This is a genomic window from uncultured Gordonia sp., from assembly GCF_937858515.1.
GTDB lineage: Bacteria > Actinomycetota > Actinomycetes > Mycobacteriales > Mycobacteriaceae > Gordonia.
Genome location: NZ_CALLZT010000207.1, coordinates 1 through 45,865, shown reverse-complemented (window position 1 = coordinate 45,865; position 45,865 = coordinate 1). Strand labels below are relative to the sequence as shown.

General features: G+C 66.2%; 40 protein-coding genes and 1 tRNA gene. 25 read left to right on the top strand and 16 right to left on the bottom strand.

Features of this window, described 5'->3' with window-relative positions; genetic code table 11:
- From Q0627_RS20025 to Q0627_RS19945, 17 genes are all read left to right on the top strand, one after another.
- The coding region (locus Q0627_RS20025; RefSeq protein ID WP_298812169.1) for an HAD-IIA family hydrolase at positions 1–1,088 on the top strand (1,088 nt) is incomplete at its 5' end.
- Between the two features lie 12 nt (positions 1,089–1,100).
- Positions 1,101–1,292 (top strand): hypothetical protein, encoded by a 192-nt coding sequence (locus tag Q0627_RS20020; RefSeq protein ID WP_291011478.1) that lies wholly within the window; start codon positions 1,101–1,103, stop codon positions 1,290–1,292.
- 44 nt (positions 1,293–1,336) lie between these two features.
- Entirely contained in the window at positions 1,337–2,215 is an 879-nt protein-coding gene (locus tag Q0627_RS20015; RefSeq protein ID WP_298812166.1) for a TlyA family RNA methyltransferase, read from the top strand.
- 99 nt (positions 2,216–2,314) lie between these two features.
- Positions 2,315–3,373, top strand: coding sequence for an NAD kinase (locus tag Q0627_RS20010; protein WP_298812163.1), 1,059 nt, complete (start codon positions 2,315–2,317; stop codon positions 3,371–3,373).
- Between the two features lie 2 nt (positions 3,374–3,375).
- The gene (gene recN, locus Q0627_RS20005) at positions 3,376–5,166 is read left to right on the top strand and encodes a DNA repair protein RecN (protein ID WP_291011471.1); all 1,791 of its coding nucleotides are present in this window, start codon (positions 3,376–3,378) and stop codon (positions 5,164–5,166) included.
- A gap of 112 nt (positions 5,167–5,278) precedes the next feature.
- Complete coding sequence (gene steA / locus Q0627_RS20000; protein ID WP_298812156.1) at positions 5,279–6,466, top strand: putative cytokinetic ring protein SteA; 1,188 nt, start codon at positions 5,279–5,281, stop codon at positions 6,464–6,466.
- A 3-nt stretch (positions 6,467–6,469) separates the two neighbouring features.
- Positions 6,470–7,390 (top strand): copper transporter, encoded by a 921-nt coding sequence (locus Q0627_RS19995; RefSeq protein ID WP_291011466.1) that lies wholly within the window; start codon positions 6,470–6,472, stop codon positions 7,388–7,390.
- A gap of 126 nt (positions 7,391–7,516) precedes the next feature.
- On the top strand, positions 7,517–9,280 hold the full coding sequence (locus Q0627_RS19990) for a CTP synthase (RefSeq protein ID WP_291011513.1): 1,764 nt from the start codon (positions 7,517–7,519) through the stop codon (positions 9,278–9,280).
- Positions 9,277–9,924, top strand: coding sequence for an NUDIX hydrolase (locus tag Q0627_RS19985; protein ID WP_291011464.1), 648 nt, complete (start codon positions 9,277–9,279; stop codon positions 9,922–9,924). The genes Q0627_RS19990 and Q0627_RS19985 overlap by 4 nt, the downstream gene beginning before the upstream one ends.
- The gene (xerD, locus tag Q0627_RS19980; protein WP_291011462.1) at positions 9,921–10,853 is read left to right on the top strand and encodes a site-specific tyrosine recombinase XerD; all 933 of its coding nucleotides are present in this window, start codon (positions 9,921–9,923) and stop codon (positions 10,851–10,853) included. Before Q0627_RS19985 ends, xerD begins: the two co-directional genes overlap by 4 nt.
- 312 nt (positions 10,854–11,165) lie before the next feature.
- A complete protein-coding gene (locus Q0627_RS19975) occupies positions 11,166–12,011 on the top strand; it encodes a ParA family protein (RefSeq protein ID WP_291011510.1) in 846 nt (281 codons plus the stop codon).
- A gap of 9 nt (positions 12,012–12,020) precedes the next feature.
- Positions 12,021–12,821 carry a ScpA family protein gene (locus Q0627_RS19970; protein WP_291011460.1) on the top strand — a complete coding sequence of 267 codons (801 nt, stop codon included), beginning with the start codon at positions 12,021–12,023 and terminating at the stop codon, positions 12,819–12,821.
- A 23-nt stretch (positions 12,822–12,844) separates the two neighbouring features.
- Positions 12,845–13,564 (top strand): SMC-Scp complex subunit ScpB, encoded by a 720-nt coding sequence (scpB, locus tag Q0627_RS19965; protein ID WP_291011507.1) that lies wholly within the window; start codon positions 12,845–12,847, stop codon positions 13,562–13,564.
- A gap of 9 nt (positions 13,565–13,573) precedes the next feature.
- Positions 13,574–14,608: a pseudouridine synthase gene (locus tag Q0627_RS19960; RefSeq protein WP_298812151.1), complete on the top strand. Its 1,035-nt coding sequence runs from the start codon at positions 13,574–13,576 to the stop codon at positions 14,606–14,608.
- Positions 14,609–14,646: 38 nt separating this feature from the next.
- Positions 14,647–15,339 (top strand): (d)CMP kinase, encoded by a 693-nt coding sequence (gene cmk, locus Q0627_RS19955; protein WP_291011504.1) that lies wholly within the window; start codon positions 14,647–14,649, stop codon positions 15,337–15,339.
- The gene (der, locus tag Q0627_RS19950) at positions 15,336–16,772 is read left to right on the top strand and encodes a ribosome biogenesis GTPase Der (protein ID WP_291011456.1); all 1,437 of its coding nucleotides are present in this window, start codon (positions 15,336–15,338) and stop codon (positions 16,770–16,772) included. Before cmk ends, der begins: the two co-directional genes overlap by 4 nt.
- Positions 16,773–16,859: 87 nt before the next feature.
- Positions 16,860–16,933: transfer RNA gene (locus tag Q0627_RS19945), tRNA-Pro, on the top strand.
- A gap of 178 nt (positions 16,934–17,111) precedes the next feature.
- Here the strand turns inward: Q0627_RS19945 and Q0627_RS19940 are convergent.
- The gene (locus tag Q0627_RS19940; protein WP_298812177.1) at positions 17,112–17,807 is read right to left on the bottom strand and encodes an MFS transporter; all 696 of its coding nucleotides are present in this window, start codon (positions 17,805–17,807) and stop codon (positions 17,112–17,114) included.
- Positions 17,808–18,013: 206 nt separating this feature from the next.
- Here Q0627_RS19940 and Q0627_RS19935 point away from each other — a divergent pair, with 206 nt between their 5' ends.
- Both Q0627_RS19935 and Q0627_RS19930 read left to right on the top strand, forming a co-directional pair.
- On the top strand, positions 18,014–18,949 hold the full coding sequence (locus tag Q0627_RS19935; RefSeq protein ID WP_298812146.1) for a LysR family transcriptional regulator: 936 nt from the start codon (positions 18,014–18,016) through the stop codon (positions 18,947–18,949).
- Between the two features lie 31 nt (positions 18,950–18,980).
- Positions 18,981–19,253: a hypothetical protein gene (locus Q0627_RS19930; protein ID WP_298812143.1), complete on the top strand. Its 273-nt coding sequence runs from the start codon at positions 18,981–18,983 to the stop codon at positions 19,251–19,253.
- Positions 19,254–19,268: 15 nt separating this feature from the next.
- On the opposite strand, the gene Q0627_RS19925 is transcribed toward Q0627_RS19930, so the two are convergent.
- The gene (locus Q0627_RS19925) at positions 19,269–20,126 is read right to left on the bottom strand and encodes a DUF817 domain-containing protein (RefSeq protein ID WP_291014508.1); all 858 of its coding nucleotides are present in this window, start codon (positions 20,124–20,126) and stop codon (positions 19,269–19,271) included.
- 108 nt (positions 20,127–20,234) lie between these two features.
- Positions 20,235–21,953 carry an alpha/beta-hydrolase family protein gene (locus Q0627_RS19920; protein ID WP_298812136.1) on the bottom strand — a complete coding sequence of 573 codons (1,719 nt, stop codon included), beginning with the start codon at positions 21,951–21,953 and terminating at the stop codon, positions 20,235–20,237.
- Between the two features lie 242 nt (positions 21,954–22,195).
- Here Q0627_RS19920 and Q0627_RS19915 point away from each other — a divergent pair, with 242 nt between their 5' ends.
- Positions 22,196–22,738, top strand: coding sequence for a hypothetical protein (locus Q0627_RS19915; protein ID WP_291014513.1), 543 nt, complete (start codon positions 22,196–22,198; stop codon positions 22,736–22,738).
- Between the two features lie 6 nt (positions 22,739–22,744).
- Here Q0627_RS19915 and Q0627_RS19910 read toward each other — a convergent pair whose 3' ends face one another.
- From Q0627_RS19910 to Q0627_RS19885, 6 genes are all read right to left on the bottom strand, one after another.
- The gene (locus tag Q0627_RS19910; protein WP_291014510.1) at positions 22,745–23,692 is read right to left on the bottom strand and encodes a DMT family transporter; all 948 of its coding nucleotides are present in this window, start codon (positions 23,690–23,692) and stop codon (positions 22,745–22,747) included.
- A 54-nt stretch (positions 23,693–23,746) separates the two neighbouring features.
- Complete coding sequence (locus Q0627_RS19905) at positions 23,747–25,174, bottom strand: PLP-dependent aminotransferase family protein (RefSeq protein ID WP_298812133.1); 1,428 nt, start codon at positions 25,172–25,174, stop codon at positions 23,747–23,749.
- A gap of 55 nt (positions 25,175–25,229) precedes the next feature.
- On the bottom strand, positions 25,230–26,072 hold the full coding sequence (locus Q0627_RS19900; RefSeq protein ID WP_291014500.1) for an SDR family NAD(P)-dependent oxidoreductase: 843 nt from the start codon (positions 26,070–26,072) through the stop codon (positions 25,230–25,232).
- Between the two features lie 94 nt (positions 26,073–26,166).
- Entirely contained in the window at positions 26,167–26,946 is a 780-nt protein-coding gene (locus Q0627_RS19895) for an SDR family NAD(P)-dependent oxidoreductase (RefSeq protein ID WP_298812130.1), read from the bottom strand.
- 67 nt (positions 26,947–27,013) lie between these two features.
- Positions 27,014–27,811: a sugar phosphate isomerase/epimerase gene (locus Q0627_RS19890; protein WP_291014496.1), complete on the bottom strand. Its 798-nt coding sequence runs from the start codon at positions 27,809–27,811 to the stop codon at positions 27,014–27,016.
- Entirely contained in the window at positions 27,811–31,281 is a 3,471-nt protein-coding gene (locus tag Q0627_RS19885) for an indolepyruvate ferredoxin oxidoreductase family protein (RefSeq protein ID WP_298812124.1), read from the bottom strand. Before Q0627_RS19885 ends, Q0627_RS19890 begins: the two co-directional genes overlap by 1 nt.
- 151 nt (positions 31,282–31,432) lie before the next feature.
- Between Q0627_RS19885 and Q0627_RS19880 the strand changes: the two genes are divergently transcribed.
- The gene (locus Q0627_RS19880; RefSeq protein WP_298812122.1) at positions 31,433–31,900 is read left to right on the top strand and encodes an Lrp/AsnC family transcriptional regulator; all 468 of its coding nucleotides are present in this window, start codon (positions 31,433–31,435) and stop codon (positions 31,898–31,900) included.
- A 34-nt stretch (positions 31,901–31,934) separates the two neighbouring features.
- Here Q0627_RS19880 and Q0627_RS19875 read toward each other — a convergent pair whose 3' ends face one another.
- From Q0627_RS19875 to Q0627_RS19855, 5 genes are all read right to left on the bottom strand, one after another.
- A complete protein-coding gene (locus Q0627_RS19875) occupies positions 31,935–33,329 on the bottom strand; it encodes an amidohydrolase family protein (RefSeq protein ID WP_298812119.1) in 1,395 nt (464 codons plus the stop codon).
- Positions 33,330–33,399: 70 nt separating this feature from the next.
- Entirely contained in the window at positions 33,400–34,164 is a 765-nt protein-coding gene (locus Q0627_RS19870; RefSeq protein ID WP_298812117.1) for an SDR family NAD(P)-dependent oxidoreductase, read from the bottom strand.
- Positions 34,165–34,270: 106 nt separating this feature from the next.
- Complete coding sequence (locus Q0627_RS19865; RefSeq protein WP_291011120.1) at positions 34,271–35,182, bottom strand: TrmB family transcriptional regulator; 912 nt, start codon at positions 35,180–35,182, stop codon at positions 34,271–34,273.
- Positions 35,183–35,344: 162 nt separating this feature from the next.
- Positions 35,345–36,835, bottom strand: a complete 1,491-nt coding sequence (locus tag Q0627_RS19860; RefSeq protein ID WP_298812114.1) for an aldehyde dehydrogenase family protein — start codon at positions 36,833–36,835, stop codon at positions 35,345–35,347.
- 52 nt (positions 36,836–36,887) lie between these two features.
- The gene (locus tag Q0627_RS19855; protein WP_291011607.1) at positions 36,888–37,733 is read right to left on the bottom strand and encodes a mycofactocin-coupled SDR family oxidoreductase; all 846 of its coding nucleotides are present in this window, start codon (positions 37,731–37,733) and stop codon (positions 36,888–36,890) included.
- A 211-nt stretch (positions 37,734–37,944) separates the two neighbouring features.
- Between Q0627_RS19855 and Q0627_RS19850 the strand changes: the two genes are divergently transcribed.
- Positions 37,945–38,964 carry an amidohydrolase family protein gene (locus Q0627_RS19850; RefSeq protein WP_298812112.1) on the top strand — a complete coding sequence of 340 codons (1,020 nt, stop codon included), beginning with the start codon at positions 37,945–37,947 and terminating at the stop codon, positions 38,962–38,964.
- A 58-nt stretch (positions 38,965–39,022) separates the two neighbouring features.
- Here Q0627_RS19850 and Q0627_RS19845 read toward each other — a convergent pair whose 3' ends face one another.
- Together Q0627_RS19845 and Q0627_RS19840 are read right to left on the bottom strand one after the other, a co-directional pair.
- Positions 39,023–40,507, bottom strand: a complete 1,485-nt coding sequence (locus tag Q0627_RS19845; RefSeq protein ID WP_298812111.1) for an aldehyde dehydrogenase — start codon at positions 40,505–40,507, stop codon at positions 39,023–39,025.
- 90 nt (positions 40,508–40,597) lie between these two features.
- Positions 40,598–41,317 (bottom strand): ThuA domain-containing protein, encoded by a 720-nt coding sequence (locus tag Q0627_RS19840; RefSeq protein WP_298812110.1) that lies wholly within the window; start codon positions 41,315–41,317, stop codon positions 40,598–40,600.
- A gap of 68 nt (positions 41,318–41,385) precedes the next feature.
- Between Q0627_RS19840 and Q0627_RS19835 the strand changes: the two genes are divergently transcribed.
- The 3 genes from Q0627_RS19835 to Q0627_RS19825 all read left to right on the top strand — a co-directional run.
- Positions 41,386–42,132 (top strand): SDR family oxidoreductase, encoded by a 747-nt coding sequence (locus Q0627_RS19835; RefSeq protein WP_291011059.1) that lies wholly within the window; start codon positions 41,386–41,388, stop codon positions 42,130–42,132.
- A 281-nt stretch (positions 42,133–42,413) separates the two neighbouring features.
- On the top strand, positions 42,414–43,406 hold the full coding sequence (locus Q0627_RS19830) for a hypothetical protein (protein WP_298812109.1): 993 nt from the start codon (positions 42,414–42,416) through the stop codon (positions 43,404–43,406).
- Between the two features lie 97 nt (positions 43,407–43,503).
- A partial coding sequence (locus Q0627_RS19825) for a Tex family protein (protein ID WP_298812172.1) occupies positions 43,504–45,865 on the top strand: 2,362 nt, incomplete at its 3' end.

Sequence of the window (45,865 nt, the reverse complement as noted above, 5' to 3'; positions counted from 1 at the left end):
AGGAGAGTTCGGAGATCATCACGGTGATCGACGGTGACTCCGCATCACCTGCGGCCGCGCCCGAAGTGAATGAGCTGCCCGCAGGATCGATCATGGCAGCCTACGAAGCGCTGCTTCTCGACCTCGACGGAACTGTCTTCGGCGGCAAGGCACCGATTATCGGTGCCCGCGAGACGCTCGCCCGCGCTGAGATTCCTCAGTTCTTCGTGACAAACAACGCCAGTCGGCGTCCCGTCGACGTCGCCGATCACCTGAACGAACTAGGATTCGACGCCGAGCCCGAGCAGGTGGTGACCAGCGCACAAAGCGGCGCCCAGCTCCTTGCCGAACACCTCGAACCGGGATCGCGGACGCTGGTGGTCGGCTCGGAAGGACTCGCGCAGGAGGTTCGCGAGGTGGGCATCGGTGTCGCCCGCAGTGCCGACGACAAGCCGGACGCCGTTATCCAGGGGTATTCACCGCACATCGGGTGGGCGGAACTGTCGGAGGCCGCACTCGCGATCCGGGCCGGAGCGCTGTGGGTGGCCACCAACATCGACGCCACGTTGCCATCGGAACGCGGACTGCTGGTGGGCAATGGATCTCTTGTCGCTGCAGTCGCCAACGCCACCGGGCAGAGTCCGCTGGTCGCGGGTAAGCCCGCAGCACCGCTGATGGTGGATGCGATCCGTCGCAGCGGTGTCAATAAGCCGCTTGTTGTGGGCGACCGTCTCGACACCGACATCGAAGGTGCGCACACAGTAGGACTCGACAGCCTGCTCGTCCTGACCGGGGTCAGCACCGCACGCGACCTGCTCGCGGCGCCGCCCGAGCAACGTCCCACCTATGTGACCGCTGACCTGCGGGGTCTGTATCTGTCTGCCGACCTGGTTGCGATCACCCCGCACGATGGCTGGGAGATCGAGATCGACGGTGACACGATCACCGTGAAGTCCGCCGGAGGGTCTGCCGAGAGTCTGCTGCCGAGCCTAGCGGCCGCGGTCTGGGCCTCGAGCGAGACCATCGATCACGGATTGCTCAGGATCTCCGGTGCCGACGACACCGTGAACGCACTGTTGGCGCAGCTCGGTCTCGCCGGAGTGGGCTGACGTGAGTTTGCGATGACCGAATCGGAGTACGTCGGCGACGATGCTGTCGTGGGCGCGGTGCGTGAGCTGCTGGCCCAGGTCGATGCGCTGCAGCAGACTGAGAGCAAGGGTTTCGACCTCGTCGGGCTCGCCAAGCAGAGCGCACTGCTCGAACGCGCCCACGACGAGCTGACCGAGGCGCTTGAGGGCGTCGAACGCCCATGAGTCGGTCGTGCTGGTTCACCACATTTTCCGAAGGGTGGAGCTGAATGGCCGCGCGAGCCCGATTGGATGCCGAACTGGTGCGGCGCGGCCTGGCCCGTTCCCGCGAACAGGCGCGTGAGTTCATCGAAGCCGGAACGGTCAAGGTGAACGGTGTGGTCGCCGCGAAGCCTGCCACCAATGTCGCCCGCGATACCCCGATCGTCGTCGTCGACGCGCCGCCGGACGATTGGGCTTCGCGAGGGGCGCACAAGCTGATCGGCCCGCTCGACGCCTTCGCCGGTAGCGGGCTGACGGTCGCCGGGCGCCGCTGTCTCGATGCGGGGGCTTCGACGGGTGGGTTCACCGATGTCCTGCTCCGCCGTGATGCAGGCCGGGTGGTGGCCGCTGATGTGGGCTACGGCCAATTGATCTGGCGCCTGCAGAACGACGTCCGCGTGGATGTGCACGACAGAACCAACGTGCGTAGCCTCACATCCGACCAGATCGGCGGACCAGTTGACCTGGTCGTGGCCGACCTGTCGTTCATCTCCCTGTCCCTTGTGCTACCGGCACTCGCCGACTGCGTCGAGCCTGATGGTGACCTGCTCCCGATGGTGAAACCACAATTTCAGGTCGGCAAGGATCGGGTCGGTGCCGGCGGAGTGGTCCGTGACCCCGCACTACGCATCGAAGCGGTGGCCGAGGTGGCCCGCGACGCCGCCGTGCTGGGGCTCGAAACCCGGGGTGTTGTGGCCAGCCCACTGCCCGGGCCCGCGGGTAACGTCGAGTACTTCATCTGGTTGCACAAACCCGCCGACGTGCCGGGCGGTATGTCGGCGGCGGCGGATAAGGTCGGAGACCGGAGCGCTCCGGTGAGCGCGCAACCCGTCGGTCCTGAGATCATGGCGATGATCGTCGCCGCGGTCGAGGCAGGCCCTCGCTGAGACGACGCCCATCGGGGCAGGCCAGTACGGAGTGGGCCGATCGTCGTCGGGCGACGGGGCCAAGACCGACCTCAAGTCGCGGTGAACGGAAGGACAGCAGTGGACGGTGATAGGCGCGGTGGGAATCATCGGGAGTTCCTGGTGGTCGCACATACGGGACGCGCGATCGTCACCGAGACCACGGCCGCGATCGCGCGTCATTGTGCCGCCGCGGGTGTGACGTTACGGGTGATCGATCACGACACCCGGAGTTTTGTGCCGGGCGTCGATTTTCCGACCGGTCAGGTCGAACTCGGACCCGAACTCCCCGAAAGTTTTCCGGTGAATCCGGCGGACCTGCGCGATATCGGTGCCGATGTCGCGGTGACCGGTGGCGATCCGGATGCCGCGGCCGGGTGCGAGCTTGTGATCGTTCTCGGCGGTGACGGAACATTTCTGCGCGCCGCTGAACTGGCGTACGGGGCCGACGTCCCAGTCCTCGGAATCAACCTCGGCAGGATCGGATTTCTCGCAGAGGCCGAGGCGAACCGCATCGACGAGGTGATGACTCGTCTCGTCGAGCGGGACTACCGGATCGAGGACCGGATGACACTCGACGTCACCATCGCCGACCCGGCTCATCCGGGCCAGATCCTGGGCCAGAGCTGGGCACTCAACGAGATCGCGCTGCAGAACCGGACCAATCACGGCGTTCTCGAACTGGTGACCGAAGTCGACGGGCGGCCTGTGTCGGCGTTCGGTGCCGACGGTGTGCTGGTTTCGACGCCTACGGGCTCGACCGCGTATGCGTTCTCCGCGGGCGGACCGGTGATGTGGCCGGATCTGGAGGCGATCTTGGTGGTGCCGAACAATGCGCACGCCTTGTTCGCCCGGCCGATGGTGACGAGCCCGCGGTCGCGGATCGCGCTGGAGATCGACAAGGGCGGCCGCTCGGCGGTGGTGCTGTGCGACGGTCGCAGGCAGCTACAGGTACCGCCGGGAGCGCGGATCGAGATCGTGCGCAGTCCACGGCCATTGAAGTGGCTGCGTATCGACTCCGAGCCGTTCGCCGACCGGTTGGTGACGAAATTCAAGCTTCCGGTGACCGGGTGGCGGGGCGGGAATGACGCGGCGTGGCGGGGCGGGAACGACGCGGCGTGGCGGGGGAGACAAGGGTAGACATGCTCGAAGAGCTGACCATCGAAGGGCTCGGTGTGATCGAGCACGCGTCGGCCCGGTTGCATCCGGGGTTCACCGTGCTCACCGGCGAGACGGGTGCGGGCAAGACGATGATCGTTACCAGCCTCCATCTGCTCTCGGGGGCCCGTGCCGACGCCGGGCGCGTACGGACCGGTAGCCCCAAAGCGATCATCGAAGGCCGATTCCGGTTGCCATCGGGGGCCGGGGAGGTCGCCGAAATGGTGTCCGCGGCCGGTGGTGAGGTCGATGACGACGACTCGGTGATCGCGGTGCGCACCGTCGCCGCCGATGGTCGTTCGCGGGCCCATGTCGGGGGCCGGTCGGTGCCGGTCGGAGTGCTCGGTCAGATCACCACCAGCCTGTTGACCATTCACGGCCAGAACGACCAGCTGAGGCTGCTCAAACCGGAGCATCAGCGCAGCGCGCTCGACACCTTCGCCGGTGCGCCGGCAGCGAAGGCGCTCACCGGTTACCGCTCGGCACGGGACACCTGGACGGGGATCCTCGACGAGCTCGAGCAGCGGCGCGGCAACATGCGCGAACTCGCGCAGGAAGCGGACCGACTGCGCTTCGGCATCGGCGAGATCGACGTGGTCGACCCGTCACCGGGCGAGGACACAGAGCTCACGGCCACGATCCGGCGCCTGACAGATCTGGAGACGATCCGGACGACGGCCGTGAGCGCACACGGCATCGTCGCCGACGAAGGCAGGTCGGTGATCGATGGCCTGGGCCAGGTGCGCTCGCTCCTGGAATCATCCACCGATGACACATTGCGCGGGCTGCTACCGCGCGTGGCCGAGGCGTTGACCGTGGTCACGGACGTGGGTGCCGAACTGACCGACTTCTTGTCCGACCTGCCGACGGACGCGGATTCACTCGACCAACTGCTGACCCGGCAGGCCGAGCTGAAAGCGCTGCTGCGCAAGTACGCGCCCGACATCGACGGCGTGATCGAATGGCGCGACGAGGCACGGGCCCGGCTGGCCGAGATCGAGGACCCGGCGGGGTCGATCGAAGAACTCGAAGCCGCGCTTGCCGACGCCGCTCATGAGGTGGCAAAGGCGGCGGGCAAACTCACCGCGATCCGGCTCAAGGCGGCCGATTCGATGGGCAAGAAGGTGTCCCGCGAACTCGCCGGCCTGGCGATGGGGGAGGCGGCCGTTGCCGTCGCCGTCACCGGCGATCGGGCTTCGGCCGATGATCGGCTGGCCGTCGACTGCGGCGGCGAATTGCTGCACGCCGGCCCGAATGGAACCGATCGCGTCGAGTTCTCGCTGGTGGCGCACCGCGACGCGCAGCCGCTGCCGATCGCCAGGTCGGCGTCGGGTGGCGAGCTGTCGCGGGTGATGCTGGCGCTCGAGGTGGTGCTGGCCGAGCCGACGAGCGGATCGATCATGGTGTTCGACGAGGTCGATGCCGGCGTCGGTGGTGCGGCGGCAGTGGAGATCGGTCGCCGGCTGTCGCGGCTGGCCAGGGCACATCAGGTGATCGTGGTGACGCACCTGCCACAGGTGGCCGCATTCGCGGACAATCACCTGGTCATCGGTAAACAGGTTCGTTCTGTGGGAGCCGGTAAGGCGGGCAGGACGGGCAAGGTCACCAGCACGGTACGCACGCTCGACCGGTCGGAACGAGTGGCGGAGCTCGCGCGGATGCTTGCCGGGCTCGGTGACTCGGACACCGGCCGGGCCCACGCAGAGGAGTTGCTGGCGACTGCGGAGGCCGAGCGCGGACCTGCCACCGAAGGCGGTCGCGAACGCGCGGGCTGAGCGACTCGGCCCACGAGCTTGGCCGCAACAGATGGTGTTGGTGTGACAAAAGTTGCGAATGTTACGGCGCGCCTCCCCAACTGACCCACAGAGCGGGGCAATCATTGCCCTCATGAAGATGCCTGCTCTGCTCACGCGCTCCACAGAAGAACTTCCTGGTGTGACCGGAATCGCCAGGATCGATACCAATACTCGCCGGCTGCTCGGTCGCGTCGGGCCGGGCGACATCGCCATCCTCGATGAGGTCGACCTCGACCGCGCCACCGCCGACCGTCTCGTCGCGGCAGGTGTGGTGGCGGTGGTCAACGCCTCCGAATCCATCAGCGGCCGCTACCCCAACCTCGGCCCCGAGGTGCTGGTTGCCTCCGGCATCGTCCTGCTCGACAACACGGGGCCGGAGGTGTTCAAACGGGTCAAGGACGGCGCCCGACTCCGCGTCGACGACGATCACCTGTACGTCGGCGACAAACGGCTGGCACATGGCACCCAACTCGACGAGATCGAGATCGCCGACATGATGATCGATGCCAAGTCGGGCATGGTCGATCATCTGGAAGCGTTCTCGGGCAACACCATCGAGTTCATCCGCAACGAGTCGCCGCTGCTGATCGACGGAGTGGGTGTCCCCGAGATCGACGTGAACCTCAAGGGCCGCCACGTGGTGGTCGTCGCCGACGGACCCGATCACGCCGCCGATCTGAGATCCCTCAAACCGTTTATCAAGGAGTATCAGCCGGTACTCATCGGTGTCGGGGCGGGTGCCGACGTGCTGGTCAAGGCGGGCTACAAGCCTGCGGTCATCATCGCCGATCCCGACGAACTCAAGACCCAGACGCTCAAATCAGGTGCGCAGTTGGTACTTCCGGCCGATACCGACGGTCATGCGCCCGGTCTGGAACGGATCCAGGATCTCGGCATCGGGGCAACCACTTTCCCCGCCGCGGGATCACCCTCGGACCTGGCGCTGTTGCTCGCCGACCACCATGGTGCGGACCTGATCGTCACCGCAGGCTGCGGCGGCGACCTCGACGACTTCTTCGACCGCTCGCGCCGGGAGAGCAACCCGTCGACGTTCCTGACCCGGATGAAGGTCGGGGCCAAGCTCGTCGACGCGAAAGCCGTTGCAACGCTGTACCGTAGCCGGGTTTCGGGTACCGCGATCGCTTTCGTCGTGCTGGCTGCGCTCATCGCGATCATCGCCGCGGTCGTCCTGTCCAATTCGGGGGCTGACTCCTGGGACTGGATCGTGGCTCAGTGGGATCGGTTGGTCGAGTGGGCGCGCGGCGTCTGGAACCGCTAGCGCATGATCTCGCTGCGTCAACACGCGATTTCGCTGGTTGCGGTGTTCCTCGCACTCGCCCTCGGGCTCTTTCTCGGTTCGGGTTTCGTCGGTGATCAGGTCAATTCGCTGACCGGCGCAAAACGCGACCGGATCGGCGACCTGCAGGAGGAACGCGACCAGCTGAACGCGAAGCTCAACTCGGCCGATAGCTTCGACCGGGCGATGGCGCCGCGCCTGATCGCCCAGACACTCAAAGGTCATTCGGTGCTCGTGGTCACCGTCCCGGGTGTCGTCGACGCCGATGTCGATGCGCTCAAGGAGTCGGTATCGGCCGCGGGCGCCGGCTTCGCCGGCCAGATCGAGATCTCCGAGCAACTCGTGGCGGACAACGAGGCCGCCAAGTTGCGCAGCATCATCGACCAGACGATTCCCGTCGGCGCGCAGCTGCGTGCCGACTACGTCGACTCGGGGTCGCGGGCCGGTGACCTGCTGGGAACACTGACGCTGCATTCGGCCGACACGCGCGCGGCTGCGGCCGAGGATTCGCGGGTGGGGCTCGAAGCTCTTCGCGAAGGCGGGTTCATCGGCTATGTCGACAATGCGATCACACCTGCCGACCTGGTGCTGGTGATCACGGGCGGCGCCTACGGTGGGGACTCGGGAGCCAAGGGACAACTCGTCGGCAGGCTCGCCGCCGCGATGGCAGCGCGTGGACAGGGTGGGTCGCTGGTCGGTCGCATCGGATCGGCGACGGGTGGATCACCCATCGCGATCGTGCGTTCGGATCCGGCGCTGGGCAACGCGATCTCGACCGTCGACAACGCCGACGTCCCGACGGGCCGGATCACCAGTGTGCTCACACTCGCGGAAGAGGGGAATGCACGGACCGGTGCGTACGGTACGGGCCCCGGAGCCACGGCCATCACAGTCGGCGCGCGCTAGAGTACGCGCCCGTGCTCCGGACCGGTGCCGGTCGCGGCGCGCCGTCGTTGCCGAGTCGAACCGGGGTACGGGCACTGGTGCTACTGTGAAGTCCCGTAGGTAAGCAGGTTTCGAGCCTGATTCATCCTGACGGGAGACGCATTGCGACCACTGCGCCACGTGCACGCAGGCACTAAGCATATTTTTGTGACGGGTGGTGTCGCCTCATCGCTTGGTAAGGGACTCACCGCTTCCAGCCTCGGTCAACTGCTGACCGCCCGCGGGCTGCGGGTGACGATGCAGAAGCTCGACCCCTATCTGAATGTCGACCCCGGCACGATGAACCCGTTTCAGCACGGAGAGGTCTTCGTCACCGAAGACGGGGCCGAGACCGATCTCGACGTCGGACACTACGAGCGGTTCCTCGATCGCAACCTGTCGCAGTCGGCGAATGTGACCACCGGGCAGGTGTATTCGACGGTCATCGCCAAGGAACGGCGCGGCGAGTATCTCGGCGAGACGGTTCAGGTGATCCCACACATCACCGACGAACTCAAGTCGCGGGTCCTGGCGATGCGTGCCCCCGACGAGAACGGTGACGCACCCGACGTGGTGATCACCGAGATCGGTGGCACCGTCGGCGACATCGAATCCTTGCCGTTCATCGAGGCGGCCCGGCAGATCCGGCACGACGTGGGCCGCGACAACGTCTTCTTCCTGCACGTGTCGCTGGTCCCGTATCTCGCGCCGTCGGGTGAGCTCAAGACCAAACCCACGCAGCATTCGGTGGCCGCGCTGCGCAACGTCGGTATCCAGCCGGACGCGCTCATCCTGCGCTGTGACCGGGACGTCCCTGAGGGTCTCAAGGCCAAGATCGCGCTCATGTGCGATGTCGACGTCGAGGGCTGTATCTCCACGCCCGATGCGCCGTCGATCTACGACATCCCCAAGGTGCTGCACAGCGAGGGCCTTGACGCCTACGTGGTGCGCAAGCTCGATCTGCCGTTCCGCGACGTCGACTGGACGGTGTGGGGGGAACTGCTCAAGCGGGTCCACGAACCGCGGGAGACCGTGCGGATCGCGCTCGTCGGCAAGTATGTGGACCTGCCCGACGCGTATCTGTCGGTCACCGAGGCGATCCGGGCCGGCGGCTTCGCCTGCCGGGCCAAGGTCGAGATCAAATGGGTGCCGTCGGATGACTGCGCCACCCCCGAGGGCGCGCAGGCCGCACTCGGCGATGTCGACGGGATCCTGGTGCCGGGCGGCTTCGGCATCCGCGGCATCGAGGGCAAACTCGGCACCATCGCCTACAGTCGCCGGCGCGGGATTCCGCTGCTCGGTCTGTGTCTCGGGCTGCAGTGCGTGGTGATTGAGGCGGCCCGCTCGGTGGGTCTCAACGAGGCCAGCTCCACCGAATTCGACCCGGACACAAAGCATCCGGTGATCTCGACGATGGCCGACCAGGAACACATCGTGGCCGGGGAGGCAGATCTCGGCGGGACGATGCGCCTGGGTTCGTATCCGGCGAAGCTGATCCGCGGCACCGTCACGGCCGAGTCGTACGGAACTCTCGATGTCACCGAACGGCATCGGCACCGCTATGAGGTCAACAACGCCTACCGCGACAAGATCGCCGAATCGGGGCTGGTGTTCTCGGGCACCTCGCCCGACGGCCAGCTGGTCGAGTTCGTGGAGTACCCGCGCGACCGCCATCCGTTCCTGGTGGCCACACAGGCTCATCCGGAGCTCAAGAGCCGACCGACCCGACCGCATCCGCTGTTCCGTTCACTGATCGAGTCGTCGCTGAAATATAAAGCGGCCGAACGTCTTCCGGTTGATCTCGGGGAGTACGACGCGGGTGAGCGGGAGCAGGGCGGCCCGTCGGCCGGTTCCGGGGACGCCGAAGCGTGAGCGAACCGGGATCGCATGACTTCGTCGTGCGCGACTCACGCACCGTCTACGACGGCGCGATCCTCGCATTGCGCGTCGATCAGGTCGAGATGCCCGGCGGCCGGATCGCCGAACGTGAGGTGGTCGAACACCATGGCGCGGTCGCGGTCGTGGCGCTCGACGATGCCGGTCGCGTGGCGATGGTGCGCCAGTACCGGCATCCGATCGGGCGCCGGTTGCTGGAACTACCCGCCGGGTTGCTCGACGGCGGACCCGACGAGGACCCGCTGACGGCGGCGCAGCGCGAACTCGCCGAAGAAGTGGATCTGGCGGCCGACTCCTGGCGGGTACTCACAGACCTGGCGCTGTCCCCGGGATTCACCGACGAGGCCCTGCGGGTCTATCTGGCTGAATCGTTGCACTCCCTGAATCCGGCGGAACGTCACGACGAAGAGGCCGACATGGCGGTCGAATGGGTTGCTCTCGGCGACGCCGTCGCCCAGGTCCTGTCCGGGGAGATCGTGAACGCCACAGCGGTCGCCGGGATCCTCGCCGTGTCGGTGGCACTGACGAACGGCGCCGCACTGCGCGACCCGTCAGCGGAATGGACCGACCAGCCGACCGGACTGCAATCGCGTAAACACGGCGACGCCCGGCGGTCATGAGCCTGACCGACGATGTTGGCCGCTACCTCGATCACCTGACGGTCGAGCGGGGTGCGGCGACCAACACCGTCAGTTCCTATCGGCGCGACCTCACCCGGTACCTCGGCTACCTTGCCGGCCGACGGATCGACCGGCTACCGGAGATCACCTGCGCCGATGTGCGCGAATTTCTAGTGGAGCTACGCAGGGGAGACCCCGACCGGTCGATCGTCCCGCTCGCCGACAGCTCCATCGCACGGACCCTGGTGGCCGTTCGCGGGCTGCACCGGTTCGCGGTGGCCGAGGGGTGGACCGATGTCGACGTCGCCCACGAGGTCTCCCCGCCGCGCGCACCGCGGAGGCTGCCGAAGTCATTGCCCATCGATCACGTGGCGCGGATCCTCGACGCCGTCGGCACCGACGACACCCCGCGCGCGCTTCGCGACCGCGCGCTGCTGGAACTGCTCTACAGCTGTGGTGCGCGGATCTCCGAGGCGATCGGCCTCGATGTCGACGACCTCGATATCGGTGCGCGCGCAGTTCGGTTGCGCGGTAAAGGCGGAAGGGAGCGGATTGTGCCCATCGGCGGACCGGCGGCCGACGCGCTCGACGGCTATCTCGTGCGTGGCCGGCCGGCACTGGCCGCGGGTGCCAGGTCGGTATCGGTCGGGCCCGGTGTGTTCCTCAACGCGCGGGGTGGGCGTCTGTCGCGGCAGAGCGCCTGGCAGGTCCTCGCCTCGGCCGCCGAACGCGCTGGTATCGCCGAAACGGTCTCACCGCACACCTTGCGGCACAGTTTTGCCACCCATCTGCTCGACGGTGGTGCCGATGTCCGGGTGGTGCAGGAGTTGCTCGGCCATGCGTCGGTCACCACCACACAGGTGTATACGCTCGTGACGGTCAACACGATGCGTGAGGTTTACGCCACCGCACATCCGAGGGCCCGGTGACCGGTCGCGGCGGATGTGGGCGATCCGCGATGATCAGACGTCGTGGACCTATTAGGCTGGACAATCGGAACTACCAGATCCTTGATTTCACGCCAGGCCGACTCAGCCGACGAAGGGAGCGCGGGGGACGTGACAATTGACAGCGGGGACCCGGACGGAGCCTCAACGCCGTCGGTGCCCGCACCGGAGCCGTCCGTAGCGCTACCCGATTCCGAGCATCTGCTCGCAGCAGAGCCACAGCCCGAACCAGATCAGCCCACACCCGTCGCGGAGTCCGCACCCGACACCGGGGGTGCGGGGCCTTCCGGTGATGTGCCGCTCGGCCCCACGGGCAGGCCCTACCGGCAGATCCCCGACCCGCGGCCGCTGGACAAGCACGGCCCGGCGTCGGTGGTCGCGATCTGTAACCAGAAGGGCGGCGTCGGCAAGACCACCACGACGATCAATCTCGGTGCGGCCCTGGCCGAATGCGGTCGTAGGGTGCTGCTGGTCGACCTCGATCCGCAAGGCGCGCTGTCCGCGGGGCTCGGGGTACCGCATCATGAGCTCGACGCGACGGTGCACAACCTGCTGGTGCCACCGCAGATGGCCATCGATGACGTGCTGATGCGCACCCGGGTCGACGGCATGGACCTGCTGCCCAGCAACATCGACCTGTCGGCGGCCGAGATCCAGCTCGTCACCGAAGTTGGTCGCGAACAGTCCCTGGCCCGGGCATTGCATCCGGTGCTCGACCGCTACGATTTCGTGCTCATCGACTGCCAGCCGTCGCTGGGTCTGCTCACCGTCAACGCGCTGGCCTGCGCCGACAGCGTGCTGATCCCGATGGAATGCGCGTACTTCAGTCTGCGCGGGCTGGCACTGCTCAACGACACCGTCAACAAGGTGCGTGACAGGCTCAATCCCAAGCTGACGCTCAGCGGCATCCTGGTGACGATGTTCGATTCCCGCACCCTGCATTCGCGTGAGGTGATGGAACGGGTCGTCCAGGTGTTCGGCGACATCGTGTTCGACAGCGTCATCAACCGTACCGTCCGGTTCCCGGAGACCAGTGTCGCCGGTGAACCGATCACGTCATGGGCGCCCAAATCCGCCGGGGCCGAATCGTATCGGGCATTGGCGCGCGAGGTCATCGCACGTGACGCCGGCGTCGTGTGATCACGTCAGGTGAGTGACAACGAGCAGGGTTTTCAGGTACGGCTGTCCAATTTCGAGGGACCGTTCGATCTGCTGCTCGATCTGATCAGCAGGCATCGCCTCGACGTGACAGAGGTGGCGCTGCACGCGGTCACCGACGATTTCATCGCCTACACCCGCAGGCTCGGTGATCAGCTGACCCTGGAGCAGACCACCGAGTTTCTGGTGGTCGCGGCCACACTGCTCGATCTGAAGGCGGCGCGGCTGCTGCCGGCCGGTGAGGTGGACGACGCCGAGGACCTCGCCCTGCTCGAGGCGCGCGACCTGCTGTTCGCCCGGCTGCTGCAATATCGCGCCTACAAGCAGGTCGCCGAACTGTTTGGCGAGCTCGAAGCCGCTGCGTTGCAACGGTATCCGCGGTCGGTATCGCTGGAGGAACGGTTCACCGGGCTGCTTCCGGAGGTCACCCTCGGCGTCGACGCGGCGCGTTTTGCCGAGATCGCGGCTGCTGGTCTGGCCCCGCGCCCGGCACCGGCCGTCGGTCTCGCGCACCTGCACGTGCCCAAGGTATCGGTGCCCGCGCAGGCGCGACTGGTGATGGCGATGCTGCTCGACGATCCGGGCGCCTGGTTCAGTTTCCGGGAGATCGTCGCCACCTGCGATAACCCGTACGAGGTGATCGGACGGTTCCTGGGGCTGCTGGAACTGTTCCGCGAACGCGCGATCGCCTTCGAACAGCCCGAGGCGCTCGGCGAGCTCAAGGTGAGCTGGACCGGCGAGCGCGCGCCGGACGAGGTGAATCTCAGTCGGGGAGAGGAAGACTACGAGTGAGCGACGACCCGGTGGAAGAAGCGATGGTCGACAAGACCAGCGACGGCGAGCGTGAGGTGGGGGTGGACCAGGAGGCCGTCGAAACGTCCGAAGTCAGGCTCGACGACGCCGAGCTGCGTGCCGCGCTCGAGGCGGTTCTGCTCGTGGTGGACACTCCGGCGCCCACCGCGGATCTGGCCCGCGCCGTCGACGAGGACGAGGCCCGCGTGGCTCCCATGCTGCAGCAGATGTCGGCCGACTTCGGGGTGGCACGCAGCGGCTTCGACCTGCGGTTCGCCGGCGATGGCTGGCGGTTCTACAGCCGCGCCGACTACGCGCCGTATGTCGAGCGTCTGCTCCTGGACGGGGCGCGTTCCAAACTGACGCGGGCGGCGCTGGAGACGCTCGCGGTGATCGCCTACCGGCAGCCGGTGAGCCGGGCGCGGGTCGGCGCGATCCGCGGCGTCAACGTCGACGGAGTAGTCCGTACGCTGCTGGCCCGCGGTCTTATCGTCGAGGTCGGCACCGACCCCACCACGTCGGCCACCACCTACGGCACCACCGAGATGTTCCTGGAACGGCTGGGCCTGGCCTCACTGACCGAACTGCCTGATCTGGCACCGTTGCTGCCGGATGTGGATGTCATCGATTCGCTCGACGACGAGCTGCTCACCGATCCACGATTCGCCAAACTCGACGCCAAGAGGGCACACTCGTCGGGAGAGAAGACACCGGACGACGACGTGTCCTCGTCCGCCGAATGAGAGATCCACATGGCATCCGCTAGCCGAGACGGCACACCGGGCCCGCGTAAACGCGCAGGTCGTTCCACATCCGCATCGTCCGGGGGACAGCCCGGACGGGGGGCGCGCAAAGCAGGGCAGCCCAAGACGGGTTCGCAGTATTCAAAGGCCGCCAAGGGCGGCGCCGAAACGGGCAGGCCGGCCAAGAAGACTCACCGCAAGGGCACCTCGAAGCCCGACGTCACGTCGGGAAAGGTGCGTCTGAACAATGCTCGCCCGGCTCGGCACCAGGGCGGGAACGCCGGAGGTGACGGCGGCGCGTCGTATGTCTCCGACGGGGTTCGCCTGCAGAAGGTGCTCGCACAGGCCGGTGTCGCGTCGCGGCGCGGTGCCGAAGAACTGATCGCCGCCGGCCGCGTCAGCGTCGACGGCGAGATCGTCGTCGAACAGGGACTGCGGATCAACCCGGACACCGCGATCGTGCGGGTCGACGGCGCCCGCGTCATCATCGACGAGACCAAACAGTATCTGGCACTGAACAAGCCGCGCGGCATGCAATCGACGATGGCCGACGACCAGGGGCGCCCGTGCATCGGCGACATCATCGCCGAACGCGTCATGGCCGGGCACCGGATGTTCCACGTGGGCCGCCTCGACGCCGACACCGAGGGCCTGCTGCTGCTCACCAACGACGGCGAGCTGGCGCACCGCCTGATGCACCCGTCGTACGAGGTGCCCAAGACATACATGGCGACCGTGAAGGGCGAGGTGCCGCGCAGCCTGAACCGCACCCTGCGGGCCGGTGTCGAACTCGACGACGGGCCGGTGAAGGTGGACTCGTTCACCATCGTCGATGTCAACAATGGGGCGTCGCTGGTGGAGATCGTGCTGCACGAGGGCCGCAACCGGATTGTCCGCCGCCTCATGGAGGAAGTCGGCTTCCCGGTGCGCCGACTGCTGCGCACCCAGGTCGGCGATGTCGCCCTCGGCGACCAGCGGGCCGGCAGCCTGCGGGTGCTCGGCCGCGACGAGATCGGTGGACTGTACGAGGCGGTCGGCCTGTGAGCACCAGTCCGAACGTGCCGACCGCACCGGATACGGGCGTGGTGACCGGATCGGCCCGTGTCGTCGCCATCGACGGTCCTGCCGGGACCGGAAAGTCCACCGTCTCCAAACTTCTCGCCGGTACGGTCGGTGCGCAGTGTCTCGACACCGGAGCGATGTACCGGGCCGTCACCCTCGCGGCGCTCGATCTCGGTGTGCCGCTCGACGACCCGGCCGCGATCGCCGCTGCCATGGCAGACGTGGACGTCGACGTCATCATCGATGCCGACGGCACCAACCGGGTGTTCCTGAACGATTCGGACGTCTCGGACCGGATCCGCACAGCCGAGGTATCCGCGGCGGTGTCGGCGGTGTCGGCTGTCCCTGAAGTTCGTACGAAACTGGTTGCGCTGCAACGGAAAGTATCGCGCGACCGATTTGTGGTGATTGAAGGCCGGGACGTGGGTACCGTGGTGTTCCCCGATGCCGGGCTCAAGGTATTCCTCACCGCGACCGCCGAAGCGCGCGCTCAGCGCAGGCATCAGCAGAACCTCGAGCTGGGGCAGCCCAGCAACTATGACGAGGTGCTGGCGGCGGTCAACCGGCGTGATCATCTCGATTCGACCCGGGCGGTGTCGCCGATGCGGGCGGCCGACGACGCCGTCCTCGTGGACACCAGCGACCTCACCCTCGACCAGGTACTCGACGAACTGGCTCGCCTGGTCGACGAGCGGATCGGAGTACAGCCGTGACCGACAACATCGATACCGGCCTGACGGTTGCCGGTGACGGCACGTGGTCGGATGAAACCGATTGGGAAATCAGCGATCTGGTCGACGGGGACGAACTCGGTACCGGGGGACCGGTGCCGGTGGTCGCCATCGTCGGGCGGCCGAACGTCGGCAAGTCGACACTCGTCAACCGCATCCTCGGGCGCCGGGAAGCCGTTGTCGAGGACATTCCCGGAGTGACCCGGGACCGGGTGTCGTACGCGGCGAGCTGGTCGGGCAGGCGGTTCACCGTCGTCGACACCGGTGGCTGGGAGCCCGATGCGAAGGGTTTGCAGCAGGCCGTCGCGGCGCAGGCGGAGCTCGCGATGAAGACCGCGGACGCGATCGTCGTCGTGGTCGATGCGACCGTCGGCGCCACCTCGACCGACGAAGCGGTCGCCAAGGTGCTGCGCCGTTCCAAGACCCCGGTCATCCTGGTGGCCAACAAGATCGACAGCGAACGGCAGGAAGCCGAAGCCGCCGCATTGTGGTCGCTGGGGCTGGGGGAGCCGCATCCGGTGTCCGCGGCGCACGGCCGGGGCGCCGGCGACGTGCTCGACAAGATCCTGGAGGTTCTTCCCGAAACCCCGCGTGAGGCAACAACCTTGGGGGGCCCGCGCCGGGTGGCGCTGGTCGGCAAACCCAATGTGGGCAAGAGCTCATTGCTGAACAAGCTTGCCGGATCCGAGCGGTCGGTGGTCGACAATGTTGCCGGCACCACCGTCGACCCGGTGGACGAACTCGTCGAATTGGGCGGCAAGACATGGCAGTTCATCGACACCGCCGGTCTGCGCCGTAAAGTCCGCACCGCGAGCGGGCACGAATACTATGCCTCGCTGCGGACCCGTTCGGCCCTGGATGCGGCCGAGGTGGCGATTCTGCTGATCGACGCGTCCGAACCGATCACCGAACAGGACCTGCGGGTGCTGTCGATGATCATCGACAGCGGCCGGGCCCTGGTCATCGCGTTCAACAAGTGGGATCTGGTCGACGAGGACCGGCGCTATCAGCTCGACAAGGAGATCGACCGCGAACTGGCCCGGGTGCCGTGGGCGCGGCGCGTCAACATTTCTGCCAGCACGGGCCGGGCCGTGCAGAAGCTGGTGCCCGCCATCGAGGGTGCGCTGGAGTCCTGGGACAAGCGGGTCTCGACCGGCCAGCTCAACAACTGGCTCAAGGACATCATCGCCGCCACACCGCCGCCACTGCGTGGTGGCCGCCAGCCGCGCGTGCTGTTTGCCACTCAGGCCGCTACCCGCCCGCCGACGTTTGTCCTGTTCACCACCGGCTTCCTCGAAGCCGGCTATCGCAGGTTCCTGGAGCGCCGACTGCGTGAGGAGTTCAACTTCGACGGCTCCCCGGTCCGGATCAACGTCCGCGTCCGCGACAAGCGCGAGCAGCGTCGTAAGAAGTAGATGACATCCACCGCCCCTGACCAGGCGATTAGTCGTTCGCGGGGGTGGTGGGCTAATGTCTGTAAGGCCTCGTGAGAACGACGGCAACGGGCTGTGGCGCAGCTTGGTAGCGCACCTGACTGGGGGTCAGGTGGTCGCAGGTTCAAATCCTGTCAGCCCGACGTCAAATCCCTGGTGAGACAGCAAGTCTCATCAGGGATTTATTGTGTCCGAAGGTGGTCCGCCCGAAAATGTCGAGCTGGTCGTACACGAGGCGCTGCGACGATATGTCGTGGCTGGTCTGTGGATGAGGGGACCAGAGATAGGGTGCGCGGGCATGCGGCCGGACGACTCGAACGGTCACGAATCGAACTCCCGCCGGGAGAGAAGCGGAGGGGTCGCCAACAGGGCGACCCCGGCGAGGACGACCGCGGTGTGGGCACCGACGAATCCGGCAAGCACTCCCCAGACGGCGGTGAGCGCAGCGATGCTCGCGTTGCCACTGATCCGCCAGGCGGAGAGAGCTCGCGCGACTTGTTCGGGTTGAAGCCTTTGGAGACGGTAGGTGGCGAACACCGGGTTGAACACTGCAATGCTGGTGATCAGAGCGAACTCAATCGCGATCACCGTGAGCAGTCCCGGTGTTCCCGGCCGTACAAACAGGAACGCCACTGGCCAGCAGACGCGCAGGATGCCACTGACGTAGAGAACTCTTTGCGGGCCGTATCGTGCGACGAGTCGCGGGGCCAGGCGCGACCCGAGAAGCCCACCTAGACATGGCAAGCCGAAGGCCAGGCCGTACTGCCATGCTTTGAACCCGAACTCTCTGAGCAAGAGCACGGCCAGTAGAGGCTCGGTCGCCATGATGAGGCCGTTGACAACCGTCGTGTTCAGGAACAGTGAGCGCAGCAGGCGGTCGGCGAGGATGAACCGCCAACCCTCGATGAGGTCGGCAAACCGGAACCTCTGGCCCGTGCGGCGTACCGGCCGCTGCCAGCAACGAGACCTCGAATGGATCGGCGTGCAGGACCAGCACTGCGATGAGCGGCAAGGCACCGAAGGCGAGTCCCGTGCCGAACGAGCTGGTCGCGAAGGCAGCCCACAGTTGGTTGAAGTCTTTGCTGAGCCGACTCGGTTGCACCGGTGCCTCGTTTCCACAACCAATAGTTGACCACTTCCATCGAATAGGCCGATTAACTGCGATGCAAACAACGATCCTGGTAGCTACCAACAACTTACGGTTGATTATGTAGGCTGCCGGGGTGGACCTTGACCTCGTGCGCACGTTCGTCTCCGTGGCGGATCTTGGACAGTTCCAGGAGGCGGCGACTGACCTGGGAGTCACCCAACAGGCTGTGTCCAAGCGGATCGCGGCGCTGGAGCGGGCGCTGGGAGTTCGTCTGTTCGTGCGAGTTGCTGCGCGCGGTGTCCGGCTCACCCTGGACGGGCAAGCCTTCCTGCCTCATGCGCGAGAGATGCTCGCCGTCGAGGAACGGGCGATCGCATCAGTTCGTCCGGGCCACAGAGCGCTGCGGATCGACCCGGTCAGTCGCCGAATCGCACCTGGACTACTCCTTCGCGACTTCCATCAAGCCCACCCGGAAGTCGCATTGGACGTGGTGACCCTGCTGGATGCGTCCGCAGCTGTCGAGGCGGTCCAGGACGGCACGCTCGACGCCACGTTCCGGGCTGTGAGAGACAAGCTTCCGAGCGACCTCAACCACGTCCGGATAATTGACGATGAACTCCAGCTGCTGGTCGGCCCGACACATCCCCTGGCCTCAGCTCGCCGGCTCTCGCCAAGTGAACTCGTGGGGCATCGCATCTGGATGCCGGGCAATACGCCGGGCACCGAATGGGCCGCGTACTATGACGAGTTCGCCGCAGCTTTCGACCTCACGATCGACACCATCGGCCCGAACTTCGGGACCGAAGCACTCCTGGATGCGCTCGCTGAATCCGCAGACCTTGCCACCATCGCGGGCGATGCGCCACGACTGATCTGGCCGGAACACTATGACCTGCGCCTGATTCCGCTCCGCGATCCGACACCTGTGTACCCGCATTCGGTCATCTGGCGTCGAGACAACCCGCACCCGTCACTGCGCGTGTTCTTCGACTACATCGCATCGGTACAAGTCAACCGCACCGATCGTGACGCGTGGACGCCGACCTGGACGAAGAAGCCCCAACGATGACGCTACTGAGATCGCGCCGACGATGGCACCGATGTCACGGCGATGCACAACTCCGGCGGCGACGATTAGCCTCGCGCGGGCGCAGCCGTTCGAGGACGGGAACAAGCGGACCGCGCTCTTCGTCGCCAACAGTCGGTTGATCGGTCACGAGCTGCTCCTGGTCGTTCCGTTCGACGAACACGACCTCGCAGTGGCCGACAACTTCAATGACCTTCTTGCCCGGGCCTATGTCTTCGATGAGGACGACGGCGTCAAGGTCCTGCTGCGGGAACGTGGATTCGTGGCGATGCGTAAGCCTGCGTGACAAGGGTGTCGGCGATCATCGGTGCTGGTCGTCGGGTCGCCGGGGAATCAGCGCGGTGACCAGGACGAAACTGAGGGTCACCAGCAGGGTCCACGAACTGAACTTGCCGATGTGGACGAGCTGCCAGCCGGCTTCCTGGCCGGGGTACTGCCATGCACCGAAGTAGGTGGCGATGTTCTCGGCGATCCATAAGAACAGCCCGATCAGGACGAACGACAGCGGCAGCGGCATCCAGTACCGGTCGTCGCCGACTGTGAACCACACACGCATTCGGATCGTGGCGAGCAGGAACGCCACCAGCAGGGGGAACCGGAAGTCGCCGATCAGGTGGTGGGTGAAGAAGTTCACGTAAGCCAGCATGGCCAGGGTGCCGACGACCGCGATGCGGTAGTTGCCGAGGCCGAGGTCGAACCGGCGAAACGCCTGGCAGATGTAGGAGCCGACCGCGGCATACATGAACCCGGCGTACAGCGGAACCCCGGCGACTGTGGCGATACCGGATTCGGGGTACTCCCACGACCCGGCGGCGACTTTGAAGATCTCCAGTACCAGTCCGAGGATATGGAAGATGCAGACCACCAGCAGTTCGCGTGGTGTCTCCAGGCGGGAGGCCACGAACATCACCTGCACCGCGACGAGAAAGACCAGCAGCGCGTCGTAACGCAGGATCGGTGCGTCCCAGTATCCGCGCAGCAGTGTCGACGCGGCGATTCCTGCGAGGACCACGATCGCGAATGCACAGCACTGCAACTCGATCCACACGAAACGACACAACTGCGCCACGTGGTGAGCGACGACGCGGGGACGTCCGCGTTGCGCCGCAGGTGCGGACTCGACACTGCCGGTCGTAACGTCTGGGTCTCGGCCGGTCACGGGTCGATTGTGCACTACATACAGTCAGTGGAGGACGTCAAAGTACCAGAGCCGGTATCCTGTGGACCGACTGATCCGGCATGCGGCGATCGGTGCGCCCTAGGGGCGTCAGCTGCGGGTGAGAAGCGGGACGAGTGCGGCTGTCTTCTCGTCGGTCCAGCCGGGCGGTTGCAGGATCTGGGCCCATGCGTAGGGGACGGCGGCGAGGAAGGTGTGGCCGTGTCCGTCGGGGACGTTGGTGGACACGGCCATGTCTGCCGACACCTGAAGGAACGTGACGAATGGGATCCAGCGGGTGGACGGCAGGACGTCGCGGCCGCGCTTTTCCGTGAGCCAGTCCGGCTTGTTGAGCAAGAGCCGCGGTGACCACCAGGTGATCGGGTCAGAAGCGTGCTGTAGGTAGACCACCCGGTCCTTGTCCCACGGTGCGTCGGGACGCTTCAGATCGGAGGGGTCGGCGACGAACCGGACTTTGGCGCCGTTATTGAAGATCGGCAGCCACTGCGGGCTTCCGTCGTCGCGGTTCGCGGTGGCGTCGTTCCACACGGTGTTGCTGAATGTGGGGCCGACGAACAGTGCGCCGTTGGTACGTGCCGTGATTGACGGGATGGTGCCGAACGCCGATTCGCCTGCGAACGATCCGAGGCTTTCACCGAACACCACGACCTTGGGCCGTTCATTGAGCGGCATCGCACGGATGCGCTCGTCGACAGCCTCGAACAGGGCCAGACCCGCTTTGCGTGCCCTGTCCTGGTCGGCCAGGAACGACAACCAGCTCGGCAGGAACGAATACTGCATGCTCACGGTGGCGGTGTCGCCGTTGAACATGTACTCGATGGAGTCGACGGCCGACCGGTTGATCCAGCCGCTGCCGGTGGTCGACCCGATGGCCACCACCTTGCGCTTGAGGCCGCCGGTACGTTCGAGTTCACGGGCTGCCAGTTCGGCACGGTCGTACACGTCGTCGGCGGAGTCGAGGCCCGTGAACACCCTGATGGGTTCGACGGCCGGTGCCTTGTTGAAGGCGGCCAGTTGTTCGGTGGTGGGGCCGGTACCGATGAAGGTGCGGCCCTGCCGGCCCAGCGAATCCCAGCTGACCAGCGATCCGGGACCTCCTGAGCGCAGCTGTGATGTGGTCGGATTCGTGTCCGCGTGGGTCTCGCCGTTGGCCGCGGCGAACGCGGAGTTGAGCGCCCGCATGGAGTAGTCGACGATCACACCGTTGACCAGGAAGACGGTGACCAGGACGACGATGCTCGCGGCGACGACCCGCGCGACCCGGGGCGGCATGATGCGCCGACTGCCCGCGCCGATCCAGCGGATCAATGCCGCCCAGCCGCGCCCGAGCGCCATCAGGATCACGAAGACCACGACCGCGACGACGATGATCGTCGGATATGCCCACCAGCTGAGTTGCTCCACCCCCATCAGCTCCCGGATGTCGTGCTGCCAGTCCGAGTACCAGAAGATGACCATGATCACGGTGCCGACAATCGCGACGATGCCGGTGACGGCCCAGACCCGGGGACCGGGCGATGGCCACCTGGTCTCGCGGGAGAGTAGGTAGCGCACGATCCACGCCGCGAACACTCCGAGGAGGTAACCGATCGCCGCGGATCCTCCGGTCACAACGCCCTGGAAGAGGGGGCCGCGCGGGAGCAGTGACGGCGTGGCCGACAGCCAGGCGAAGATCACCGCGAGGATGACGCCGGTGAACTCGAGCCGGGCCAGGAGTCCGCGCAACCGCGACGAGGACGGCGTGGAGTCGGGCGTCGGTGGAGTGCCGGGACCGTTGTCGGTGACGTCCTGGGTATCGGTAGCGGACAAGTGATCCCCCCATCAGCGGGCATGGTCTGGAGCCGCAGGCCTCGCTGTGGCTTGTCGAGGATAGCTGACCAGACCGTACACCGGAATGGTCGTCCGGAGGCGCGACGATGCGCAGTTGTCACGTGTTTGCCGGAAGGACTCCGGTAACGTACGTCGCGATGCCTAACGATGAACAGAAGCCCGATGGTGAGCAGACGCCCCGCGGTGGGCAGAAGCCTAGTGGTGAGCAGACGCCGGAGCAGTTGTCCTACGAGAAGTTCGGGCGACGCTTTTTCGAGATCGCGGTGACCGAGAACCGTATCGGCGCGGCGTTCACACCGCTGGCAGGAGAAGACTTCGAGATCGGTCCGCTGGCCACCGGCCCAGGTGGCATGGTCAAGGTGCAGGCCAATGTGTCGATGGGCCGACCGGTGATCACCCGCTATGTCAACGAGTTGATCACCTTCAAGGTCCGACTGCCGCTGTCTATCAACCTGGTGGTCGACCTGCGGGTCGACAGGCTCCGTTACGACGTGACGGGCGTGGTTCCGCTCGACCTCACGGTGCGGGCGGTCGAACCGCTGTCCATCCATATCGACGTCGACACGCCCCGGCCGCGTGACGTGCAGGTCGGCGTGGCCTCACACGGGGCGAGGGCCGAGATGGTCCGGTTCGTGGCCCAGGTCGACGACGAGATCAAACGGGTCATCGCCAAGCACGTCGCACAGCAGGTCAGGACGCCGGAGATCCGTCGGGCGTGTGTCATCGATGTCGCAGGCGAACTCGACAAGGTGATGCCGACCTGACAGGCGTCATCGGCGCGGCGTCCGTGGAAAAGCGGCGAACGACGACGGTGATGATGGGTGCGATGAGCGGGAGCGTACCGCCGCCAGTGCGCAACCGACGACCACGGCTCCGCCGAGAATAGTTGTCCAAGTGAGTGTTTCGTGAAGCAGCAGCGCGGCCCACGCGATACTCAGAACCGGTTGGGTGAGTTGGATCTGGCTGACGCGCGTGATCGGCCCGATCGCCAGTCCGTGGTACCAGGCGAAGAAGGCCAGAAACATACTGACCGCGCCCAGATACAGGAACGACGCCCATTGCGTCGCAGACGCCGAGGGTGGCTGACCGGCGACGGACCACACAGTCAGAGCGGTCATGATGGGCGAGGCGAAAACGAGCGCCCACGAAATCGTCTGCCATGCACCGATCTCCTTGGCGAGTAGACCACCCTCGGCGTACCCGACCGCGGCGGCGGCGACGGCGCCGAGAAGGAGAAGGTCCGATGCCCGGATGGTTCCGGAACCGCCGTGGATCAGCCCGAAGCTCACCGTCGCCAGCGCGCCCAGCGCTGCGGTGACCCAGAAACGTCGCGGCGGATGTTCACGGGCGCGCGCGACCGCGACCAGTGCAGTGGCCGCGGGCAGCAGTGCGATCATCACCGCGCCGTGGCTCGCCGACGCCGTCGACAGCGCGTACGTCGTCATCATCGGGAAACCGAGCACCACGCCGGCCGCGACCACGGCGATGCGGCGCCACTGCGCCGGCGAAGGGACGGGGGTGCGTGTTGCCGTGAGCACGAGAGCCGCCAGCACCGCGGCGAGCACCGCACGTCCGGCGCCGACGAACACCGGCGACATCGCGTGATCCTGGACGGCGATGCGGGTCAGCGGCACGGTGAGGGAGAAGCCGGCGACCCCGACGAAACCCCACCGGAGTCCGCCCCCGCATGATCGGAGTGCGGGAGCCGACGGTAACACCGTCGGCGAATTGGTAGTAGCGCTACTGTCTAGGTTCACTACTTACGATAGCAGTTACCGAGATCGTTGTCGCAACAGAGTATCCACCGCATCCCCGATGACCTGAGTCGCGGCGGACAGGCGTGCGGGATCGGGAGCGGCGAAATTGAGGCGGACGAACGGGCCCGGCGGCTCGGAAGGAAACCACTCGTCGCCGGCGGCGATGATAACCCCGGCCCGTTCGCAGTCACGGACGAGTTCGCCGGCGTCGAGGGCATGGGGGAGCCGCGCCCACACGTTGAGCCCGCCTCGCGGTGGGCGCTCGACGGTCAGTTCCGGGGCCTGCTCGGTCAAACTGTCCAGGAGCAGATCGCGGCGGGAGCGCAAGGCGTCGGACAGGAAGCGGCGATGCGTGCGCCAGGCCGGCGACAACACGACCTCGAGCGCGGCCTCCTGGAGAACGGGACTCACATACATCGCGTCCGCACTGTGATAAGTGGCGATGCGCTCACGCACCGGACCGCGGGCGATGATCGCCGCCACCCGCAGCGCGGGCGACACACTTTTGGTCAGCGACCGAAGATAGACGACATGACCCGAATCGTCGCCCGATGCGAGCGGAACCGACGGCGCGTCGATCCCGAAGTCGTGGGCCCAGTCGTCCTCGATGAGGAACGCTCCCCGGGCGCCGATCACATCGAGGACACCCTGCCGAATCTCCGCAGACCATTGAGCGCCGGTCGGATTGGCGAAATTGGGCTGGGCGTAGAAGACCGTCGCCCCGGACAGGTCGAGGGCTCGCGCCAGATCGTCGGGATCGGGTCCGCCGGGACCGGATGCGATCGGGACGACCGTCGCGCCCGCCTGTGCGGCGGCGGTCATCGCTCCCCAGTACGTCGGGGACTCCATCACGACGGGCCGTCCGGCGCCCACGAGTGCCCGCAGGATCGCACACAGTCCGCTCTGGCTCCCCGGCACGATGACTACATCGCGTTCCGTTGCGGGAGTCACCCCGGATAGTGCGGTATCCGCGAGCTCGGCCGCGAACCAGGATCGCAGGTCCGCGATTCCGGCGGTCGGCGCCCGCCGCAACGCCGACTCCCCCCGGGAGGCCCTGACCAATGCTGATCGCACCGCACGTTCGGGGAGGAGTTCGCGGGCGGGATACCCCGAATGCAGGCCGATGGCGTCGGCGGGTATGTCGCGCAACGGTGTCGAGATCGTCGGTATGCGGTCGGCTGGTGCACCCAGAGTGGTTGTCTGCCAGCCATAGTCGGGTTGCCGCAGGCGTGCTGACTGCCGCCGGACGAACGTGCCCGCGCCGGGCCGTGCCTCTACCAGCCCCATTCCGGCCAAGGTGTGCAGCGCCTTCTGGACCGTCACCGGGCTCGCACCGTACCGGGCCGCGAGCGTCCGGCTCGACGGCAGTTGCGTGCCCGGCGACGCGCCGCTGATCCAGGTGCGGAGTTCGGCCACGATCCGGTCAGCGCTACTGATTGCCACGTCCAGTGACAATACCGCTACTGATCAGGGCTGCCGGACTCCGCGCCCGAGTCGGTCAGCGGGCGGCCTGCCCGCAGTCCACCGGCAGTAGGACGCCGGTGATCATATTGGCGTTGTCCGATGCCAGGAACAGGACCGCATCGGTGATGTCCTGCATTTCGGCGCGCCACTTGGTGCCCGGCATATTGGTCTCCGAGGAGAACTTCTCGTACGCCTCGTCCATGTCCATGCCGAGTTGCTTCGCCAGGCCCACGACCATGCCCGAGCCCTGTCCGAGGCCGGGCCTGATGGTGGCCGGCGCGATGCCGTTCACGTTGATGTCGAATTCGCCGAGCTCGAACGCCCACGCGGCGATCAGCCCGTTGAGCGCGTACTTGGCGGCGACATAGTGCGACAGATTCGACGTCCCGGCGCCGGTGACACCGGAGGTGATGTTGATGATCTTTCCCGATCGACGCTCGATCATGTTCGGCACCAGGTACTTCACCACGTACATGTGGCCCTTGAGAACGGTGTCGATGACGGCGTCCAGGACATCGCTGCGCATGTCCTGGATGGTGTCGAGCGCGGCCACCCCGGCGTTGTTCACGATGACGTCGATGCGGCCGTCAAAGAATTCCAGGGCTTTGTCGACCGACGCCTTGACCTGGGCCTCATCACGTAGATCGCACGGCAGGGCCAGTGCTTTGACGCCGCGGCTTTCGACTTCTTTCACGGCGGTGTCGAGCATCTCCTGGTCGGCGAGTTCGTAGACGTTCTCGATGGGCTCGGTGATGTCGAGCAGCGCCACGTTGGCGCCGGCGTCGGCGAAGGCCTTGGCGTGGTTGAATCCCTGCCCCTTGGCGGCGCCGGTGATGAACACGTTGAGGCCTTCGAGGCCCCGCAACTGTGCGGACATGTGACGGACTCCTTTGTCGGAAAGACTCCGGCGTCCCCATCGGCGCCGATAGTAGTTATGAGACTAGCGCCTAAATGGTGAGGATTGGTGGGAATCAGGAATTTCCGTCCGGCCCCACCGAATCCACCGACTGGGGGCGGGCCAACCCGAGCATCGCCGACTTGGTCAGGCCGCCGTCGACGACGAGTACCTGGCCGTTGATGTACCTCGCGGCCTCCGACGCCAGGAACAGCACTGCCCCGGTGACGTCCTCGGCCGAGCCGAGTGTGCCCAGCGGGACCCTGCTCCGGCGTAACTCGCGGACTTGCGGATCGGCGTAGATGGCCTCGGACATGCCCGCGTCGATCAGGCCGGGAGCGACGGCGTTGACCCGCACCCCGCGAGGCCCCCACTCAAGCGCCATCTGCTCGGTCAGCGTATTGATCGCACCCTTTGTGCTGGTGTACGCGCCGGCATTGGGGGCCGCCGAAATCCCGTTCACTGACGAGATATTCACGATCACACCGCCGCCGGCGGCGATCATGAGAGCCGCCGCCACCCGCGAGGTGAGGAAGGTGCCGGTGAGGTTGACGTCCACTACCGACCGCCAGTCCGCCTCCGGCAGTTCCAATAGTGGACCGAAGCGGACGATGCCCGCATTGTTCACCAGCAGTGACGGCGCCTCGGGTAGGGCCGCGAAGGCCGCGTCCAGCGACTCGCCCGAGGTGACGTCGACCTGGTGTGCCACGGCGCCCTCGCCGATCCCGGACGCGACGGCCTCGGCCGCATCGCCGTCGAGATCCCAGACGGCCACCCGGTAGCCTGCCTTCGCCGCGTGTCGCGCGATCGCCGCACCGAGTCCTGAACCCGCCCCTGTCACCACTGCCCATGCCATGTCGCGCAACCTTCCCTAGATTCTTAGTCGGTGTAATACTAACGTCGTCAGGGAACAGTGTGACCGGCTACGCGAGAACTCTGCGGGCCGACGACATCGCACGCCGTGCGCGCGTCAGTTCGGGTGCCGACGTCCACTCACGGGACTGGACTTCCACGCTGATGGGCATCATCGCCGGGACCTGTGCGATCAGCTCCGCCAACGGCAGGGTCCCGTCGCCGGGAAATCGGCGGCCATGGCGGGCCTCGAATGCCAGTGCCTCCGGATCATCATGTGGCGGTACGAGGTTCGAGTCAGCGTCGCAGATCTGCAGGTACGACAATTCGGTGGCGGCCGTCGTGCGCAGGTCCGTGGGTGAACCGCCCGACCGGTCCAGATGCAGGGCGTCGACCAGAACGGCGATGTTGTGCGCGCCGTCCGCCCGGACCGACGCGGCGATACCCAGCGCGTCAGCGAGCGTCCTGATCTCGGTGAACGCCATGAACTCCAGCGAGATCGAGCACCCGAACGGCTCGATCAGGTCCGCGAGCAGCAACAGTTCGTCGCAGGTACGTCCCGGGTCGCGATGATGACTGACCGTCAGTAGCCACTCCGGACGTAACTGCTCGGCGATATCGATCAGGCGCCGGTGGTTGTCGAGGGGAATGTCCGGAGACAACCGGATCACCTCGAGATCGAGTAGCCGCAGCCCCGTGTCGTCGATTGCCCGCCGTAGCCGCGGTGGTGCGATGCCGCGGTCGGCATCGAGGTCCCAACGCAATCCTAGCGCATCGAAGCCCGCAGTACCGGCTACCTCGACCGCGGTGAAATGATCGGCATCCAGGATTGTCGCCGCAGCCAGGGAGAGCGGGTGACCGCCGGTCATCATGCTTCCAGACCAGCGGTATCCACGCCCAACTCGGTGAGCGCCGACATATACGCACCCACCGAACGAAGCTTGATATCTTCGTATCCCTTGATCAGCTCGGGCGTTGCCGCGATCGTGACCGCGTGATCGTAGTTCTGGCTGGTGAGCGTGTCGGCGAGCCCGGTGACGGTGCCGAGGTAGTGGTCGGCCAGGCGCCGTTCGAGACGGCGCATCCGGGTGTGGCCGAACGGGTCCAGCGGGGTGCCGCGCAGCTTCCGGCCGCGGGCAAGCAGCCGCAAGAGGCCATGTGAGCGGGGCGAGAAGCCGACCTTGGTGCTACGGCCCAGCGCACGCAGTGCAGGCGGGTGCAGACGGTAGGTGAGATTGTGCGCGCCGGGCACCTCCCGTTCGACCGATGCCACGAAGGCGGGGTCGGTGAGCATCCGGGCCACCTCGTACTCGTCCTTGTACGCCATGAGCTTGTGCAGGTTGCGCGCCACCGTCTCGCTCAGCGTGTGGCGCCCGACCATGGGCTCGGCGTCCCACACCCGCTGGATGGCAGACACATAGGCAGAGGCCAGCCGCTCGCCCTGGAAGGCGACCAGCCCGGCGGCCCGGCGTTCGGTGAGTTCGCGGGTCAATCCTGTCATCGTGCTGCCGGCGAACAGATGGTGTGGTACTACCGTGTCACTGCGCTGCGGTGGCCGGGCGTCACCGGTGTGTGCGGCGAAAGCCGTGGGATCGGCCACCGCGACTCGGCCCCATTCGAATGCCGTCTTGTTCGCCTCCACCGCCACACCGTTGAGGTCGATCGCGTCACGAATATGCCTGGCGCCGAAGGGGAGTGCGCCGCTTTGGTAGGCGGCGCCGACCAACAGCAGATTCGCGCAGGCGGTGTCGCCGAAGAGTCGTCCGGCTGCGGCCAACGCGTCGAAATGCACCAGCGATCGTGTGTGCGGTGTCAGGCGCGCCAGCAACGATTCGGTGCCGGGATAGGCAACGGTCGCGTCGTAGACCATGTCACCGGTAGGGGTCTTGCTCGTGGAGGCCACCGTGATCGTCCGGTCCGCCCCGCCGATCGTCGTATTCTTGCCGTCCGCGGCGGTGAGCAGGTCGAACGCCAGAACACAGTCGGCGGTGCCGGGAGCGACGTGATTGGAGACGGGCACCCGCGCGGAGTTGCTGACCCGCAGATGCGAGGTCACCGGTCCCGCCTTCTGGCTCAGCCCGGTCTGGTCGAGCCCGTCGACGTGGAAACCCGCGCGCAGGGCCGCCATCCCGAGTATCTGGTTGACCGTGACGATGCCGGTGCCGCCGATACCGGCGAGAAAGATGTTGTGCGTCATGGACACCACCGGCAGGACAGGGTCGTCGACCCGCGGTGGCGCCAGAACAGGTGGCCGGTGCCGCGCCGCGCCGTCGGGAATCTCCACCGTCACGAACGACGGGCAGTCCCCGTCGAGACAGGAATAGTCGGTGTTGCAGGACGATTGGTCGATGCGGGTCTTGCGACCGAACTCGGTGTCCACCGGCTGCACCGACAGGCAGTTGCTCTTGATGCCGCAGTCCCCGCAGCCTTCGCACACCGCCTCGTTGATCAGCACCCGCGTGCGGCGCGCGGGCAGCGTGCCTCGCTTGCGTTGCCTGCGTGCGTCGGCGGCGCAATGCTGGTCGTAGATCAGGACGGTGACGCCGTCGATGGTGCGCAGCACGCGCTGCGCCTCGTCGAGACGATCGCGGTGCCAGAGTTCCACGCCGGGCGCCATCGCCGAGCGTCGATGCCGTTCGGGGTCGTCGGCGCAGATGATGATCTTGCGGACGCCTTCGGCCGTCAGTTTGTGGGTCAGCTTCTCGATGGGCAGTGCCGCCTCGGCGTCCTGCGCTCCCGTCATCGCCACGACCTCGTTGTAGAGGATCTTGTAGGTGATGTTGACCCCGGCCGCCACACACGCCTGCACTGCAAGTTGCCCGGAATGGAAGAACGTCCCGTCGCCGACGTTCTGGAAGATGTGCGGCACATCCGTGAAGGCGGACTGCCCGATCCACTGGGCGCCCTCGCCGCCCATCTGCGTCAGCCCGGTGACCTGCGAGTCGGACCGGCCCGACATGGTCACCAGGGTGTGGCAGCCGATGCCACCGGCGGCGAGCGAACCGTCGGGCACCGCCGTCGACCGGTTGTGCGGGCAGCCGGAACAGAAGTATGCGGTGCGGCTCGCGCTGAGCGCGGTGATCGGCAGTTGCTTCGGTGCGACGGGCGCGCGATCGATCCGATCAGCGAGTACCCGACGCAGGGGTGCGAGCAGCCGTTCGGACGTCAATTGGCCGCCGGCGGGGATCAACGGCTGATCACACCCGTCGCGTTTGCCGAGGATCTGTGGGCGATGGGGTGACCGGTAGAGGATGTCACGAACCTGCGTCTCGACGAACTCGGTCTTGTCCTCGACCACCAGCACCTGTTCGACGCCGTCCGCGAGCTCCCGGATTCTTCGCACTCCCAGCGGATACGGCATGCCGATGCGCAAGATCCGGATTCCGGCGGCGGCGAGACGGTCCGGTCCCACGCCGAGTTGCCCGAGCGCATCGCACACCGTGTCGTAGGCGGCACCCACGGCGACGATCCCGAGCCACGCCTCGCGGGTCGGCACCTCGATGCGGTCGACCTCGTTGGCGTCTGCGAACGCGGTCACCATCGCCCAGCGCGGTCCGTACAGGTCGGCCTCGGCGAGCAGGCTATCGGGAGGTGCCAGCAGCAGCCGCTGCCGATACGTCCACGGACGCCCTTCCCATTCGATCTGTGGAACCCTGATCTCCAGGCCGGCGAAGTCGTCCGAGAGCGTCCAGAGGCCGTCGGCGACATCGGCGGTGACCTTCATAGACGACCAGCATCCCGATGCCCGCGACAGGGCGACGGCGTGCAGACCGAACGTGACCACCTCGGTCGCGTTGCGCGGGAAGAACACCGGCATTGACAACGCGGCCAGTGAGCGTTCGCTGGCGCACGGCAGGCTCGACGATTTGGCGGCAGGGTCGTCGCCGACGAGGGCAAGAACGCCGCCGGAGGGGTCGGCGCCGTACATGTTCGCGTGCCGGATCGCATCGGCGGCCCTGTCGAGGCCGGGGCCTTTGCCGTACCAGACGCCCAACACGCCGTCGTGAGAACGGGTTTCGCCGGGGAGACCGATCTGGCTGCCCCACACCGACGTTGCGGCCAGTTCCTCGTTCATGCCGGGTACCAGCCGCACGTCGTGCCCGGAGGTCAACTCGGGCAGGCCGGCCAGCAGCCGGTCCAGTCCGGCCAGGGGGCTGCCCTGATACCCGGACACGAACGCCGCGACCCGCCGGCCATCTCGGCGGTCGCGCTCATGCTGTTCGACGAGCAAACGCGCGATCGCCTGTACTCCGGTGATCAGCACCGGTCCGCCATCTGTCCGGTATCTGTCGTTCAGGTCCGCGGGCCGGGCGGTTAGGTTTGTCTGGAGGGCTGTCATCCAAGTGCCTCAATTCGTCACACGAATCAGTCGGAAAGTGATCACTATGTACCGTTAGACTGAGCTCATATGAACTGGCGGTCAACAGCTTTGGCTGTGACTGAGCATTCTGATCAATCATTTCCGAATTACCGACAGGCAGTGCACCACAATGATCACACTCGACCATCTCGACGTCCGGCTTCTCGAACTCCTGTCGCGCAATGCGCGGGCCGGAGTCATGGAACTGGCACAACAACTGTCGGTGGCACGAAACACGGTCGCGGCGCGGCTCAAACGACTCGAAACCGCCGGTGTGCTCGACGGTTTCGCGCCGCGTCTCAACCTCGCGCCGCTCGGGGTGTCTGTGCGTGCCTTCCTCGCACTGGAATTGGAGCAGGGGCAGCTCGATCACGTCGTTGCCAGCCTGGCCGCCATACCGGAAGTACTTGAAGTGCATGCGACCACCGGCCGCGAAGACCTGTTGGTGCAGGCGGCCGCGCGCACCCACGACGGACTGCAAGATCTCATTCAGAAAGTCGTGTCGATCCACGGTGTGGCGCACTCGAATACAACGCTCGCACTCACGACGCCGCTGCCTTTCCGGGTACAGCCGCTCATCGACACACTCGTCGATTGATTCGCACCCGGCAGTGCAGATCCGCCCGTTGCGCTCAGGCTTTCGCGAGATCCGCCAATTCCTGTTCGGACAGCACACCATTGGTGGGCAACGCGGTGTCTTCGAGGGCGAACGACCGGGTGAGCGGGCAGGTGGCCAGAAAGGCGACCTTCTCGCCGGGCCGGGCTGTGCGCTCGGGGATCGGGGTGCTGATGTCGATACGTTTGCCGGCCTTGATCACTTCGGTGATCGCTCCGTGGCGGGCCAGCACCTTGATGTCGCGCAACGGATCACCATCCACCACAATCACATCGGCGGCGTAGCCGGGGGCCACCGCACCGAGTTTCCCATCCATCTTCATCACCCAAGCGGCTTCCGACGTTGCGGCCTTGATGGCCTCCATCGGGGTGAATCCGGCGTACTCGACGAGCATCTCCAATTCGCGGGCATGCCATTCACCGATCGGGGTGATGGCGAATCCGGTTTCGGAACCGGCGATCACGCGGACACCGGCGTCTTTCGCCTTGCCGATGGCGCGCCCGGTGACCTCCAGTTCGGCCTTGAACACATTGAGCAGGTCCGGGTTGGTCCCGACACGTTCGCCGTAGTCGTACAGGTTGCCCAACAGGGTGAACGTGGGGCAGAGCGCGGTCCCGTGGGAGATCACCGCTTCCAGTGCGTCATCGTCCATGTAGGAGGCATGATAGATCAGGTCCATACCCGCCTCGGCGGCCTCCTTGGTGCTCAACGAGTTCCGGCAATGACCCACCACCGGTGTGCTGAGGTCATGCGCCGCGTCGACGACCGTCTGCATCTCGGTCTTGTTCCACACCTTGACCTCGGGACCTTTGACCGACGGGATCAGTCCGGTGACCATCACCTTGATCCAGTCGACGCCGTACTTGACCTGGCGGCGCACCTCCTGGGAGATCCCTTCGAGGTTGTGTACGACGGTGGCGTACCCGGTGCGGCCCTCGTCGGCGATCAACCGGCCCGCAGTGCCGCCGAGCATCGTCATCAGCGCGTTGCCGCCGGCTGCCATGCGCGGCCCCTCGACGACGTTCGCCTCGATCGCGTCGCGCAGTTCCACGCCGATGTTCCACAAGCAGTCGGCGTCGAGCACGCTGGTCACACCCGCGCGCAGGACCTTGCGCGCGTTGCGGGCCGACAGCATCGCGCTGAATGCCTCGGTGCGATGGAAGAACAACTCGTCGTTGCCGGTGGGTTCGCCGAACGACAGGTGCGTATGCGCGTCGATCAGGCCGGGCATGACGGTCTTGTCTTGTGCGGCAATGCGTTCGATGTCCGGCCTGCCGTGGGCGAGGGCATCGGCGTGGGCACCGACGGCGGTGATCGTGCCGTCGCTGATCAGCACGCTCTCGTTGGATCGTGGGGTGTCACCGATTCCGTCGATGACGGTGCCGCCCTCGATCAGGATTGTTGCGGTCATGGGATTCCTCCAGACTCGAAAAGTGTTGGCCCGGTGGCTGTGCCGGACCCTGGGTCAGGCGTTGGTCACCTCAGGCGTTGGTCACGCCGAGCGCGAGCCCGCCGTCGACGGTCAGGACCGTCCCGGTGATCCAGTCGGCGGTGGCCAGGTGAACAACGGATTCGGCGACTTCCTCGGTGGTGCCGATGCGGCCGAGCGCGTGCGCCGCAGCCAGGTCGTTCAGCCGGGCCTTCGCCTCGTCGCCGGTGCCCAGGCCTGCCCGTTCGTTGATCTCGGTGTACACCCCTCCCGGGCGAATACAGTTGACCCGCACTCCACTTGGACCGAGTTCGGCTGCGAGTACCCCGGTGAGGGTTTCGAGTGCGCCCTTGGTGGCGGCGTACGGCGAAGCGCCCGGGAAGGCGCGCTGCGTATGCACCGACCCGAAGAAGACGATCGATCCGCGGGAGTCACGCAGGGCCGGCAGGGCCTCGCGGGAAAGCATCACCGGACCGACGACATTGGCGTCGAACAGGTCGAGCACCTGCCGGTCATCGATGTCGGACAGGTTGCTGCGGTACATGTTTCCGGCGGCGTTGACCAGCGTGTCGATTCGCCCGCCGCCGTGGGTCAGCGTGCGCGCCACCAGATTCCGGCGATCTTCGCCGTCGGTGACATCGGAACGGACCGCCAGGCAACGGTCGCCCAGTTCGTCGGCGACCGCATTGATCTTGTCCTCACGTCGGCCGGCGATGACGACCGACGCACCGAGCGAGGTGAACAGGCGGGCCACTCCCGCGCCGATCCCGGAACCACCACCGGTGATCAGAACCGTGGAATCCTTCACATCGCGCATGAGTCGCCTCCGTTTGCTCGTAGTAGTTATAAGCTACACGACGTATGTGACATGCGTCTCGAATACCGGGATGCTGCTCGGAGATATGTCGGCGGGCCTCGGGCGATCAGCGACCGGATCCGCGCCTGCTGATCCGCGGGGCACTGCCGGCGGCGGGCCGGTTGCCGTTGTGTGCGGCACGCATCAGTTCGGCGGCGATACCGTGATCGGAACGCAGACGTTCGAGGTCGGGGTCGGACTTCCAGAACCTGTCGACTTCGGCGGCGTCGAAGTGCTCGCCCATTAACTGGATAGCGATGTCGTGACGGATGTATTCGATCGCGAGCAGTACGACCGCCGGATTGTCGGTGTAGACACCCCAGGCGTTGATGTCGGTCAAACCACCGACCACGGCCTCCTCGCGGTCGCCGACCACGGTGAACATCCGGCAACCGAGGTTGGCCAACGACACCTCGGGTGTGGAGCGTGTGTGCCGGTAGCAATGGCCCACCTTGGTACCGACCTCCCCGAACGTGAGCGCGGAAATGTCCACCGACCGGCGGTCCGCAGTGAGGAGCGGATCGGTGAGCTCATCCCATTCCGAGCCCCATGCGGAAATGAAGAGCTCATGTTTGGAACCGTTGACGACGTCCCGGGCGCAGTCGAGCAGGGCGGTCTTGTCGCCGAGGTCGTGGATGAGTCGGACCTGGGGAGTGGCGGTGACCGTCGGGAGTATTCGTTCGAGCTCGGCGATGGACTCCTCGTACTCCTTCGAGAGCCTGCTCACCAGTACACGGGGCGGCAAGGGCAGATATTCGACGGCGCTGCCGTCGCCCGACGCCTTCACCTCGAAAGCGGCACCGCGGGCGACGAGTTTGCCGAGCGTCTCGTAGACGGTGCTTCGCGGCACCCCGGACTTCTTGGCAACTTCGTATCCATTGATGGGAACGCCTGAAGCAACCAGCGCAACATACGCTTTCGCCTCATACCCCGACATGCCGAGGTGCTGTAGCCGCTCAACGATAGCTGTCAGCGCCAAGGTGTGACCTCCCGTTGTGCCAGGCTCGCCGTTGCTGCCGACGAGCACGTCAAGCATAGGGGAACCACTCGTTTACCAGGACAAAGGTCCACCGCAGGGGCCGGTCGTGGTGCCGCCGGACGCACAGGCACGGCGTCACCACGTCCGGGGAGACGCTGATTCTCAGCGTTCGCGATTGGCCTGGCTCGCGCCACTGAGCAGCAACTGCTTGATCTGGGTGAACTCAAGGATCCCCTCGATGCCGCCCTCACGGCCCCAACCGGACTGCTTGATGCCGCCGAATGGTTCGGTCAGGCACACGCCGGCCAGGTTGACCGCCACATTTCCGACCTGCAAGCGCTCGGCGACCGCGAAAGCGGTGGCCGCATCGGCCGAGTACACCGACGCCGCCAGCCCGAACCGGGAGTTGTTGGCGATCGCGATCGCATCCTCGACGTCGTCGTAGGCGATGGCGACGATGATTGGCCCGAACACCTCCTCCTGGGCGATGTAGCTGTCCGGGTCGACATCGCGCAGGAGTGTCGGCTCGAAATAGAACCCCTCGCCGTTGAACTCGGGTGGTCTGCGTCCGCCGGCGACGACTTTCGCGCCGTCGGAGAGTGCGCGTTCGAGCATCGATTCGACGCGCACCAGCGCGCGTTCATTGCCGAGCGGACCGAGGACGGTCGTCGGATCGAGTGGATCCCCGACCTTGTACGCGGCGAATTCGGCAGCGAGCCGGCCGACGATCTCCTCGTACCGGGATCGCGGAATCAGGATGCGGCTCAACGCCACACAGATCTGGCCCACGCCTCCGATCGCGGCCGGGACGAGCGTGGGGAGCACTTCGTCGAGGTCCGCGTCGTCGAGAATGATCGCGGGCGACTTGCCGCCGAGTTCGAGCACCGTGCGGGCCAGGCGCGGCGCTGTCTGCGTGACCACGTCGACTCCGACGCTCACCCCGCCGGTCATGTGCACCATGTCCACGCCTGGATGGCTGACCAGGTGTCGACTGGCGTCCAAGCCGACCGCCATGATGTTCACGACGCCGTCCGGGAAACCGGCCGCTTCGGCGCATTCGGCGATCACGCGTGCCGTCAGCTGCGAGTCGGGCGCGGCCTTGGCGATGAAAACGCATCCCGCCAAGAGCCCGGGGATGATCTTCATACCGATCTCGGGGACCGGTCCGTTGTAGGTGAGGATCGCCAGCACCACTCCGATGGGGTCGTGTTTGATCACCACCTCGGATCCGCCGCTGATGCGTTCCTCCCGCCACGGAACCTTCGGCGCGTTGTCCAGGGCGGCGCGCCAGATCACCGACGCGGCACCGGTGTTGATCATCTCACCGTGGCTGACGGGGAATCCGGATTCGATGGCCCACAACCGGTTCAGCTGGTCCATCCGGGATTCGAGTTGCTCGGCGAAGCGGGTGCATACAGCGATCCGTTCGTCGACGCTCATCCGTGGCCACGGACCTTCATCGAACGCCCGGCGCGCGGCAGCTACTGCGGCGTCGGCCTCGTCGATGCCTGGATCTGCCGCGGTCGCCACTATGCGCCCGGTGGACGGCATGACCACGTCCACCGTCGCGCCGGCCAAGGGTTTCACCCATGTCCCGCCGAGGTAGACCGCGTCGAGATGCGGTGCGTCGATGTCAATGGATGCGGTGGTCATGATTCCTGCCTTGGTGGTGTCGGGGGAAAGATTGCGGTGGGCATGTCCGTGCTCATCCGCCCATGGAGATGGTGTCGGAGGAGCCGGCGTCGATCGGTAGCACGACGCTGGTGATGTAGCGCGCTTCGTCGCTGGCCAGGAACACCACGCCGTTGCTGATGTCCTGGGCGGAGATCCAGGGGACGGGCAGCATGTTCATCGTGGCGAAGGCGGGCGCGGCATCGTCGAGTGTCGCGTTCGGGTTGTCGGGGACGAAAAGCCCGATGGTTTGGGCGTTGTCGATCATCCCCGTCCGGACATTGGTGGGGCAGATGATGTTCGAGCGGATGTTGTGCGGTGCGCCTTCCATCGCCACCAGCCGCATGAGTCCGACGACGCCGTGCTTGCTGATCTCGTACGCGCCGGTGTTGGGGCAGCCTTTCAGGCTTGCCACCGATCCGGTGAAGATGAGTGAGCCGCCGTTTCCGGCCGCAATGATGTGGGGCATGACTGCCTTCACCACATGCCACACGCCGACCAGGTTGGTGTCGAGCACGTTCCGGAATTGCTCGGCTGACCATTCCCAGATCGGGTTGTAGCTGACGACGCCGGCGTTGGGGACGGCGATATCGACTCGCCCGAACTTGTCGAGTCCCTGTCGAAGCACCTCGTCGACCGCGTCGAAGTCGCGTGAGTCGGCTCGGGCGGCGACGATCCGGCCGCCCGCTTCTTCGACCAGACGGATGGTTTCGGCGAGATCGGACTCCCGTGCCAGCGGGTATCCGACGTGCTCGATGTCGTCGCAGAGGTCGAAGCCGATGATGTCGGCGCCTTCTTTGGCGAGGGCGAGTGCGTGTGAACGTCCCTGGCCCCGGGCGATGCCGGAGATGAAGGCGACTTTGCCTTTGACGCGGTCCATGAAATCCTCCTGATTCACGTGGGCCGCGTGTGGGTGGTGCTCGATTGTGACGAACGCACACGGTGTCCGGCCCGAGGCTGTCGACAGGCGTGCCGATGTGGTGGCCTTGAGATCGACTAGCGTCGTTAGTAGACTACCGACGTGTGACGCACTACACAATAGCCGTAGGTTTTCCGGTGGCCGGGATCATCCGCGAGAACGGTTTCGCCGGATGAGCGGGCGGCGCTTCGGCTTTCCGATACCCGAGGTCATCGATGTCCACGCTCACGCGGTGTTGCCGATGAGTCTCGGGTGTGCGGGTGCGGCCGGGCCGGAGATCGGGTACCGCGATGACGGGAGCCCGTTCTTCCGTGTCGGCGAGTACATCCTGGACGGGGTTCGCTACGAAGGCTCCGCCTTCATGGATGCCGATGTGCGGGTGGCTGCGATGGACGCGGCAGGTATCGGGCTGCAAATGATCTCACCCAACCCGATCACCTACTTCACGCGCCTTGATGCTGCCACGGCCACCGACTACACGCGTGCCCACAATGACGCGATCGCGGCGACCGCCGCGAGGTTCCCTGGGCGTCTCGTCGGCGCGGCTCAATTGCCGATGCAGGACGTTCCGGCGGCGATCGCCGAATTGGAACGGTCCGTTCGTGAGCTGGGTTTGGTGGCGGCGTACATCGACACCGACATCGCGGATCGCACGCTGGACGCCCCTGACCTCGATGACTTCTACAGCGCCGCGGTCGAACTCGACGTACCGGTGTTCATCCACCCGTCACCGGTCGGGCAGGCGGGTCCGCCCGACGATGCGCGGCTGCGTCGCTTCGACCTCGACCTGCTGCTGGGCTTCTCCTACGACGAGACCCTTGCGGTAGGAGCGCTGATATTCGGGGGAGTCCTGGAACGTCATCCAGAGCTCGATGTCTGCCTGTCTCACGGCGGCGGAACGCTGGCATTCGTCGCCGGCCGCTTTGCCCGAGCTGTTTCCAAACCGCGCGCCTGGGTTCCGGAGTTCCTGGTGGACAACGGAATCGAGCCATACCTACGGCGCCTCTGGCTGGATACCCACGTGCACAGCGCCGGTTCGTTGCAGTTGCTGATCGACACCGTCGGCACCGACCGCCTCGTCTTCGGAACCAACTTCGCCGGCTGGGATGCCGACGGCGCCACCGAAGTCGACGCTCTGGGCGACTTGCGCACCACGACCACCAACAACGCGGCGCGTTTGCTCAGGCTGTGAAACAGCCAAGTGGCCCCTGCCTTTTCGATCGGCAAGGGCCACTTCACGCATCTGTCGATCAGATGATGTAGGGCGCTGAGACCTCGGCCTCCGATGGCACGAGGATGGCGCGCGGGGTGACGTAGTCGTAGACCGCTTCGAGGCCGCGTTCGCAGCCGATGCCCGAATTCTTGCGGCCTGCAAGGGGAGTGGCGGGGTCGAAGCCGTGATTGTTGACGCCGAGGGCGCCCGAACGCAGTGCGCCGGCCATCTCGTAGCCCTTCTGGACGTCGGCGGTCCAGACGCTGCCGGCCAGGCCGAGGGAGGAATCGTTGGCGATGCGCAGCGCGTCGTCGTCGTCCTCGTACTTGATGATGCACAGCACGGGACCGAAGATCTCCTCCTGCGCGATCCGCATCGAGTTGTCGACGTCCCGGAACACGGTCTTGTCGACGAACCAGCCCTTGTCGAAGCCTTCGGGGACACCGCCACCGAGTGCGACCTTGGCGCCCTCTTCCTTGCCGATCTCGACGTAGCGCTGCACGCGCTTCTTCTGGGCCTCGTTGGCCATGGGGCCGACGACCGTTTCGGGGTCGGTAGGCAGGCCGAGGGGCAGCTTGTCGACGGCGGCGACGAAGGCGTCGACAACTTCCTCGTACCGGTTGGCCGAGGCGAGAATCCGGCTCGGGGCGTTGCAGGCCTGACCGGAGACGAAGAACATCTGGCCGAGGAGACGCTCGATCGCGTTGTCGAGGTCGGCGTCGTCGCGGATGATGGCGGCGGACTTGCCGCCGAGTTCCAGGGTGACCGGACGCATCAGCGTGGCACATGCCTCGCCGATCGACCGGCCCACCTCGACGCTGCCGGTGAACGCGACCTTGTCGACATCGGGGTGCGACACCAGATACTTGCTGGTCTCCACGCCTCCGGTGACCACGTTGAACACGCCGCTCGGAATGCCGGCGGCCTCGAAGGCCTCGGCGAAGCCGACGTAATTGAGGCTCGCCTCCGGGGACGGCTTGACCACTATCGTGCAGCCGGCCAGCAGTGCTGGGGCGTACTTCATCATTCCGCAGATCTGCGGCCCGTTCCATGGCGGAATGGCGCCGACCACGCCGTACGGTGCCTGCTGAACCATCACGTCGAAGCCCTCGTTCATGGCGTTGTACGTGGGCCGGCGCACCTCCCACTCGTAGGAGTCGACGTTCTCCGCGTAGTAGCGCAGCAATTCCGAGGTGACCGGCACCTGCCCGAACTTGGCCTGGGTGATCGGCGAACCCATCTCGGCGACCATGGCGTCGGCCATCTCGTCGGTGCGCTTGTCGAGTTCGTCGGCGACGCGTCCGAGTATGTCGGCCCGCTCGCGGTGCGACATCCGCGGCCACGGACCTGAGTCGAACGCCCTGCGTGCGGCGGCGACCGCGGCGTCGACGTCGGCGGTGCCGCCGTCGGGGATGGTCGCGAACTCTTCCTCGGTGACCGGGCTGATGACCGGGATCGTCTGCGACGACTGCGGCGCCACCCATTGCCCGTCGATGAAGAGGCGGGTCTGTGAACTGATCATCGTGTGCTCCTGAGCTCGGAAGGAAATCGACGGCGGACCCACTGTGAGGTACGTCATATTCAGCGACGTTAGTACGGTAACGCCTATCAGTCAGGAAGGCAATGATGAGTCTGCGCCGGCGGCCCACAGTGCGGCCCGGGAGACGATCGTGCGGTGCTCGGGCACGCGCAGCGACGCCACATCGTGGCCGAGCGCGTCGTAGGCGACGCGGCCGCGGCCGACATGCCGGGTCCACAACAGTGGATGGCTGCTGCCGCTGTGCGTGGAGAACGCCAGCCCTTCGACGTCGTCGGCGAGATCGAGAAAGCCGTAGGCCTCGTCGTTGAGGTCGAAATCGGAAACGCCGGCAACGATCGGCGAGGCGTTCGTGCTGACGGTCACCGATATCGGGCCAAACGGCGGATGGCACGACCGGTCCCATAGCCACTGCCCGCCGAGGAGGTCCTTCCACTCCGGCCAATCGTCGAAGCAGATCGCGGCGCCGTGCATTGCCAGTAGTCCGCCGCCACTTCGGATGTGTTCGGCAAGGCCGGCTTTCGCGTCCGTTCTCAGCGAGAGCGCCCACTGCTCGCGCAAGTGTGCGTAGCGTTCGAGTTCCATCCGGAAGCGCAGCATGTTCAGCACGACGAGTGGTGGTTCGGGGTCGATGGGCAGGTCGGCGAACAGGCCGTCGACGTCCTCGGTGACGGTGACGTGCGGGAATCCGCATTCGGTCAGGATCGCTGCCAGTTCGGCCGACGATGCCGGAAAGTCGTGCACGATCCCGCCGGAGGCGATGACGACTGGGGGAAGTTCGCGGTGCTGGCACATCAGGACTCCTAAGACGTTATTGTCATAACGACTATAGAGTTCCGATCGGATACCGGGAGACAGACGCGATGGATCTGGGATTGACCGGCCGTAAGGCGGCCGTCGCATCGGCCACCAGCGGCCTGGGATACGCGACCGCACAGGCCCTCGTCGCGGAGGGAGCGCAGGTGACGATCTGCGGGCATGACGCCGCGCGGGCCGAGCAAGCAGCGGACCGGCTGGGCGGTGGCACGCGATGGGTGATCGCCGATCTCGCCGACCCGCGGGAAGGGGAACGGTTCGTTACCGAGGCGGCCGGGGCGATGTCGGGTCTGGACATCCTCGTCACCAACGCCCCCGGGCCGCCGGCGGGGACATTCGCCACAGTGGCGATGGACGATTATCCCAAGGCACTGGAACTCAACTTGCTCAGTGTCGTTCGCATGTGCGGGGCTGCGGTACCGCACATGCGGCGCGGTGGCTGGGGGAGAATCGTTGCCATCACGTCGATCTCGGTGCGCCAGCCCATCGCCAACCTGATCCTGTCGAACACCGCACGCGCAGGAGCCACCGGATTTCTCAAAACCCTCGCCCGGGAGATCGCCGCCGACGGCATCACCGTCAATTCGATTCAGCCAGGTCTGCACGAGACCGGTCGCGTGCGCGGCGTGTACGGCGACGGTCTCGATGACGAGATCGCGCAGATACCCAGCCGCGCACTCGGGCGGCCCGAGGACTTCGGCGCTGCGGCGGCATTCCTCTGTTCGGATCAGGCGCGGTACATCACCGGCGTCGCTCTACCCGTCGACGGCGGTGTGTACCAGGCTCTCCAGTAGAGACGATTGCCGATCGGGTCAGGAGGAGTGGCTGAACAAGGAAGACGTCGCCAGGCTCCGGTCGGCGCAGAGTGCGGGGGAGATTCAGTTGATCCTCGCCGGTGGTGACGAATGACCGGATGAACGGTGCCGAAGTGAGCGACCGGATGCGGTGAAGGCCTGGCGGGCACCGTGACGTCGGCGGACCCCGAGACACGGCAGCAGCGGATCGTCGAGACGAAGGATTCACGCCACGGTGTCGTCGCGTGATAGTCGGTGTCGTGGTGTGTCACTCTGGTCCCATGACGGACGATCTCGCCGAACGACTCATCGACGCCCAGGTCGCTTTCAGTAAACGGCAACTGCTGGACCCCGGACTCTTTCACACCTTCGTCACCGAAGAGGTCGACGGCGCACTGCGCGATGCCTCGGGCCTGACCCTCGGCGAGGTGGTCACCCCGCAGATGATCAAGGACACCGCGATCAAGTTCGCCGTCAACATGCCACTGGAAGGGTCGATTCCCGAACTCGTCGGCGAGATCGCGGGGCGTCTGTACCGGCATCCGGTCAACGACGCCGTGCATCTGACCGATGTGCTCGACACCAGGACCTTCGACGAACTCGCGGATGCGATCGGTGACATGGATGTGGTGCGGCGGGTGGTGCGCGAGGTCATCGACAGCCCGGTCACCGTCGACGTCTGCGTCGAAGTGGTCACTCATGCGGTGGATTCGGCTGTGCTGCAGGGCCGTTCGGCCTCCGAAGCCGGTGTGCGGGGGCTGCTCGCCGGTGCCCTGGCACGACTGGCGACGCCGGTGCTGCCCGCCATCGAAACCGGGGTGGAGAAATTGACCAGGACCGGGGCGGCATTCGTGCTCCGTTCGGCGGGGGAGGAGTCGGACAACGCTCTGGTCGGGTCCGCACATGAGTTGTGGCGCAACCGATCCGACGACTCGGTCGGGCGATTCCGCGAATTGGTGACCGCCGACGACGTCGAGGACTTCGTGGTCGTGATATTTGAGTTCTGGAAGTCGTTCCGCGAGACCGAGTACTTCCGGACGCTGCTCGGTGAGGGCGTCGACCACTTCTTCGACAAGTACGGTGATACCTCCCTCGTCGATCTGATATCCGATCTGGGTGTCGAACGAGAAGACCTCGTGGAGGAAGGTATGCGGTTCGGCCTGCCGATCATCGCTCACCTGGACGAACGCGGCCTACTCGACGGGATCCTGCGACGTCAGTTCGTGCCGTTCTATCACTCACCGGAGTTCCGGGCGGTCATCGACGACCTGTGAGGCCGGCAGGCCGGTGACGGCGGTCCGGCTCCTGTAGGTGCTCGCCTGTAGTGTGGCGCGGGTGACTTCGAGCGCCACAGACAACAGTGCGTCCACCCTGCCGGCTTCCGCAGTGCCAGGTGTCAAACCCGTCACCGCCCGTATCGCCGAGGAACTGCAGATCGGCGAGCATCAGGTCATCGCGACCGTCACGATGCTCGACGAGGGTTCGACCGTCCCGTTCATCGCGCGGTACCGCAAGGAGGTGACCGGCAGCCTCGACGACGCCCAGCTGCGTGCCCTCGACGAACGCCTCACCTACCTGCGTGAACTCGATGCCCGCCGCGACGCGATCTTCTCCTCGATCGCCGAACAGGGCAAGCTCACCCCGGAGCTGGCCACCGCGCTCAACGCAGCAGACACCAAGGCCCGACTCGAGGACATCTATCTGCCGTACAAGCCCAAGCGGCGCACCAAGGCGCAGATCGCCCGTGAGGCAGGCCTCGAACCGCTCGCCGACGCCTTGCTCGCCGACCCGACGATCGACCCCGCCGAGATTGCCGCCGGATACGTGGGGGAGTCGGTGGCCGATGCGGCCGCTGCGCTCGAAGGGGCTCGGCACATCGTCGTCGAACGTGCCGCCGAGGATGCCGAACTGGTGGGTGCGGTGCGCACCAAGTTCTGGGGCCAGGGTGCGCTCCGCACCGCGCCGCGTTCCGAAGACGTCGCCAAAAGTGCTGCCGCACAAAAGTTCCGAGACTACTTCGAGTTCTCCGAACCGCTCACCGAGGCGCCCTCGCACCGGGTGCTGGCCGTGCTGCGCGGGGAGAAGGAGGAGATCCTGTCGGTGACCCTCGACGGTGGTGAGGACGCCGAATATCAGGTGATGATCGCCGATGCGCTCGGCGTGGACCTCGCCGCCGGCGGCGCGGCCACTCCGTGGCTGACGCAGGCTGTGCGGTGGGCCTGGCGGACCAAGCTCATGGTCACGGCATCGATCGACGCCCGTATGCAGTTGCGCAAGCGAGCCGAGGACGACGCTGTCAATGTGTTTGCGCGCAATCTCAAGGATCTGTTGCTCGCCGCGCCGGCCGGTGCTCGTGCGACTCTCGGTCTTGACCCCGGCTTCCGTACCGGTGTAAAGGTGGCCGTCGTCGACGGAACGGGCAAGGTCGTCGACACCGGGGCGATCTTCCCACATCAGCCCCGGAATCAGTGGGATCAGTCCAAGGCGGCGCTCGCCGCTCTCGTCGCCCGGCACGGGGTGGAACTGATCGCCATCGGCAATGGCACCGCCTCCCGTGAGACCGATGCGCTCGCAACCGAACTCGTCGCGGAGATCGCCGCGACAGGACATAAGGCACCGGCCAAGGTGACCGTGAGCGAGGCAGGGGCTTCGGTGTACTCGGCGTCGGAGTATGCCTCGCGCGAGCTGCCCGAGCTGGACGTGTCCATCAGAGGTGCGGTGTCGATCGCGCGCCGTCTGCAGGATCCGCTGGCCGAACTGGTCAAGATCGAACCGAAATCCATCGGTGTCGGCCAGTACCAGCACGATGTCACCCCCGGCACCCTCGCGCGCAGTCTCGACGTGGTGGTCGAGGACGCGGTCAACGCGGTGGGCGTCGATCTCAACACCGCGTCAGTGCCGCTGCTGTCCCGGGTCTCGGGTGTCACCCCGGCGCTGGCCGAATCGATCGTGTCGCATCGCGACAGCAATGGCCTGTTCCGCAGTCGTGCGGCGCTGCTGAAGGTGTCGCGCCTGGGGCCCAAAGCATTCGAGCAATGCGCGGGCTTCCTGCGCATCCGGGACGGGGAGGATCCGCTCGACGCATCCGGCGTGCACCCCGAGTCGTATCCGGTGGTCCGCAAGATCCTGGATCGTTCGGGAATCACGCTGGCTGAGCTGATCGGCAACGAACTCGTGCTGCGTGGGCTCAAGCCCACCGAGTTCGCCGACGACACATTCGGTGTGCCGACCGTGACCGACATCCTCGGCGAGTTGGAGAAGCCCGGCCGCGACCCCCGCCCTGCCTTCACCACCGCGACCTTCGCCGCCGGCGTGGAGAAGGTGGCCGACCTGACTCCCGGCATGATCCTCGAAGGCGTGGTCACCAACGTCGCCGCCTTCGGTGCGTTCGTGGACATCGGCGTGCACCAGGACGGTCTGGTGCATGTGTCGGCGATGTCCGACAGGTTCGTCTCCGACCCGCACGACGTCGTCCGGTCCGGACAGGTGGTGCGGGTGAAGGTGCTCGATGTGGACGTCGAACGGCAGCGGATCGGGTTGTCGCTGCGACTGAACGACGATGCCGGGTCAGGCGGCAAGGGTGGTGCGAGGCCGCGCAATCGCGGTGCGGCGCCGAACCAGGACCAGCGAGGCCGTCAGCCGGGCGCAGGTGGTCAGGGTCGCGGTGCCGGCGGCGCCCAGGGTCGCGGTGCCGGCGGCGCCCAGGGTCGCGGTGCCGGCGGCGCCCAGGGTC

Bases quoted from the DNA above. Each gene is read 5' to 3' on its own strand.
- Q0627_RS20020 (WP_291011478.1), top strand. From the start codon at position 1,101: ATGACCGAATCGGAGTACGTCGGCGACGATGCTGTCGTGGGCGCGGTG.
- Q0627_RS20015 (WP_298812166.1), top strand. From the start codon at position 1,337: ATGGCCGCGCGAGCCCGATTGGATGCCGAACTGGTGCGGCGCGGCCTG.
- recN (WP_291011471.1), top strand. From the start codon at position 3,376: ATGCTCGAAGAGCTGACCATCGAAGGGCTCGGTGTGATCGAGCACGCG.
- steA (WP_298812156.1), top strand. From the start codon at position 5,279: ATGAAGATGCCTGCTCTGCTCACGCGCTCCACAGAAGAACTTCCTGGT.
- Q0627_RS19995 (WP_291011466.1), top strand. From the start codon at position 6,470: ATGATCTCGCTGCGTCAACACGCGATTTCGCTGGTTGCGGTGTTCCTC.
- xerD (WP_291011462.1), top strand. From the start codon at position 9,921: ATGAGCCTGACCGACGATGTTGGCCGCTACCTCGATCACCTGACGGTC.
- scpB (WP_291011507.1), top strand. From the start codon at position 12,845: ATGGTCGACAAGACCAGCGACGGCGAGCGTGAGGTGGGGGTGGACCAG.
- Q0627_RS19960 (WP_298812151.1), top strand. From the start codon at position 13,574: ATGGCATCCGCTAGCCGAGACGGCACACCGGGCCCGCGTAAACGCGCA.
- Q0627_RS19930 (WP_298812143.1), top strand. From the start codon at position 18,981: ATGTCACGGCGATGCACAACTCCGGCGGCGACGATTAGCCTCGCGCGG.
- Q0627_RS19900 (WP_291014500.1), bottom strand. From the start codon at position 26,072: ATGTCCGCACAGTTGCGGGGCCTCGAAGGCCTCAACGTGTTCATCACC.
- Q0627_RS19895 (WP_298812130.1), bottom strand. From the start codon at position 26,946: ATGGCATGGGCAGTGGTGACAGGGGCGGGTTCAGGACTCGGTGCGGCG.
- Q0627_RS19890 (WP_291014496.1), bottom strand. From the start codon at position 27,811: ATGACCGGCGGTCACCCGCTCTCCCTGGCTGCGGCGACAATCCTGGAT.
- Q0627_RS19885 (WP_298812124.1), bottom strand. From the start codon at position 31,281: ATGACAGCCCTCCAGACAAACCTAACCGCCCGGCCCGCGGACCTGAAC.
- Q0627_RS19880 (WP_298812122.1), top strand. From the start codon at position 31,433: ATGATCACACTCGACCATCTCGACGTCCGGCTTCTCGAACTCCTGTCG.
- Q0627_RS19875 (WP_298812119.1), bottom strand. From the start codon at position 33,329: ATGACCGCAACAATCCTGATCGAGGGCGGCACCGTCATCGACGGAATC.
- Q0627_RS19870 (WP_298812117.1), bottom strand. From the start codon at position 34,164: ATGCGCGATGTGAAGGATTCCACGGTTCTGATCACCGGTGGTGGTTCC.
- Q0627_RS19860 (WP_298812114.1), bottom strand. From the start codon at position 36,835: ATGACCACCGCATCCATTGACATCGACGCACCGCATCTCGACGCGGTC.
- Q0627_RS19855 (WP_291011607.1), bottom strand. From the start codon at position 37,733: ATGGACCGCGTCAAAGGCAAAGTCGCCTTCATCTCCGGCATCGCCCGG.
- Q0627_RS19850 (WP_298812112.1), top strand. From the start codon at position 37,945: ATGAGCGGGCGGCGCTTCGGCTTTCCGATACCCGAGGTCATCGATGTC.
- Q0627_RS19845 (WP_298812111.1), bottom strand. From the start codon at position 40,507: ATGATCAGTTCACAGACCCGCCTCTTCATCGACGGGCAATGGGTGGCG.
- Q0627_RS19840 (WP_298812110.1), bottom strand. From the start codon at position 41,317: ATGTGCCAGCACCGCGAACTTCCCCCAGTCGTCATCGCCTCCGGCGGG.
- Q0627_RS19835 (WP_291011059.1), top strand. From the start codon at position 41,386: ATGGATCTGGGATTGACCGGCCGTAAGGCGGCCGTCGCATCGGCCACC.
- Q0627_RS19830 (WP_298812109.1), top strand. From the start codon at position 42,414: ATGACGGACGATCTCGCCGAACGACTCATCGACGCCCAGGTCGCTTTC.